The 56,752-nt window shown below is 62.8% G+C and carries 51 protein-coding genes, 5 tRNA genes and 1 pseudogene (2 of these 57 only partly in view); 32 read left to right on the top strand and 25 right to left on the bottom strand.

The annotated features are described in order from the left end of the window. On the top strand, positions 1-1,189 hold the final stretch of the coding sequence (locus PFEN_RS23325; protein WP_191489019.1) for an EAL domain-containing protein. It extends 2,117 nt beyond the left edge of the window; only the last 1,189 of its 3,306 coding nucleotides appear in the window; its start codon lies off the left edge, out of view; it ends in the stop codon at positions 1,187-1,189. An 86-nt stretch (positions 1,190-1,275) separates the two neighbouring features. On the opposite strand, the gene PFEN_RS23320 is transcribed toward PFEN_RS23325, so the two are convergent. From PFEN_RS23320 to gltX, 9 genes are all read right to left on the bottom strand, one after another. Next, a complete protein-coding gene (locus PFEN_RS23320; RefSeq protein WP_191489018.1) occupies positions 1,276-1,725 on the bottom strand; it encodes an Hsp20 family protein in 450 nt (149 codons plus the stop codon). Between the two features lie 111 nt (positions 1,726-1,836). After that, positions 1,837-2,796 (bottom strand): tRNA dihydrouridine synthase, encoded by a 960-nt coding sequence (locus PFEN_RS23315; protein ID WP_191489017.1) that lies wholly within the window; start codon positions 2,794-2,796, stop codon positions 1,837-1,839. Positions 2,797-2,888: 92 nt separating this feature from the next. After that, positions 2,889-3,323, bottom strand: a complete 435-nt coding sequence (locus PFEN_RS23310; RefSeq protein WP_191489016.1) for an acyl-CoA thioesterase — start codon at positions 3,321-3,323, stop codon at positions 2,889-2,891. Between the two features lie 50 nt (positions 3,324-3,373). Next, positions 3,374-3,913, bottom strand: a complete 540-nt coding sequence (locus PFEN_RS23305) for a TetR/AcrR family transcriptional regulator (protein WP_191489015.1) — start codon at positions 3,911-3,913, stop codon at positions 3,374-3,376. A gap of 204 nt (positions 3,914-4,117) precedes the next feature. Then, positions 4,118-4,193: transfer RNA gene (locus tag PFEN_RS23300), tRNA-Glu, on the bottom strand. A gap of 144 nt (positions 4,194-4,337) precedes the next feature. Further along, positions 4,338-4,413, bottom strand: a tRNA-Ala gene (locus tag PFEN_RS23295). A 57-nt stretch (positions 4,414-4,470) separates the two neighbouring features. Beyond that, positions 4,471-4,546 (bottom strand) — tRNA-Glu (locus PFEN_RS23290). Positions 4,547-4,691: 145 nt separating this feature from the next. Beyond that, positions 4,692-4,767 (bottom strand) — tRNA-Ala (locus tag PFEN_RS23285). 169 nt (positions 4,768-4,936) lie between these two features. Continuing rightward, positions 4,937-6,418, bottom strand: coding sequence for a glutamate--tRNA ligase (gene gltX, locus PFEN_RS23280; protein WP_191489014.1), 1,482 nt, complete (start codon positions 6,416-6,418; stop codon positions 4,937-4,939). Positions 6,419-6,660: 242 nt separating this feature from the next. Here gltX and PFEN_RS23275 point away from each other — a divergent pair, with 242 nt between their 5' ends. The 6 genes and pseudogenes from PFEN_RS23275 (at position 6,661) to PFEN_RS23250 (ending at position 12,731) form a co-directional block, all read left to right on the top strand. Then, the gene (locus PFEN_RS23275) at positions 6,661-7,707 is read left to right on the top strand and encodes an HlyD family secretion protein (RefSeq protein ID WP_191489013.1); all 1,047 of its coding nucleotides are present in this window, start codon (positions 6,661-6,663) and stop codon (positions 7,705-7,707) included. Positions 7,708-7,756: 49 nt separating this feature from the next. Next, the gene (locus tag PFEN_RS23270) at positions 7,757-9,247 is read left to right on the top strand and encodes an MDR family MFS transporter (protein ID WP_191489067.1); all 1,491 of its coding nucleotides are present in this window, start codon (positions 7,757-7,759) and stop codon (positions 9,245-9,247) included. 135 nt (positions 9,248-9,382) lie between these two features. Beyond that, the gene (locus PFEN_RS23265; protein WP_191489012.1) at positions 9,383-10,330 is read left to right on the top strand and encodes a 2-hydroxyacid dehydrogenase; all 948 of its coding nucleotides are present in this window, start codon (positions 9,383-9,385) and stop codon (positions 10,328-10,330) included. A gap of 61 nt (positions 10,331-10,391) precedes the next feature. After that, positions 10,392-10,787, top strand: a complete 396-nt coding sequence (locus PFEN_RS23260; protein ID WP_191489011.1) for an SH3 domain-containing protein — start codon at positions 10,392-10,394, stop codon at positions 10,785-10,787. 108 nt (positions 10,788-10,895) lie between these two features. Then, positions 10,896-11,186 (top strand): annotated as a pseudogene (locus PFEN_RS23255) (trehalase-like domain-containing protein); the annotation flags it as partial. Positions 11,187-11,408: 222 nt separating this feature from the next. Further along, entirely contained in the window at positions 11,409-12,731 is a 1,323-nt protein-coding gene (locus PFEN_RS23250; RefSeq protein WP_191489010.1) for an Nramp family divalent metal transporter, read from the top strand. A 46-nt stretch (positions 12,732-12,777) separates the two neighbouring features. Here PFEN_RS23250 and PFEN_RS23245 read toward each other — a convergent pair whose 3' ends face one another. The 3 genes from PFEN_RS23245 to ptrR all read right to left on the bottom strand — a co-directional run bounded on the left by PFEN_RS23245 (position 12,778) and on the right by ptrR (position 16,908). Next, entirely contained in the window at positions 12,778-14,895 is a 2,118-nt protein-coding gene (locus PFEN_RS23245) for a PKD domain-containing protein (RefSeq protein WP_224771052.1), read from the bottom strand. A 515-nt stretch (positions 14,896-15,410) separates the two neighbouring features. Then, positions 15,411-15,833 carry a hypothetical protein gene (locus tag PFEN_RS23240; protein WP_191489008.1) on the bottom strand — a complete coding sequence of 141 codons (423 nt, stop codon included), beginning with the start codon at positions 15,831-15,833 and terminating at the stop codon, positions 15,411-15,413. A 196-nt stretch (positions 15,834-16,029) separates the two neighbouring features. After that, a complete protein-coding gene (gene ptrR, locus PFEN_RS23235) occupies positions 16,030-16,908 on the bottom strand; it encodes a putrescine utilization regulator PtrR (RefSeq protein WP_191489007.1) in 879 nt (292 codons plus the stop codon). Positions 16,909-17,008: 100 nt separating this feature from the next. Here ptrR and PFEN_RS23230 point away from each other — a divergent pair, with 100 nt between their 5' ends. Then, complete coding sequence (locus tag PFEN_RS23230) at positions 17,009-18,400, top strand: aldehyde dehydrogenase family protein (protein WP_191489006.1); 1,392 nt, start codon at positions 17,009-17,011, stop codon at positions 18,398-18,400. Between the two features lie 95 nt (positions 18,401-18,495). Here PFEN_RS23230 and PFEN_RS23225 read toward each other — a convergent pair. Further along, positions 18,496-18,571 (bottom strand) — tRNA-Asn (locus PFEN_RS23225). Between the two features lie 175 nt (positions 18,572-18,746). On the opposite strand from PFEN_RS23225, the gene PFEN_RS23220 reads away from it, so the two are divergent. From PFEN_RS23220 to PFEN_RS23205, 4 genes are read left to right on the top strand one after another with little or no spacing between them, the layout of a single operon-like run. Then, positions 18,747-19,970: a SpoIIE family protein phosphatase gene (locus PFEN_RS23220; protein ID WP_191489066.1), complete on the top strand. Its 1,224-nt coding sequence runs from the start codon at positions 18,747-18,749 to the stop codon at positions 19,968-19,970. Then, positions 19,963-20,532, top strand: coding sequence for a SiaB family protein kinase (locus tag PFEN_RS23215; RefSeq protein WP_191489005.1), 570 nt, complete (start codon positions 19,963-19,965; stop codon positions 20,530-20,532). The genes PFEN_RS23220 and PFEN_RS23215 overlap by 8 nt, the downstream gene beginning before the upstream one ends. 19 nt (positions 20,533-20,551) lie before the next feature. Beyond that, entirely contained in the window at positions 20,552-20,941 is a 390-nt protein-coding gene (locus PFEN_RS23210) for a DUF1987 domain-containing protein (RefSeq protein ID WP_191489004.1), read from the top strand. Positions 20,942-20,963: 22 nt separating this feature from the next. Further along, the gene (locus PFEN_RS23205) at positions 20,964-21,785 is read left to right on the top strand and encodes a GGDEF domain-containing protein (protein ID WP_191489003.1); all 822 of its coding nucleotides are present in this window, start codon (positions 20,964-20,966) and stop codon (positions 21,783-21,785) included. On the opposite strand, the gene PFEN_RS23200 is transcribed toward PFEN_RS23205, so the two are convergent. Both PFEN_RS23200 and PFEN_RS23195 read right to left on the bottom strand, forming a co-directional pair. Continuing rightward, positions 21,786-23,114, bottom strand: coding sequence for an OprD family porin (locus PFEN_RS23200; protein WP_191489002.1), 1,329 nt, complete (start codon positions 23,112-23,114; stop codon positions 21,786-21,788). Positions 23,115-23,459: 345 nt separating this feature from the next. Further along, positions 23,460-24,656 (bottom strand): amino acid aminotransferase, encoded by a 1,197-nt coding sequence (locus PFEN_RS23195; RefSeq protein ID WP_191489001.1) that lies wholly within the window; start codon positions 24,654-24,656, stop codon positions 23,460-23,462. Positions 24,657-24,980: 324 nt separating this feature from the next. On the opposite strand from PFEN_RS23195, the gene uvrB reads away from it, so the two are divergent. The 3 genes from uvrB to PFEN_RS23180 all read left to right on the top strand — a co-directional run bounded on the left by uvrB (position 24,981) and on the right by PFEN_RS23180 (position 29,290). Further along, on the top strand, positions 24,981-26,996 hold the full coding sequence (gene uvrB / locus PFEN_RS23190) for an excinuclease ABC subunit UvrB (RefSeq protein ID WP_191489000.1): 2,016 nt from the start codon (positions 24,981-24,983) through the stop codon (positions 26,994-26,996). A 63-nt stretch (positions 26,997-27,059) separates the two neighbouring features. Then, on the top strand, positions 27,060-28,322 hold the full coding sequence (gene codA, locus PFEN_RS23185; RefSeq protein WP_191488999.1) for a cytosine deaminase: 1,263 nt from the start codon (positions 27,060-27,062) through the stop codon (positions 28,320-28,322). Further along, entirely contained in the window at positions 28,319-29,290 is a 972-nt protein-coding gene (locus PFEN_RS23180; RefSeq protein ID WP_191488998.1) for a hypothetical protein, read from the top strand. The genes codA and PFEN_RS23180 overlap by 4 nt, the downstream gene beginning before the upstream one ends. Before the next feature lie 6 nt (positions 29,291-29,296). Here the strand turns inward: PFEN_RS23180 and PFEN_RS23175 are convergent, their stop codons facing one another. The 4 genes from PFEN_RS23175 to PFEN_RS23160 form a co-directional block, all read right to left on the bottom strand. Next, complete coding sequence (locus PFEN_RS23175; protein ID WP_191488997.1) at positions 29,297-29,887, bottom strand: hypothetical protein; 591 nt, start codon at positions 29,885-29,887, stop codon at positions 29,297-29,299. A gap of 184 nt (positions 29,888-30,071) precedes the next feature. Further along, positions 30,072-31,064 carry a diaminopimelate epimerase gene (locus PFEN_RS23170; RefSeq protein ID WP_191488996.1) on the bottom strand — a complete coding sequence of 331 codons (993 nt, stop codon included), beginning with the start codon at positions 31,062-31,064 and terminating at the stop codon, positions 30,072-30,074. Positions 31,065-31,205: 141 nt separating this feature from the next. Further along, positions 31,206-32,558: a glucarate dehydratase gene (gudD, locus tag PFEN_RS23165; RefSeq protein WP_191488995.1), complete on the bottom strand. Its 1,353-nt coding sequence runs from the start codon at positions 32,556-32,558 to the stop codon at positions 31,206-31,208. Positions 32,559-32,586: 28 nt separating this feature from the next. Continuing rightward, the gene (locus PFEN_RS23160) at positions 32,587-33,942 is read right to left on the bottom strand and encodes an MFS transporter (protein WP_191488994.1); all 1,356 of its coding nucleotides are present in this window, start codon (positions 33,940-33,942) and stop codon (positions 32,587-32,589) included. A gap of 351 nt (positions 33,943-34,293) precedes the next feature. Here PFEN_RS23160 and PFEN_RS23155 point away from each other — a divergent pair, with 351 nt between their 5' ends. Continuing rightward, positions 34,294-35,010, top strand: coding sequence for a FadR/GntR family transcriptional regulator (locus PFEN_RS23155; protein ID WP_191488993.1), 717 nt, complete (start codon positions 34,294-34,296; stop codon positions 35,008-35,010). Between the two features lie 192 nt (positions 35,011-35,202). Here the strand turns inward: PFEN_RS23155 and PFEN_RS23150 are convergent, their stop codons facing one another. Both PFEN_RS23150 and PFEN_RS23145 read right to left on the bottom strand, forming a co-directional pair. Beyond that, positions 35,203-35,742, bottom strand: coding sequence for a cytochrome b (locus PFEN_RS23150; RefSeq protein ID WP_191488992.1), 540 nt, complete (start codon positions 35,740-35,742; stop codon positions 35,203-35,205). Then, complete coding sequence (locus tag PFEN_RS23145) at positions 35,739-36,818, bottom strand: catalase family peroxidase (protein WP_191488991.1); 1,080 nt, start codon at positions 36,816-36,818, stop codon at positions 35,739-35,741. Before PFEN_RS23145 ends, PFEN_RS23150 begins: the two co-directional genes overlap by 4 nt. 185 nt (positions 36,819-37,003) lie before the next feature. Between PFEN_RS23145 and PFEN_RS23140 the strand changes: the two genes are divergently transcribed. Both PFEN_RS23140 and PFEN_RS23135 read left to right on the top strand, forming a co-directional pair. Beyond that, positions 37,004-37,510 (top strand): sigma-70 family RNA polymerase sigma factor, encoded by a 507-nt coding sequence (locus PFEN_RS23140; RefSeq protein WP_191488990.1) that lies wholly within the window; start codon positions 37,004-37,006, stop codon positions 37,508-37,510. Beyond that, positions 37,507-38,256, top strand: a complete 750-nt coding sequence (locus tag PFEN_RS23135; RefSeq protein ID WP_191488989.1) for an anti-sigma factor family protein — start codon at positions 37,507-37,509, stop codon at positions 38,254-38,256. The genes PFEN_RS23140 and PFEN_RS23135 overlap by 4 nt, the downstream gene beginning before the upstream one ends. A gap of 189 nt (positions 38,257-38,445) precedes the next feature. On the opposite strand, the gene PFEN_RS23130 is transcribed toward PFEN_RS23135, so the two are convergent. Further along, complete coding sequence (locus tag PFEN_RS23130) at positions 38,446-39,279, bottom strand: IclR family transcriptional regulator (protein WP_191488988.1); 834 nt, start codon at positions 39,277-39,279, stop codon at positions 38,446-38,448. Positions 39,280-39,526: 247 nt separating this feature from the next. Here PFEN_RS23130 and PFEN_RS23125 point away from each other — a divergent pair, with 247 nt between their 5' ends. The 9 genes from PFEN_RS23125 to PFEN_RS23085 all read left to right on the top strand — a co-directional run bounded on the left by PFEN_RS23125 (position 39,527) and on the right by PFEN_RS23085 (position 48,972). Beyond that, positions 39,527-40,555 carry an ABC transporter ATP-binding protein gene (locus tag PFEN_RS23125; RefSeq protein WP_191488987.1) on the top strand — a complete coding sequence of 343 codons (1,029 nt, stop codon included), beginning with the start codon at positions 39,527-39,529 and terminating at the stop codon, positions 40,553-40,555. After that, positions 40,552-41,427: an ABC transporter permease gene (locus PFEN_RS23120; RefSeq protein ID WP_191488986.1), complete on the top strand. Its 876-nt coding sequence runs from the start codon at positions 40,552-40,554 to the stop codon at positions 41,425-41,427. Before PFEN_RS23125 ends, PFEN_RS23120 begins: the two co-directional genes overlap by 4 nt. Continuing rightward, a complete protein-coding gene (locus PFEN_RS23115) occupies positions 41,428-42,222 on the top strand; it encodes an ABC transporter permease (protein WP_191488985.1) in 795 nt (264 codons plus the stop codon). Between the two features lie 7 nt (positions 42,223-42,229). Beyond that, positions 42,230-42,520, top strand: coding sequence for a (2Fe-2S)-binding protein (locus tag PFEN_RS23110; protein ID WP_191488984.1), 291 nt, complete (start codon positions 42,230-42,232; stop codon positions 42,518-42,520). Between the two features lie 136 nt (positions 42,521-42,656). Beyond that, positions 42,657-44,012: an NAD(P)/FAD-dependent oxidoreductase gene (locus tag PFEN_RS23105; protein WP_191488983.1), complete on the top strand. Its 1,356-nt coding sequence runs from the start codon at positions 42,657-42,659 to the stop codon at positions 44,010-44,012. Further along, complete coding sequence (locus PFEN_RS23100) at positions 44,009-45,124, top strand: NAD(P)/FAD-dependent oxidoreductase (protein ID WP_191488982.1); 1,116 nt, start codon at positions 44,009-44,011, stop codon at positions 45,122-45,124. Before PFEN_RS23105 ends, PFEN_RS23100 begins: the two co-directional genes overlap by 4 nt. Positions 45,125-45,157: 33 nt before the next feature. Further along, positions 45,158-46,210, top strand: coding sequence for an ABC transporter substrate-binding protein (locus tag PFEN_RS23095; protein ID WP_191488981.1), 1,053 nt, complete (start codon positions 45,158-45,160; stop codon positions 46,208-46,210). Between the two features lie 165 nt (positions 46,211-46,375). Further along, a complete protein-coding gene (gene zapE, locus PFEN_RS23090; protein WP_191488980.1) occupies positions 46,376-47,530 on the top strand; it encodes a cell division protein ZapE in 1,155 nt (384 codons plus the stop codon). Positions 47,531-47,661: 131 nt separating this feature from the next. Further along, positions 47,662-48,972: a leucine-rich repeat-containing protein kinase family protein gene (locus PFEN_RS23085; RefSeq protein WP_191488979.1), complete on the top strand. Its 1,311-nt coding sequence runs from the start codon at positions 47,662-47,664 to the stop codon at positions 48,970-48,972. A gap of 144 nt (positions 48,973-49,116) precedes the next feature. On the opposite strand, the gene PFEN_RS23080 is transcribed toward PFEN_RS23085, so the two are convergent. Continuing rightward, positions 49,117-49,821, bottom strand: a complete 705-nt coding sequence (locus tag PFEN_RS23080) for a YebC/PmpR family DNA-binding transcriptional regulator (protein ID WP_191488978.1) — start codon at positions 49,819-49,821, stop codon at positions 49,117-49,119. A 215-nt stretch (positions 49,822-50,036) separates the two neighbouring features. Here PFEN_RS23080 and PFEN_RS23075 point away from each other — a divergent pair, with 215 nt between their 5' ends. Then, positions 50,037-51,857 carry a type VI secretion system Vgr family protein gene (locus PFEN_RS23075; RefSeq protein WP_191488977.1) on the top strand — a complete coding sequence of 607 codons (1,821 nt, stop codon included), beginning with the start codon at positions 50,037-50,039 and terminating at the stop codon, positions 51,855-51,857. Here the strand turns inward: PFEN_RS23075 and PFEN_RS23070 are convergent. Further along, positions 51,803-52,687: a LysR substrate-binding domain-containing protein gene (locus PFEN_RS23070; protein ID WP_191488976.1), complete on the bottom strand. Its 885-nt coding sequence runs from the start codon at positions 52,685-52,687 to the stop codon at positions 51,803-51,805. The two genes, PFEN_RS23075 and PFEN_RS23070, sit on opposite strands and share 55 nt — an antisense overlap. A 113-nt stretch (positions 52,688-52,800) precedes the next feature. On the opposite strand from PFEN_RS23070, the gene PFEN_RS23065 reads away from it, so the two are divergent. Both PFEN_RS23065 and phnX read left to right on the top strand, forming a co-directional pair. Further along, positions 52,801-53,910 carry a 2-aminoethylphosphonate--pyruvate transaminase gene (locus tag PFEN_RS23065; protein WP_191488975.1) on the top strand — a complete coding sequence of 370 codons (1,110 nt, stop codon included), beginning with the start codon at positions 52,801-52,803 and terminating at the stop codon, positions 53,908-53,910. A 157-nt stretch (positions 53,911-54,067) separates the two neighbouring features. Further along, positions 54,068-54,898 carry a phosphonoacetaldehyde hydrolase gene (phnX, locus tag PFEN_RS23060; RefSeq protein ID WP_191488974.1) on the top strand — a complete coding sequence of 277 codons (831 nt, stop codon included), beginning with the start codon at positions 54,068-54,070 and terminating at the stop codon, positions 54,896-54,898. Positions 54,899-54,938: 40 nt separating this feature from the next. On the opposite strand, the gene PFEN_RS23055 is transcribed toward phnX, so the two are convergent. Further along, positions 54,939-55,499 (bottom strand): NADPH-dependent FMN reductase, encoded by a 561-nt coding sequence (locus PFEN_RS23055; protein ID WP_191488973.1) that lies wholly within the window; start codon positions 55,497-55,499, stop codon positions 54,939-54,941. Positions 55,500-55,716: 217 nt separating this feature from the next. Between PFEN_RS23055 and PFEN_RS23050 the strand changes: the two genes are divergently transcribed. Further along, positions 55,717-55,956, top strand: a complete 240-nt coding sequence (locus PFEN_RS23050) for a hypothetical protein (RefSeq protein ID WP_191488972.1) — start codon at positions 55,717-55,719, stop codon at positions 55,954-55,956. A gap of 100 nt (positions 55,957-56,056) precedes the next feature. Further along, on the top strand, positions 56,057-56,752 hold the 5' portion of the coding sequence (locus tag PFEN_RS23045; protein WP_191488971.1) for a LysR family transcriptional regulator. Its footprint extends 195 nt past the window's final position; 696 of the gene's 891 nt are visible here — the first part of the coding sequence; it begins with the start codon at positions 56,057-56,059; its stop codon lies beyond the right edge, outside the window.

Raw genomic sequence — 56,752 nt, 5'->3', positions numbered from 1 at the left:
CAATGACTCCCTCGGCCACCCGGTGGGCGACACCGTGCTCAAGGTGGTGACGGCTCGTCTGGAGGCCAGCGTGCGCACCGAGGACACCGTGGCACGCCTGGGCGGCGACGAGTTCGTGGTGCTGCTCAGCGGCCTGGAGGGCTCACGCAGCGAGGTCACGCACAAAGTCCGCGAACTGGCGGACACCATTCGCGAGCTGCTGGCCGAACCCATGTTCCTCGACGGCCAGCGTCTACAAGTGACGCCCAGCATCGGCGTGGCGCTGATTCCCGACCACGGCACGACCCCCGCCGACCTGCTCAAACGCGCCGATATCGCGCTGTATCGAGCCAAGGACTCAGGGCGCAACATCACCCAACTGTTCCACAGCACCATGCAAAAGGCCGCCAGCGAGCGCCTGCGCATGGAAAATGACCTGCGCCAGGCGCTGTCCCGGGGTGAATTCAGCGTGCATTTCCAGCCCCAGGTGGATGCCCGCGACAACAGCATCATCGGTGCCGAAGCCCTGGTGCGCTGGCACCATCCGGAACTCGGCGCGCAATCGCCGAACGAGTTCATCAAGGTCCTGGAAGACAGCGGACTGATCCTTGAGGTCGGCACCTGGATCCTCGACCATGCCTGCGAGGCCTTTGGCAAACTGCTGCGCGACGGCCTGATCAGCCACGCCTTCAGCCTGTGCGTGAATATCAGCCCGCGGCAGTTCCGCCAGATCGACTTCGTCGAGCGGGTGGAGCGCACACTGATTCAGCACAACGTCCCGTCCTCGATGCTGAAACTGGAAATCACCGAAGGCATTGTGATCCAGAACCTGGAGGACACCATCAACAAGATGCGGCGCCTGAACAAGCTCGGGGTCAGTTTCGCCATGGACGATTTCGGCACCGGCTATTCGTCGCTGACCTACCTCAAGCGCCTGCCGGTGGATGCCTTGAAAATCGACCAATCCTTCGTCCGCGATGCGACCCACGACCCCAACGATGCGGAAATCATCCGCGCCATTGTCGCCATGGCCCGCAGCCTGGGGCTGACGGTGATCGCCGAGGGGGTGGAGTCGCCGGAGCAACTGATGTTCCTCGAGGGACTGGGTTGCCACCTGTACCAGGGTTACCTGCACAGTCGGCCGTTGCCTTTGGAGGAGTTCAAAATGCTCCTGAAGTCCCCTGGCCCCGAGCACGCCATCGACCCGTAGGAGCGGTCGGTGGCGCATATGAGTTCTGCACACGACATCAACAAAGAACCCCGCCGAGGCGGGGTTCTTTTCTAGCAGGCTAGTGCTTAGTGCTGCAGCGCCGGCTGTTGCCCGGCATTAATCGCAATGCGCTTTGGCTTGGCCTCTTCCGGGACGACCCGCAGCAGGTCGATATTCAACAGACCGTTGCTCAGGCCCGCGGCCTTGACCTCGATATGGTCAGCCAGGCGGAAGGACAGCTTGAAGGCACGCTGGGCAATGCCCTGGTGCAGGTAGCTGACGTTCTCGGCCTTGGTTTCGCGCTTGCCGCCACTGACGGTCAGCACGCCTTTCTCAACCTGCAGTTCCAGGTCTTCTTCCTGGAAACCGGCGGCGGCCACGACGATGCGATACTGATCGTCGCCATGCTTTTCAACATTGTAGGGTGGATAGCTGCTGCCCGGCTCATTACGCAGTGCGGTTTCGAATAGATCGTTGAAACGATCGAAGCCGACGGAAGAACGGAACAGCGGAGCCAGCGAAAATGCGGTAGTCATGTCAATCTCCTGAAATTCAGCGAGTGGTTAAGTCCGCGACCCGAATTCGGCATCGCGTACTCCCTAGATAGGAACTCGCCCAGGCATTTCAAGAGATCGTCGTGAATTTTTTCAGGCGGCTTCGGGCAACGGTACATTCAACAGACGTCCAACCGTCGCGCAATCAGTCTCGCGGCGCATGATGCCGAACAGCGCCACGGCTTCGGGATAATTACGCGTCAACATCGCCAGCCACTGCTTCAAGCGACCAGGGGCCTGGCGTGGCGTAAGCTGCGCCAGCGCTTGCACCCAGAAGTCGCGGAGCAACGGTTGCAACTCGGCCCAGGTCATCGCCACCACCTCTTCGCCGGCCCTGGCCGCCGCGATCTGCCGGGCCAGGTCCGGGCGCGATACCAGGCCACGACCCAGCATGATGTCCTCGGCGCCGCTGATCTCGCGACAGCGCCGCCAGTCCTCCACCGACCAGATATCGCCATTGGCGAACACCGGCACCTTGACCACCTCCTGCACTCGCGCCACCCACTCCCAATGAGCCGGCGGCTTGTAGCCGTCGACCTTGGTCCGGGCATGCACGACGATCTGCGCCGCGCCGCCTTCGGCCAAGGCCGTGCCACAAACCAGCGCCCCATCCGGGCTGTCGAACCCCAGGCGCATCTTGGCCGTCACCGGGATATGCGCCGGCACCGCGCGGCGGACCTGTTCGACAATGGCATTGAGCAACTCAGGCTCCTTGAGCAACACCGCCCCGCCCCGGGACTTGTTCACGGTCTTGGCCGGGCAACCGAAATTCAGGTCGATGACCTGCGAACCGAGCTCGCAGGCCAGCGCCGCATTTTCCGCCAGGCACACCGGATCGGAGCCCAGCAGTTGCACCCGCAGCGGCACGCCGGCAGCCGTGCGGGCCTCGCTCAGCAGCTCCGGAGCGAACTTGTGGAAGTAGGCAGGCGTCAACAGGGAGTCATTGACCCGGATAAACTCGGTGACACACCAGTCAATACCACCGACACGGGTCAGCACATCACGCAGGATGTTGTCGACCAACCCCTCCATGGGTGCCAGGGCAATTTGCATGGGTACTCTCATAGAAAAAAACGGTCATCGAAAAAAGCGACCATCGGAAAAGTGCGGCAGTTTACGGGGTTGCGGACAAAACCGGTACGCCCTCAGACCGACTGCACGGCGGGCCCGTAACCGTCGAGAAATTCCGCCGGCATGCGCTTGGGCTTGCCGCTGGACAACTCGATACAGACAAAGGTGGTTTGCGCGCGCAACAGGGTCAGATTGTCACTGGGACGGACCAGTTGGAAACGCCGGGTCATTTTCAGGCGCTGGTCCCAGTCGACGATCCAGGTCGCCAACTGCAACTCGTCGCCTTCATAGGCGGCGGCCAGGTAGTCGATCTCATGACGGACCACCGCCATGGCCCGGTCCAGGCGCCGGTACTCGGCAAGGTCCAGGCCCAGGCGCTGCGAGTGACGCCAGGCACAACGCTCCAGCCAGGCGACATACACCGCATTGTTGGCATGCCCGAGGCCGTCGATATCCTCGTCGGCCACCTGCAAATCAAGGATGAAGGGTGTCGCCAGATCCCAGCTCATGTACCACTCCCGGTCGAATCAAAGACCGCGGCAGTGTAACGGAACATCCTTCAGATCACCGCCGTTTTGGCGGCACGCAGCAGTCGATCGGACAACTCGCCCGGCCCCAACGCCCGGGCCATGGCCAGTCCACCGATCATCAGGGCGATATCGGCCAGGGCCTTGTCAGTGTCCTCGGGACTGCCCGCCAGGTGCGCCACCATCAGTTCCACATGCTCGTTCAGCGCCTCGCGAAAACACTCCGGCAGGTTGCCCATCTCACCGACGATCGAGGGGATCGGGCACGCCTGCTGGACCGCGTCACGGTGTTTGCGCGACAGATAGAACGCCGCGAGCAGGGCACGCCGCTCCTCTCCCGGCAACTGACTGTCAACCTCGCTCATCCTGACCCGACGCTGGGCGAGCAATTGCTTGAACGCTTCCAGCATCAGCGCGTCCTTGCTCTCGAAGTGCGCGTAGAAACCACCCACGGTCAAACCGGCGGCGCTCATCACTTCACTGACACTCGGCTCGACCGGGCCGCGCTGGATCAGGGCGTTACTGGCAGCCTGCAGGATGCGCTCGCGGGTTTGCGCTTTCTTGTCGCTCATTGCTACCTCCAGACATTACAGTGAAATATTATTCGCATAATATTTTTCCGCAAGGTTTTATTTTGACCACTGGTCCGAGTCCCGGGTATGAAGGCATGGCTATCAAGGAATGGAAGGCAGGGGCAAAGGGCCAAACGCCAGAAAAACAAAAGGGTCATTCAAGAATTGAATGACCCTTATAAAATCCCGCAGAGCGGGCAATCGTGGCGTCCCCTAGGGGACTCGAACCCCTGTTACCGCCGTGAAAGGGCGGTGTCCTAGGCCACTAGACGAAGGGGACACAAACCCTTCTAACTTCTGCAGGATCCAACTTGCTGGCAATCCAGGCGATCCGGTTTAACAAAACACCGCGCCGATATCATCACCAGTAAGCTGCTGGTCCTACAGCTTCAAGGTCGGTGTGGCCAGACCTTGAAGTGTAAATTGGTGGAGCTAGACGGGATCGAACCGTCGACCTCTTGCATGCCATGCAAGCGCTCTCCCAGCTGAGCTATAGCCCCGGATTTTTCGCCTCGGAGGCGGAGCGACATCAACCTGCAACATCGCTTCTGTAAAACTGGCGTCCCCTAGGGGACTCGAACCCCTGTTACCGCCGTGAAAGGGCGGTGTCCTAGGCCACTAGACGAAGGGGACGCAAACCCTTCTAACTTCTGCAGGAACCAGCCTGCTGGCGATCCAGGCGATGCGGCTTAATAGAAAACCGCGTCGATATCATCGCCAGCAAGCTGGCTCCTACAACAACTCCAAAACCGGTGTGGCCAGGCCTTGAAGTGTAAATTGGTGGAGCTAGACGGGATCGAACCGTCGACCTCTTGCATGCCATGCAAGCGCTCTCCCAGCTGAGCTATAGCCCCTCATCGGTGAGGACGGGGCGAATCTTAAGGGCGTATCGGGGAGCTGTCAAACTTATTTTCAAACTTTTTGAAAGTTTTTTGTCGGCATAACAACCACTTACCGCCCTGCCCCGGTAAAACCGGGGGTAAACCCTTCAAGGCCACCTTCGCAAGCGGCCCTTGTCGCTGATCAGGCAATCGCGCCCAGCAGCTTTTCCCATTCCTTGTTTTCTTTCTTCGATACCCCACCGAGCAAATCCAGGGCCTGGCGCAGACGGAAACGCGTGAGATCCGGGCCAATGATCTCCATGGCATCAAGCACCGACACCGAACTGGCCTGCCCGGTAATCGCGGCGAACATCAGCGGCATGGCATCGCGCAGCTTCAACTCCAGGGAGTCGACCACCGCCTGGATGGTCGCGGTGATGCTGTCCTTTTCCCACTGGCGCAGGCTCTCCAGCTTCCACAGGAGCAACTGCATCAACTTGCGCACGTCATCGGCCGAAAGCTTCTTGTGCTCGAACAGCCTGGCATCCAGCGGCAAGCCACCGGCAAAGAAAAAGTTCGCCAACGGCGCGACCTGACTGAAGGTTTCGACCCGGCCCTGGACCAGCGGCGCGATCTTCATCAGGTAGTCCGGATTGAACGCCCACTTCCGCAGGCGGGCGGCGAACTCTTCCAGAGGCAGATCACGCAGCCACTGGCCGTTGAGCCAGGACAGCTTCTCGATATCGAAGATCGGCCCGCCCAGGGATACACGGGACAGGTCGAAGTGCTCGACCATTTCCTCTAACGAGAACTTCTCGCGCTCGTCGGGCATCGACCAGCCCATGCGGCCCAGGTAGTTGAGCATCGCCTCGGGCATGAAGCCCATGCGCTCGTAGAAAGTCACCGAAGTCGGGTTCTTGCGCTTGGACAGCTTGCTCTTGTCCGGGTTGCGCAGCAGCGGCATGTAGCACAGCTGCGGCTGTTCCCAGCCGAAATATTCGTAGAGCAGAATCAGTTTGGGCGCCGACGGCAGCCACTCTTCGCCACGCAGCACGTGGGTGATGCCCATCAGGTGGTCGTCGACCACGTTGGCCAGGAAGTAGGTCGGCAGGCCGTCGGTCTTCATCAGCACCTGCATGTCCATGCGGTCCCACGGGATCTCGACGTCGCCACGGAGCATGTCCGGCACCACGCAGACGCCTTCGCTCGGTACCTTCATGCGGATCACATGGGGTTCGCCGGCCGCCAGGCGGCGGGCCACTTCTTCCTTCGACAGCAGCAGCGCGCGGCCATCGTAACGCGGGGTCTCGCCACGAGCCATCTGCTCGGCGCGCATCTGGTCCAGCTCTTCAGCGGTGCAGAAACACGGGAAGGCATGGCCCATGTCCACCAGTTGCTGGGTGTATTGCTTATAGATCTCGCTACGCTCGCTCTGCCGATACGGGCCGTGGGGACCACCGACATCCGGTCCTTCGGACCAGGTGATACCCAGCCAGTTCAGGGCATCGAAAATCTGCTGCTCGGACTCGCGGGTCGAACGCAACTGATCGGTGTCCTCGATGCGCAGGATGAACTCACCACCATGCTGCTTGGCGAAGCAGTAGTTGAACAAGGCGATGTAGGCGGTGCCGACGTGGGGATCGCCGGTGGGCGATGGCGCGATGCGCGTGCGAACGGTGGTCATGGGCGGTCTCATTGTCGAGATAAAGCAGTCGAGATAAAAACAAGGGCGAATGGTAACAGGCGTAGCCATCCAGGCTCCAGCGCAGGGCATCCGGTAGAGGGCATATAAGCCAAGCTCTGGTCTAAAAATGGCGCCAGGCCCCAAAAGCCGGGCTTTCTCCAGCAGCAGCATTTACCCGCTGGGACTGCTGTGCCAGATTCGGCTACCGTAAAATTCACTTACATTTGATGTGTTGCCTGCCCATGCCCGCTCAACTCAAGCGTCGATTGTCTATTTTCCTGTTCCTGGTCCTGCTGATTGCCTCTGGTTTTTTCGCTCAGTGGTTCTTCAAGGGGCGCTTTTATGAAAGCACCGATAATGCCTATGTCCAGGGCGAGATCACCCGGGTCTCCAGCCAGTTGAGCGCACGCATCGACCAGGTACTGGTGACGGACAACCAGCATGTGGAAAAGGGCCAGTTGCTGGTCCGGCTCGAAGGCGCCGACTTCCAGCTCGCCGTCGACCGTGCCAATGCCACCCTCGCCACCCGTGAAGCCGAACGACTGCAGGCCCAGAGCAAGCTGACCCAGCAAGCCAGCCTGATCGCCGCCGCCGATGCCCAGGTGGCCTCCAGCCAGGCCAGCCTCGGCCGTGCGCAGCTCGACCTGAACCGCGCCCAGACCTTGCGCAAGCCCGGCTATGTTTCGGAGGAACGGGTCACCACCCTCTCAGCCGACAACCACATCGCCCGCTCGCAAGTGGCCAAGGCCCAGGCCGACCTGCAAAGCCAGCGTCAGCAGGTCAACGCCCTGAGCGCCGAGCTCAAGCGCCTCGACGCGCAGATCGCCAATGCCCGTGCCGACCTGGCCCAAGCCGAACTGAACCTGACCCGCAGCGAAATCCACGCGCCCATCAGCGGCCTCGTCGGCCAGCGCGCGGCGCGCAACGGCCAATATGTGCAGACCGGCGCCTACCTGCTGTCCATCGTCCCGGACCAGGACATCTGGGTCCAGGCCAACTTCAAGGAAACCCAGATCGGCCACATGCTACCGGGCCAGAGCGCCACCCTGCTCTTCGACGCCTATGCGGACACGCCGATCCAGGGCCGGGTCGAGAGCCTGTTCGCCGCCTCCGGCGCCCAATTCAGCCTGCTGCCGCCGGACAACGCCACCGGTAACTTCACCAAGGTGGTACAACGCATTCCGGTCAAGCTGACCTTTGCCGCCGACAATCCGCTGCAAGGCAGGATCCGCCCGGGCATGTCGGTGACCGTGAAGGTCGATATCCTCGACACCCAGCATGGCCGGTGATCAACTGATCCGGCCAGCGGGCGAGCCGACCCGCCGGGACTGGATCGCGGTGATGAGCGTGATGCTGGGCGCCTTCATGGCGGTGCTCGATATCCAGATCACCAACTCCTCGCTCAAGGATATCCAGGGCGCCCTGTCCGCGACCCTGGAAGAAGGCTCATGGATCTCCACCTCCTACCTGGTGGCGGAAATCATCATGATTCCCCTCACCGCCTGGCTGGTGCAATTGCTCTCGGCGCGGCGCCTGGCGGTCTGGGTCTCGCTGGGGTTCCTCGCCTCGTCCATGCTCTGCTCCATGGCCTGGAGCCTGGAAAGCATGATCGTGTTCCGCGCAATGCAGGGCTTTACCGGCGGCGCGCTGATTCCGCTGGCATTCACCCTGACCCTGATCAAGCTGCCGGAACACCACCGCGCCAAGGGCATGGCGATGTTCGCCATGACCGCCACCTTTGCCCCCTCCATAGGCCCGACCCTCGGCGGCTGGCTCACGGAAAACTGGGGCTGGCAGTACATTTTCTACATCAACATCCCGCCCGGCCTGATCATGATCGGCGGCCTGCTCTATGGCCTGGAGAAGAAAGAAGCCCATTGGGAACTGCTCAAGAGCACCGACTACGCCGGGATCGTCAGCCTCGGCATTGGCCTGGGCTGCCTGCAAGTGTTCCTCGAGGAAGGTCATCGCAAGGACTGGCTGGAGTCGAACCTGATCGTGACGCTGGGCAGCATTGCCCTGCTGAGCCTGATCACCTTCGTCATTCTGCAACTGTCCAAACCTCACCCGCTGATCAACCTGCGCATCCTGCAAAACCGCAACTTCGGCCTGTCCAGCATTGCCAGCCTGGGCATGGGCGTGGGCTTGTATGGCTCGATCTACCTGCTGCCGCTGTACCTGGCGCAGATCCAGAACTACAACGCCCTGCAGATCGGCGAGGTGATCATGTGGATGGGGGTGCCACAGTTGTTCCTGATCCCGCTGGTGCCCAAACTGATGAAATTCGTCTCGCCGAAGCTGCTCTGCACCCTGGGTTTCGGCTTGTTCGGCCTGGCGAGTTTTTCCTCCGGGGTACTCAACCCGGACTTCGCCGGCCCGCAATTCAACCAGATCCAGATCATCCGGGCCCTCGGCCAGCCGCTGATCATGGTGACCATCTCGCTGATCGCCACCGCTTATATCCTGCCCGAGGATGCGGGGTCGGCGTCGAGCCTGTTCAACATCCTGCGCAACCTCGGTGGGGCTATCGGCATCGCCCTGCTCGCCACCTTGCTGGATGCGCGGACCAAGGAGTATTTCGACTACTTGCGTGAGGCGGTCGTGCCCGGCAATCCGCAAGTGGCCGAGCGCCTCGCGCTGCTTTCGGACAAGCTGGGCAGCGACGGCGCGGCGCTGGGCAAGCTGAGCGAGATCACCCATCAGCAGGCGTCGATCATGGCCTACAACGACGCCTTCCATTTTGTCGGGATCGCCCTGGGGATCAGCATGTTGTCGGTACTGTTGACCAAGGCGCTGCCGGCGGGGATCAAGGCTGGGGAAGCGCATTGATTCCGATGGCCTTGACGAAGCGATTGTCCACGAGAAATGCTTGAACTCATCCACCACAGCATCGACCATTGAGCTCAATGACCGGCGGGGCGAGAGCCCACGGTCATACTTGATCGATACGGCCCGGAGAAACACATGAGCAACGTGGTGCTGGTCCTCGTGGAAAGCGTCAACGACTACCTGCCGATCATCCAGAAGCACGGCTTCGAACTGATCCTGGCACCGACCACAGCCCTGCGCGCGGAAGCCATCGCGAGCCATGGCGAGCGCATCAACATCGTGCTGACCCGCGGCCCGCTGGGGCTGTTCGCCGATGAAATGGCTGCCCTGCCCAAGCTCGAGATCATCTGCGTGCTCGGTGCCGGCTATGAAAAGGTCGACCTGCACGCCGCGGCGCAACGCGGCATCGTCGTGACCAACGGTGCCGGTGCCAACGCCGCGCCCGTGGCCGATCACGCCATGGCCCTGCTGCTGTCGCTGGTCCGGGATATTCCCCGGGCCGATGCCTCGGTGCGCCGCGGCGAGTGGCGCAAGCTGACGCGCCCATCGCTGGCCGGCAAGCGCCTGGGTATCCTCGGCATGGGCGCGGTGGGCCAGGCGATTGCCCAACGCGCGGCCCAGGGGTTCGATATGACGGTGAGCTATCACAACCGGCATCCGCGCCCGGATATCGACTATCACTATTGCGCCACGATCACCGAACTGGCACTGGCCTCCGACTTCCTGATCATCGCCACGCCGGGCGGCGCCGGCACCCATGGTCTGATCGGCCGACAGGCCCTTGAAGCCCTGGGGCCGCGGGGGTTCCTGGTCAATATTGCCCGCGCCAGCGTGGTGGTGACCGACGACCTGGTGGACGCGCTCCAGCAGGACCGCCTCGCTGGCGCCGCACTGGACGTGTTCGACGATGAACCGAACGTACCGGAGGTCCTCAAGGGCTTGCCCAACGTAGTGCTGACACCCCATGTGGCCGGCCTGTCGCCAGAGGCCTCCGAAGCCACGGTGACACTGGTGGTCGAGAACCTGCTGGCGTATTTTTCCGGCCAGCCGGTACTCACGCCGGTGGCCCTTCCCGGTGGATAAACAACGAGTCCGTACATTATGCTCGCCGCCTTCCGACAACCCCTGATGGACAACCACCCGTATGGAACGCACCGCCCGCCAGCTCCCCCTTGCCTGCCTGCTGCTGAGCCTCTCGCCCTGGACCCAGGCGGCCGAAGCCGCCATCGATTGCGCCGCCCTGCATGAAAAAGCCAATGTCGAAGCTGGCAGCTACCGCCCACCCGTCGAAGGCAAGGTCATCGGCCAGGGCCGGGCGTATTTCCACAGCGCCCCCAACAGCGCCTGTATCACCAAGAAGGTCTTCGTCGTTCCCGGCGACGGCCTCACGGTGTATGCCAGCACCGAGGACGGCTGGGCCCAGGTCATGTACATCGCCAAGGACGGTGACGACTTCACCGGCTGGGTCGAGGAAAAACGTGTCGAACTGGGCCAGCACTATGGCGCTGACCCGGCGCCATCCAGCGAACCGGAGCAATAAGCCCCGACTCGCCTGAACTCCGCCCGGGAATGCCAGTCAGCTCAGGTAAGTGCATGCAAAACGCATGCGCCGACAGCAGCATGCCTCTCTACCCGGAGTTTCGCGGCCATGGTCGATCTTTCCAATGAACCCCGGAGCGCGATCGAGGCTCACGGCGTCATCGACGACATGGGCAGCGCCGCGCTGATCAATGACCGCGGCAGTGTCGACTTTTTCTGTTGGCCGACCTTCGACAGTCCGGCAATCTTCTGCGCCCTGCTGGACCGCCCCGAAGCCGGGATTTTCCAGCTCGCCCCGGACCTGCCCGATGCCCGCCGCGAACAGATCTACCTGCCGGACACCAACGTCCTGCAAACCCGTTGGCTGAGTACCCGCGCGGTAGTGGAAATCACCGACCTGCCGCCGGTCTGCGCGGCAAGTTTCCTCGACCGCAAACTCAGCGGCGATGTTGCGCAGTGGCAACCGTGAGGCCGCCAGAAGCTTCGCGGCGGTGCGGCGATCCGACAAGCACCGCCCCACGGACTATCTTGCGCTTTGCAGATTCAATCGCCCCGATAGCTTGGGCTGTTTGCGCCAAACGTCTAAGCTGGCGTTTCCCCGCCCGTTGTCCTGGATCGTCGTGTGAAATTCAGTCTGCCGAAAGTCGCCACCGCCCCCTTCTGTCCGTCTGAAGTACAGGGCTCGATTGCCGTTGATCGCGGCGCGCCGTTCTTCAAGCGCGTCCTGCGTTTCGCCGGCCCCGGCCTGCTGATTTCCATCGGCTACATGGACCCGGGCAACTGGGCCACGGCGATCGAGGCCGGCTCGCGTTACGGCTACAACCTGCTGTTCGTGGTGCTGCTTGCCAGCCTCACCGGCATGGCGGTGCAGTGCCTCTGCTCGCGCCTGGGAATCGCCACCGGCCGCGACCTGGCGCAGCTCTGCCGGGAACGCTACAGCCCGCGCTCGGCCAAACTCCAGTGGTTGCTGGCGGAGGTCTCGATCATCGCCACCGACCTCGCCGAAGTCCTCGGCTGCGCCCTGGCCTTTCATCTGTTGCTGGGTTGCTCACTGACCTTCGGCATCGTTCTGACGGCGTTCGACACCCTGCTCATCCTGGCCCTGCAAAACCGCGGTTTCCGGCGCCTGGAAGCGATCATGCTGGTGCTGGTGGCGACCATCGGCGTGTGCTTTTTCATTGAACTGGTGCTGATCAAGCCTTATTGGCCCGATGTGTTCCAGGGCTTCAAACCCTCCCTCTCGGCCATCGGCGAAGCCGCTCCGCTGTACCTGGCCATCGGCATTCTCGGGGCCACGGTGATGCCGCACAACCTGTACCTGCACACCTCGGTGGTGCAGACCCGGCTGATCGGCAGCGACCTCGCCAGCCGCCAGGATGCGGTACGCCTGGCGCGAATCGACACCATCGGCTCGCTGGCCCTGGCCTTGCTGGTGAATGCGGCGATCCTGATCCTGGCCGCGGCGGCCTTCCACCAAAGCGGGCATACCGAAGTAGTGGAGATCCAGGACGCCTATCACCTGCTCGACCCGCTGGTGGGCGGCGCCTTCGCCAGCACCCTGTTCGGCATCGCCCTGCTGGCATCCGGGCAGAGCTCGACCTTTACCGGCACCATCGCCGGCCAGGTGATCATGGAAGGCTACCTGAACCTGAAGATTCCCTGCTGGCAACGCCGCCTGATCACCCGTGGCCTGGCGCTGATCCCAGCGTTCATTGGCGTCTGGCTGATGGGCGAGGCGGCCGTGGGCAAGCTGCTGGTGTTGAGCCAGGTGGTCCTCAGCCTGCAACTGCCGTTTGCGCTGTATCCGTTGATCCGCATGACCGGCGATCAACGCCTGATGGGCGAGTTCGTCAATCGCTGGTACACCAAGGGCCTCGCCTGGGCGGTGTTCGTGGCGATCAGCGCAGCAAATCTCTGGTTGATCGCGCAGCTGTTCAGCGCGTAGCGGAACAGCGCCCCGAGCGGGTTCGGGGTGCTGTTCCAGCAATGGTTCACGGACAGGCGTGATCGCCGAGCAATGCCCAGGCGATACCGGGTGGCTTGGTGTTCACCCAATACTTGGCCTGGTACAACTTGCCTTCGTGAATCACCTGGTTGCCCGCCACATAGGGGCGTCCAGCCTGCCAGGGCACTGGCAGGTTGCTGAGCAGAGAGAAGGCATCAACTTTATCCGGCGACACGCCGCGCGTCGACCACCCGGCTCGCCACACCACGCCGTTGTACTGCACCGTATCACCGCCGACGTAGGTCTTGAGCGTGTCCCATCGCGGGTATTGCGCGGCGCTCGGATCGCTCGGAATACAATCCTCCCCGCCACCGGATCGCGGAGTCACCGTCAAGGTATGGGGCTTGCTGGCGGAAACCTTGCCGTCGCTGGCCGTGACCTCGAACCGATACAAGCGATTGTCGGGGACCGTCGGTGCCGTGAAGCGCAAGAATGCTCCATCGATAACCGCTTCGGCGATTCCAGAGGGTAGCGCCCACTCGAACTGTAAAGGCGAAGCACCGGGGTTGGAAGCGCTGGAACCTGACGCATCAAGTGTCACCGGATCACCGGAACGCACCGACGTCGCCCCGTTGATGACAATGTCCGGTGGCAACAGAGGCTCGGCGGTGACCGTCACTTCGTGACTGTCGCTGAGCTCATGGCTATTGGTGACCGTCAGACGGAAGGTGAACCGGCTGCTGCGGCCCACCGCCGGAATGCGCGCCCGCGCGATCTTCGACGAGCTACCGGTGATGCGAACCTCCGGCGCCCCTCCGGTATGCTCCCAGCGATAGCTCAGCGTTCCCCCCTCCGGATCGGAGGACTGAGCGCCGTCCAGCCGGACCTCCTGTTCACCCACGACAGCGGAAGGTTGCGCATGGGCCACCGCATCGGGTGGCCTCGCCGCCACCGGATCGGGATAGAAGTTGGCGACGACGGGCGCCCGCAATGCCCAGACCCGGGCATTGTCACTGACATTCACCACGCCCATGGGCAGGCCATGATAGGTGCGGTAGGGATTCGACCAATAGTTGAGCACCGCGCACAGACGACAGGACGGCGCCATGATCGTGGACCAGCGGGGGGCAACTGAATCCTGCAAATGGCCGGAGCCATAGGGAAAGGCGTTACCTTGCGCCTCTTCCGGCGTGTGGTCCGCGCCGATATTGTGGCCGATTTCATGCTGGAACGTCACATCGCCCGACAGGCACTCCCAGGCAACCACCCCATAGGCCGTCGCCTTGCTCGCATTCAGCGTGGCCATGCCACAGTAGGAACGGATATCCGCCAGCAACACCACCAGATCGGCGCGATGCTCATCGCGCAATTTCCATACAGGAACACCCAGTTCCTGGTCGGATCGACTTTCAATCTTGTCCAGCAACAGGTCACTGTCGGCCAGGGCCTCCTGGCGATAATCCAGGATATAGGTGCCGGCACTCTCGAACCGGGCCGAAATACCGCTGTTGATAAACGACTGGTTCGACTCCTCGAGCGCCAATGTGCCGAGCGCTTGCAGGCCCGAGGTCCCGCCACCGAGTTTATCCACGGCCAGCGGTGTGGCGACGATCATGACCCGAATGGTGCTGATGCCATCACGAGCACGTGGCACGACAGTCGACTCCACGGTTTCCGGCGGCAGCTCGGAGCGAATGACATCCGACCCATGATCGTGCTCTTCACCAAAGCTTCGTTGCTTGCTCGCATCGACCTTGACGATGATTTGCCCACCGCCCCTGAGTGGGAGGATTCTGTAGAGTTCACCGCCGACCCGGATGGACCCGGTAATCTGCTCGGCATCGCGCACCAGAATGACTGAGTTCTGCTCATCGACGGGGACCTCACTCTCGGCCCCACCCTCCGCGCGCGCGCCGGACTCGGCTATTTCTCCGCGCCAGATGGACTGGCCGGAAAGGTTCGTCCGATAGGACAGCTTATGTGCTTCGACCGTCCGACCATCCCCCAGCGGTATTTCGAGCACATCGAGCTGATCGGATATCAGTTGCGCATGGGCCTGCGCCAGGGACACCGAGGCAAAAGCCTCGACCCCCAGAATGGCGGCGAGCGCCGGGTCGTTGGTTGGCCGCATCTGCCGCAAGGACTGCGCGGGTTGGATCGTCAAAAGGCTCTCCGCCGCCCATGAACCCGGGGCGACCAATACCAGCATGAGCAAAGTCCGGGCGAACAAGCGGTAGCGTTTGATTGAGCCGGGTCGCGCGCCGCGTTTGATTGAGCCGGGTCGCGCGCCCGCCAGGTGGCAAGTCATGACACTCTCCCATTCGAACAGCCAGCGCATTGCCTTGGCCGTTCGCGAATTGGCGGTTTCGTAGGGGTGCTGGTGCGATCGACTGCGCGCTATGACTATCGGGGCACGCGTGTACGTACCCCACGACTCAAACGCCTGCTCACTGGCATTCGAAAGCCGTTTCAACACGACGGGGAGCTGACTCTCTGACTACGCTCACTACCTTTCCCAGGTGAAACAAGCGTCCGGCCTCATCCAGGACCGTAAACAATAAAGACCTGTTGCACTGCACAGAGGAGTCTAGACATAAAATCACCTGGCGGACGACGTCTGCTGACGATCGTCATAACACCGCCAGCAGGGAGCATGCCGACCCTCTTGGCGATGCCGCTCTACTCCAAGACCGCCTGCAACATCCACCCGCCCTCTTGCTCCACGATCAGGCCACAAGCCAGCAACAACGGACGCAACCGAACATGCAACTCGGGCGTCAAGAACTCATGCACCCTGGACAGGTCCAGCAGGCCGGGAATCGCCAGTTCGCTTTTGAAGAACGACAACCAGGCTTTTTTCAGCGCCAGGAGCACCTCGCTTGGGCTGGTCCTGGCGAACTGGCGGTTGACCACCTTGCCCAGCTCGAAGCTGTGCTGGAAAGCGTAGCCGGTTTCGACACCCACGCCCGCCAGGCAACGCGCACACTGACAAGGCCCGTCGGCAAACGCCTGGAGCACAAAGGCATTGAAGTCCGTCACCGGCTTGAGGGAGAGTCGCTTGTCAGTTTGAAACAAATCGTCCTGCTGTGCCATTTCCGCCATCGTGCCCTTCCTTAACAATAGGTTGCGACTCCCCGTAACCTTTTTGCAGTCCGGGTAAAAAGCCGCGAAGTTAATCCCTTGCCCCGTTGATGTCAAAGCAGTGGATAGCCGTCCCCATCCACACGAAAATCAAACCCACCGGACGGGTCGCGCCCTTCATCCGCGCCAGGACGAGCCAGCCAAAGCCGCTGGCCTCTCAGGTCTCCTCGCGAACCACACCGCACTCCTCGAGCAAACGCACGAACATGCTCAGGCTTTGCGATACCGTGCCCCGGCGCCACACCAGCCAGGTGCGCAGGTAGCGCATGGACTCGCTCAACGGCCAGACACTCACGGTACTGCAGCCGGGCATGCTCTCGAGCATGCTGCGGGGCATCAGCGCCAGACCGGCTCCGGCACTTACACAGGCGAGCATGCCATGATAGGACTCCATCTCATGGATCTTGCCGGGTACCGCGCCGTCCTGGGTAAACCAGCTTTCGAAGTGGTGCCGGTAGGAACAGTTGGCGCGAAACGCATAAATGCTTTCGCCGTTGACCTCTTGCGCGCGGCGGATCGGCGCATGCTGGAACGGCGCGATCAGCACCATCTCCTCCTCGAACGCCGGCACCCCTTCCAGCGCCGGATGCAGCACCGGCCCGTCGACAAACGCGGCGGCCAGGCGCCCGGACAACACCCCATCGATCATGGTCCCGGACGGGCCGGTGGACAGGTCCAGCTCGACCTTGGCGTAACGCTGGTTGTAGGCCGCGAGCAACTGCGGGATACGCACCGCCGCCGTGCTCTCCAGCGAGCCCAGGGCAAAGGCGCCTTGCGGCTCCTCACCGGCCACGGTAGCCCGCGCCTCCCGGACCAGGTCGAGGATACGCCGGGCATAGTCGAGAAAACTCCAGCCCGCCGGTGACAAGCGCAGGCGACTTTTCTCGCGGATAAACAGATCCACCCCCAGATCCTGCTCCAACTGCTTGATCCGCGTGGTCAGGTTCGACGGCACCCGATGGATGTGCTGGGCGGCCGCACTGATGCTGCCGTGCTCGGCAACAGCCTTGAAAATCTCTAGCTGGACCAGATCCAAGTCATTCTCCAATCGTGAATGATATGCTCACCATTATTCAGTTTTCAGAAAATCAATGCCACCGTAATCTGAGCCCATACCCACCCAGCAGGACGGTGCCATGTCGTCGATCTCCAGCCTCACCCATGCCATTTCAATCAACCCCGCCAACGGCGAGCAGATCGGCCACTACCCGTTCGAGTCCGATTCGGCCCTGGATGCCGCCCTGGCCCGTGCCGCGGCCGGTTTCTCACACTGGCGGCGTACTCCGCTGGAGCAACGTTCGCAGGCGCTGGTCGCCCTGGCCCGGGCCCTGCGCGACAACGCCAGCGCGATGGCCGAGATGATCACCCTGGAGATGGGCAAGCCCATTACCCAGGCCCGCGGCGAGATCGAAAAATGTGCACAACTCTGCCAGTGGTACGCCGAGCACGGCCCGGCCATGCTCGGCGCCGAGCCAACCCAGGTGGAAGGCGGCAAAGCACGCATCGAGTATCGCCCACTGGGCCCGATCCTGGCCGTGATGCCGTGGAACTTTCCGATCTGGCAAGTGCTGCGCGGCGCCGTGCCGACGCTGCTGGCCGGCAACACCTTCGTGCTCAAGCATGCACCCAACGTCATGGGCAGCGCTTACCTGCTGCTGGACGCCTTCAAGCGCGCCGGCTTTGCCGAAGGCGTCTTCGAAGTGATCAATGTCACGCCGGACGGCGTATCCCGGGCCATTGCCGACCCACGCATCGTCGCGGTCACCCTCACCGGCAGCGTCAGAGCCGGCATGGCCATTGGCGCGCAAGCCGGTGCGGCGTTGAAGAAGTGTGTGCTGGAACTCGGCGGTTCGGACCCCTTTATCGTGCTCAATGACGCCGACCTCGACGAAGCGGTCAAGGCCGCCGTGGTCGGTCGCTACCAGAACACCGGGCAAGTCTGCGCGGCCGCCAAGCGCCTGATTGTCGAGCAAGGTGTTGTCGGGGCTTTCACCGAGAAGTTCGTCGCCGCCACTCGCCGCCTGGTGGTGGGGGATCCGATGGCCAGCGACACCTACATCGGCCCCATGGCTCGCTTCGATCTGCGTGACGAACTGGATCAACAGGTCCAGGCGACCCTGGCGCAAGGCGCGACCTTGTTGCTCGGCGGTAAAAAAGCCGCAGGACCTGGCAACTTCTACGAGCCGACGGTATTGGCGAGCGTCACCGAACAGATGACCTCGTTCAGACAGGAACTGTTTGGCCCGGTGGCGTCCATTATCACCGCGCGGGATGCCGCCCATGCGCTGGAACTGGCGAATGACAGCGAGTTCGGGCTCACGGCAACCGTTTATACAGCGGATCTGGAACTGGCCCGCAAGCTGGCGGGCGAACTGGAAAGCGGCGGCGTGTTCATCAACGGCTACAGTGCCAGCGACCCACGGGTCAGCTTCGGCGGCGTGAAGAAAAGCGGTTTTGGCCGCGAACTGTCGCACTTCGGGGTCCGTGAATTCTGCAATGCGCAGACGGTTTGGCTGGATCGGCGCTGAGGCTATCCTGCCGCCCAGGGGCCTGTCGCTCCCGGTCGGCAGGGCTGAAAAACGCACAAAAAAAAGCCTGCATTGCTGCAGGCTTTTCTTCTATCTGGCTCCACAACCTGGACTCGAACCAGGGACCCAGTGATTAACAGTCACTTGCTCTACCAACTGAGCTATTGCGGAATGGCGTGTATGTTACTGATATAAAAAGAGAAGTCAAGCGCTGCCCGAGCAGGAGCAAAGCCCCCCGCTCGACAGCCAGGCAAGAGGCCGTCATATAAGCTTCACATTGCGCAGATAGCATTGTGCCTTCACTTCGCCCGGCGACCCCAGCATGCGCGCAGAAAATCTCCCCTTTATGCGTCCACAGCGGCCTAGAGATCGTCGCTGCGCCGGTGACCTGTGTATTGAAGTACCCGTGATCGATTCCAGCAGCACCAACGCGCTGGTGATGGAAACCTTCACCTCGCACAAGGAAATCGTGTGCCTGGCGGTACTGGAAGACGAGCGCCCTATCGGCCTGATCAACCGCAACATTTTCCTGTCGATGATGAGCAAGCCGTTTCACCGCGAGCTGTACGACAAGAAAAGCTGCATTGCCTTCATGGACAAGGAGCCGTTGATCGTTGATGCCGGGATGAGCATCGAGGAGCTGACGTTCAAGACCGTGGAGTTTGGTGAAAAGACTCTGGCGGACGGTTTTATCATCACCCGCGACGGCCAATTCGCCGGGTTGGGTAATGGCCTGCAACTGATGGAAGTGGTCGCGGCCATGCAGGCCGAGAAAAATCGCCAGATCATGCAGAGCATCGAGTACGCGAGCGTGATCCAGCGCGCCATGCTGCGTGCCTCGCGGGATGCCCTGAAGTCGACCCTGGACGATGCCGTGCTGTTGTGGGAGCCGCGCGATGTCGTCGGCGGCGACTTCTATCATTTCTGCGCCTACCCCGATGGTTGGTTCGGGGCGATTGCCGACTGTACCGGGCATGGCGTTCCCGGCGCCTTCATGACCCTGATCGCCTCCTCCTCGCTGACCCAGGCGCTGGTCCAGCTCGGGCCGCGCGATCCCGGGGCGCTATTATCGGCGGTGAACAAAAGCGTCAAGGAACTGCTGGGGCAAGTCCAGGGCGTCGATGAAACACCCGAGTCCGACGATGGCCTGGATGCGGCTTTTTTCTGGTTCGATAGCGCCAGCCAAACCCTGAGCTTTGCCGGCGCGCGCATGTCGCTCCACGTCCTGCCGCCGGATGCCCAGCAGTTGGAAACCCTCGCCGGCCAGCGGGTCGGCGTCGGCTATGTGGACAGCGACATCAACTACCAATGGCCACTGAGCCGCGTGAGAGTGGCGCCGGCCAGCCTGGTGTTCATTGCCACCGACGGCTTGACCGACCAGATTGGCGGCCCGCGCAATATTGCCTTCGGCAAGAGCAAGGCCTTCGACACAATAGTGGAACACCGCAATCAGCCAGCGACCGTCATCTGCGAAGCCTTGCAACGCACGCTGGCCAATTGGCAAGGAGAGCAAACCCGGCGTGACGACCTCACCCTCTTCTGCGCGCGTCTTGGAAACACTCATGATTAATTCGAATACGGCTCACCCCGATTGCCATTTTTTTGACCTGGCCCAGCAGCGCAATGTGATTTTCTATCACATGGGTTATTTCTCGCACACCATCATTACCGCGATGGCCGAGGTGGTCAGGCTGCAATTGGAAATCTCCGGGGTGAACGGACCGACGCGGCGTAAATTGTTTTCCTCCTTCGTCGAGCTGTCGCAAAACATCATCCACTACTCCTCCGACTCGTTGCCCACCGAGCCGCACGATGAGTCCTCACTGCGCCAAGGCGCGGTGTGCATCAGCGCGGAGGGTGATCGGCACCTGATGCTCTGCGCCAACCCGATCGCCACCAGCGACGTCGACCGTCTGCGGGAAAAGCTCGAACCGCTGCGCAACATGTCACTGGAAGAGATCAAGCAGGCCTACAAAGTGACCTTGCGTGCCGAAACTCCCGTGGACAGCAAGGGCGCCGGCCTGGGCTTCCTGACCATGGCACGCGATGCCTGTGCCCCGCTGGAGTTCGATTTCTACCCAAGAGCGGACGAGCCGGGAACCACGCTGTTCTGCCTTAAAGCCACTATCTAAGTAGAGTGACCCGATCGCCATGGATAATTTCTACATTGAAGCAACCGCCACATCACCGGAAGTCGACTTTCGTTTCGATCAGAATCTGCTGACGATAAAAGGCGAGTCCTACCCGGAAAATGCCGCCGCCTTCTATGCCCCCGTCCTCCAGCAACTGCGCAGCTACCTCGCCACCCGCGAGGACACCACCATCACGACCCACATTGCCCTGGCCTACTTCAACAGTTCCAGCACCAAGATGCTGTTCAGCATTTTCGATGCTCTGGACAAGGCCGCTCAATCAGGCAACGAGATGCAGGTGAACTGGTACCACGATGAAGAAGACGAAACGATTTTCGAATTCGGTGAAGAGCTCAAGGCCGACTTTACCGCCATCACCTTCAACGACCACGCAACGACTCTCCAATGATCCCTGGAGAAGGATGATGAGCATGACCGCTTCAGTCAATTCCGCCGGCGCACAGGATGACGCCGCACACGATCTGTTCAGAAGCGAAACCGATGCCCTTGAACACGCCCGTTCGATCCTGGCCCTGACTGCAGCCGAGGCTCCGGTGTACCAGCAGGCACTCGGCGAACTGACCGTGCACTTCGAGCGACTCATGCGCGAAACACGTCGACTGATACGCCGCAGCGACCGGGCCGAGCGCGAAATGAACACCCTCAACGCCCAGTTGCAGACCCTCGCCCGGCAACTTGAATACCGTGCCACCCATGATGCGTTGACCGATGTGCTGAACCGCGGCGCGGTCATTGACCTGACCGTGCAAGCCCTGCGCAAAACCGGTGCGGCGATGGTGGTGCTGGATATTGACCACTTCAAGCTGATCAACGACGAGTTCGGCCATCCGGCGGGCGACGCGGTGATTCAAGGCATCGTCGGCTGCTTGCGCCGGGCGGTGGGCAATGCGGGGTTCATTGGGCGCGTGGGCGGCGAGGAATTTACCGTACTGATTCCGGCGGGAACGCTTGAAGAAGGGCTTGCCCTCGCCGAGACCCTGCGTGGCGCGATTGCCTCACACATCTTCGGGCCGCCGGTCAATCGGCGGATCACCGCCAGTTTCGGTGTCAGCGCCAGCCCCATGGGCACCAGTTTCGACAGCGCCTATGGCTTGGCCGATGCCGCGCTGTATCAGGCCAAGCGCGCGGGCAGGAACCGCGTCGAGGCGGCACGGGCAGAAGCCGAAGCCGCCGTCTGCCCGCTGGAACACGCGGAAGAAGAGCGCCTGAGCCCTCCTCTTCCCAGCCCATGATCAGAAGATCGAGATAGGGTAATCGGCGATCAGGCGCAGTTCGTTGTTGTTCCCTTCAGGCTGGTCGGCATTGGCGCGGTGGAACGACTGACGCAGGCGCAGCGCCAGGTCTTTCACCGGACCGCTTTGCACTACGTACTTGGCTTCGAAATCGGTCTCGTGGTGCGTGCCATTGGCCCCGTAGTGCAGCGCGTTATAGGCGCTGTCCGCCGCCATCCTGGTGCCGTTGATATCGTCACCATAGATATAGCGGGTCATGAAGCTCAAACCCGGTACTCCGTAACTGAGCATGTTCAGGTCATAACGCGCCTGCCAGGATTTCTCGCCCGGGCCGTTGAAGTCCGAGTACTGCACGGAGTTGGCCAGCATGATCGAGTCGCCACCATCACCCCGGCCGTTGGTGCCGAAACCGATGTAGTCGAACGGCGTGTCACCGTGGATTTTCTGGAATGCCAGGGTCACGGTATGCGCCGTCAGGAAGGTGTAGGCCGTGGCGAAGGAGAACGCGGTGTTGTCGATCGGTCCGGCCTTGGCCGCCCCCTCGTCATTGGTCCGGTACAGATTGAAGTCGAAGTTCAGCGACTGTCCAGGCGAAAGTCCCAGGGTGTAGTTGCCGTTGGTGTAGTACTGGCGCCAGACGTCTTCGAATTCAGAACCATAGAGGCTGAAGTTCAGGTTGTCATTGACCTTGTATTTGCCGCCAAGGTAGTTGACGGCACTGGTGGTCACGTTGGCATAAGTGGCATACAGCGAATGATCATTGCTGGTGCTGACCACGCCGGTACCACTGGTGAAGTGCCCGGCCTCCAGGTCCAGATCCTTGACCTCGCTGCTCAACAGGTTGAAGCCGGTGGCGGTTTGCGGAATCAGGCGGGTACCGCCGGCGGCGAAGACCGGCGCGGTCGGTTGCATATCACCGTAGAGCAACTCGGTCTTGGAAATCCGCATCTTGACCGCACCGCCAGCCTTGGCGTAATCGCTCTCCGGCTCACCGTTACGACCCACCGGCAAGTTACCCGTATCGGCCGTGCCCGCGCCACCGTCGAGCTTGATCCCCCAGTAACCGAAGGCATCCACGCCAAAGCCGACGGTGCCCTGAGTGAAGCCTGAGCTGTAATTGCCGAAGATCCCCTGAGTCCAGTCCTTCTGGTCGGCCGGACCGTTTTTCACATCGCGGTCGAAGTATTGGTTTTTCAAATGCAGGTTGAGACTGCCATCCTCGACGAAACCCTTGGCGTCGTTTTGATCCGTGACGGTAGTCGCCATGGCCGCCTGGGCCATGCCCAGCGAGACCGCCAGCGTCAGCAAGTTGAGTTTGCTCGAAATCATTGTAATTCCCCTGGTTAATAATGTTTCACCCTCTTGTTAGTGCGAACGACGGGTACACTCCGTCCTCCGCGCGAAGGGGTGGAAACGTAAAGCGGTGAAGGGCAGAAAGTGCCCGAAGGCAAGGACAATCTTCGTGTTATCGAAGGAAGTGGCGGATGGATCATTATTGTAATTGCCGCCATCTATATATAATTTTTTGCTCGCGACATGGATGAACACTGATTTAAGTAGCGGTGAAGATTTCTTCACCGAGTTTTAAGTTACACCTCAGGTTTCTCCAGACGAAAAAAAGGCCTGCATCGCTGCAGGCCTTTTCCAGAGGGCGCCAGGGCGTCAACGGTTCGCTCAGATCACCTGAACGATCGCCTTCACCACCGCTTCGATATTGCGCTGGTTCAACGAAGCCACGCAGATTCGGCCGGTATCCAGCGCATAGATGCCGAACTCGCTTTTCAGGCGCGCCACTTGCTCGACGGTCAGACCGGAGTAGGAGAACATCCCGCGCTGACGACCGACGAAGCTGAAGTCGCGCTTGGCGCCGTATTCGGCCAGCAGGTCGACCATCTGCATGCGCATGCCGCGAATGCGCAGGCGCATTTCGGCCAGTTCCGATTCCCACTGGGCGCGCAGTTCAGGGTTGTTCAACACCGCCGCGACAATGCTCGCGCCATGGGTCGGCGGGTTGGAGTAGTTGGTGCGGATCACGCGCTTGACCTGGGACAGGACCCGGGCGCTTTCTTCTTTCGACTCACTGACGATCGACAGTGCGCCGACACGCTCGCCGTACAGCGAGAACGACTTGGAGAACGAGCTGGAGACGAAGAAGGTCAGGCCCGACTCGGCGAACAGACGCACGGCGGCGGCGTCTTCATCGATGCCATCGCCAAAGCCCTGGTAAGCCATATCGAGGAACGGCACCAGATCCTTGGTTTTGACGATGTTCAGCACGTCCTGCCAGTCGGCCGGAGTCAGGTCGACACCGGTCGGGTTGTGGCAGCAGGCGTGCAGCACGACGATGGACTTGGGCGGCAGCGCGTTGAGGTCTTCCAGCAGACCGGCACGGTTCACACCGTTGCTCGCGGCATCGTAGTAGCGATAGTTGCGCACCGGGAAACCGGCGGTTTCAAACAGCGCGCGATGGTTTTCCCAGCTCGGGTCACTGATGGCGACGGTGGCGTTCGGCAGCAGTTGCTTGAGGAAGTCAGCGCCGATTTTCAGCGCGCCGGTACCACCGACCGCCTGGGTGGTGAGGACGCGACCAGCCGCGATCAGTGGCGAATCCTGACCAAACAACAGGGTTTGCACGGCCTTGTCGTAGGCGGCAATACCGTCGATCGGCAAGTAGCCACGGGAGGCATGCTGAGCCGCGCGCTGGGTCTCGGCTTCGACAACGGCCCGCAACAGTGGAATTTTCCCACTTTCGTCACAGTAAACACCAACACCCAGATTGACCTTGTCGGTACGGGGATCGGCATTGAATGCTTCGTTGAGGCCCAGGATAGGATCGCGTGGTGCCATTTCGACAGCGGAGAACAGGCTCATTATTGCGGCGGCTCTGAATGGAGGGTGGAGGGGGTGACAACGCTCCAGCCGATTGCACTAGAGCGGTGCACAAACGGGGAGCTAGTATAGAGGCCATCACCGGTCAGGGCGACCGACTATTGTCGGAATGTGACAAGTTTTTTCATTTATTTACGGGACACCCGTCCAATTGCAACAGGATGTCTGGACTCGATTGCCTTGAAAGCTGTCGCCCCAAGTACCATATCCAGCATTATCATGGTTTTTCCCTACGACATCGGTCGTAAGAAACCCTTTCTCGTTTTTGCCATGTCTGTCAGGCGGGAACGAACCCAGAGGTAGGTTATGTCCGAATTCCAGCTCGTCACCCGCTTCCAGCCCGCCGGCGACCAGCCCGAAGCCATCCGCCAGATGGTCGAGGGCATCGAAGCCGGCCTGGCCCACCAGACCCTGCTCGGGGTGACCGGCTCGGGCAAGACCTTCAGCATCGCCAACGTCATCGCCCAGGTGCAGCGCCCGACCCTGGTACTGGCGCCAAACAAGACCCTGGCCGCGCAGCTGTATGGCGAGTTCAAGGCGTTTTTCCCGAACAACGCCGTGGAATACTTCGTTTCCTACTACGACTACTACCAGCCGGAAGCCTACGTGCCCTCCTCCGATACCTTTATCGAGAAGGATGCGTCGATCAACGACCATATCGAACAGATGCGCCTGTCGGCGACCAAGGCACTGCTGGAGCGCAAGGACGCCATCATCGTCACCACGGTGTCCTGCATCTATGGCCTGGGCAGCCCGGAAACCTACCTGAAGATGGTCCTGCACGTGGACCGTGGCGACAAACTCGACCAGCGCGCCCTGCTACGGCGCCTGGCCGACCTGCAATACACCCGCAACGACATGGACTTCGCCCGCGCCACCTTCCGTGTGCGCGGCGACGTGATCGACGTCTACCCGGCCGAATCCGACCTGGAAGCGATCCGCATCGAGCTGTTCGACGATGAAGTGGAAAGCCTCTCGGCCTTCGACCCGCTGACCGGCGAAGTGATCCGCAAACTGCCGCGCTTCACCTTCTACCCGAAAAGCCACTATGTGACGCCACGGGAGACCCTGCTCGGGGCCATCGACGGGATCAAGGAGGAGCTCAAGGAGCGCCTGGATTACCTGCGCGACAATAACAAGCTGGTGGAAGCCCAGCGCCTGGAACAGCGCACCCGCTTCGACCTGGAAATGATCCTCGAACTGGGCTACTGCAACGGCATCGAAAACTACTCGCGCTACCTCTCCGGCCGCGCCTCCGGAGAGGCGCCGCCGACCCTCTACGACTACCTGCCGGCGGACGCGCTGCTGGTGATCGACGAGTCCCACGTCAGCGTTCCGCAAGTCGGCGCCATGTACAAGGGCGACCGCTCGCGCAAGGAAACCCTGGTGGAATACGGCTTCCGCCTGCCCTCGGCGCTGGACAACCGGCCGATGCGCTTCGACGAGTGGGAAGCGGTGAGCCCGCAGACCATCTTCGTCTCCGCCACGCCGGGCAACTACGAAGCCGAACACGCCGGCCGGGTGGTCGAGCAAGTGGTGCGCCCCACCGGCCTGGTGGACCCGCAGGTGGAGATCCGCCCGGCGCTGACCCAGGTCGACGACCTGCTCTCGGAAATCAGCAAGCGCGTGGCCGTGGAAGAGCGCGTGCTGGTCACCACCCTGACCAAGCGCATGGCTGAGGACCTCACCGACTACCTCGCCGACCATGGCGTGCGGGTGCGTTACCTGCACTCGGACATCGACACCGTGGAGCGCGTGGAGATCATCCGCGATCTGCGCCTGGGCACCTTCGACGTGCTGGTGGGGATCAACCTGCTGCGCGAGGGCCTGGACATGCCCGAGGTGTCGCTGGTGGCCATCCTTGATGCGGACAAGGAGGGTTTCCTGCGTTCCGAGCGCTCACTGATCCAGACCATCGGACGGGCGGCGCGTAACCTCAACGGCCGGGCGATCCTCTATGCCGACCGCATCACCGGTTCCATGGAACGGGCGATCGGCGAGACCGAGCGCCGCCGCGACAAACAGATCGCCTATAACCTGGTCAATGGCATCACGCCCAAGGGCGTGTTCAAGGATGTCGCCGACATCATGGAAGGCGCCACCGTACCCGGTTCGCGCAGCAAGAAGCGCAAGGGCATGGCCAAGGCTGCCGAGGAAAACGCCCGCTACGAAAACGAACTGCGCTCGCCGAGCGAGATCGCCAAACGTATCCGCCAGCTGGAAGAGAAGATGTACCAGTTGGCCCGCGACCTGGAGTTCGAGGCAGCGGCGCAGATGCGCGACGAGGTCGCCAAGTTGCGCGAGCGCCTGCTGACGGTGTAGGAGCGAGCTTGCTCGCTCCTACCCTACGGACAGGACCTCAGCCACACCACAAGGATCACACCCATGCATATCCGCAATGCCAAGCTGCGTCACCGCGAAGGCCTGTACGAGCTGCACCTGGAACACGCACGGATCGCCAGCATCACCGCGCAAACCGGCCCGTTGACGACCGGCCCGGGCGACCTCGACGCCCAGGGCAACCTCGACGCCCAGGGCAACCTGGTGATCGCGCCTTTCGTCGAGCCGCATATCCACCTCGACGCGACGCTCACCGCCGGCGAACCGCGCTGGAACATGAGCGGCACCCTGTTCGAAGGCATCGAGTGCTGGGGTGAACGCAAGGCGAGCATCACCCATGACGACACCAAGCGCCGCGCCAAAAAAACCATCCGCAACCTCGCCGCCCACGGCATCCAGCATGTGCGCACCCATGTCGACGTCACCGATCCGCAACTGACCGCGCTCAAGGCCATGCTCGAGATACGCGAGGAAACCCGGCATCTGATCGATCTGCAGATCGTGGCGTTTCCCCAGGAAGGCATCGAATCCTATCGCAATGGCCGGGAACTGATGGTCGAGGCGATCAACCTCGGCGCCGATGTGGTCGGCGGTATTCCACATTTCGAATACACCCGCGACCAGGGCGTGTCCTCGGTGAAATTCCTGATGGACCTGGCGGAAAGAACCGGCTGCCTGGTGGACGTGCATTGCGACGAAACCGACGACCCGCACTCGCGTTTCCTCGAAGTGCTGGCCGAAGAAGCCCGCAGCCGCGACATGGGTTCGCGGGTAACCGCCAGCCATACCACGGCCATGGGTTCCTATGACAACGCCTACTGCGCCAAGCTGTTCCGCTTGCTGAAAGCCTCGGGAATCAGCTTCGTGTCCTGCCCCACCGAGAGCATTCACTTGCAGGGACGCTTCGATAACTTTCCGAAGCGGCGCGGCGTGACCCGGGTGAACGAGTTGCTGGAAGCCGGGATGAATGTCTGTTTCGGCCAGGACTCGATCGTCGACCCCTGGTATCCACTGGGCAACGGCAACATCCTGCGGGTGCTGGAGGCCGGGCTGCATATCTGTCATATGCTCGGTTATCGCAACCTGCAAAACGCGCTGGACCTGGTCACGGACAACAGTGCCAGGGCCATGGCCCTGGGCGAACGTTATGGACTGGAAGTCGGGCGTCCGGCCAACCTGCTGATCCTCTCGGCGGACAGCGATTACGAGATGATCCGCAGCCAGGGACTGCCGTTGTATTCGATCCGTGACGGCAAGGTCCTGGTGAAACGCGAACCGGCGCAGCTGCGGTGGCAGGACCCGGCATGAAATTCGACAACGCCTATTGCGTCAGCCTCGACGAAAAACTGACGATCTATGACGTGCGCGATCTGAATTTCGATGAAACGGTGGAATTCGATTCAAGCCGGGAGAGTTTCCAGTGCCCGAACGATGCCTGCCGCGCGGCGTTCGACAGCGGCAACCGGCTTACCACCTACAACGCCAGCAACCCGCGCTTCAAACGAACGCCACACTTCAAGAACATGCCCAGTACCCGGCATCTGCCGGACTGCCCGTACCTGAGCCCGGAAACCGCACCGAGCACGCTCGATCCGGAGCAGCCGCTGGACGACATCGAAGGCGAACAGAACTTCCCCGTCGAACTGCTGCTGACTCGCCGGACTTACACGCGCAAGGTTCCGAGCGCCGCCGACACCCGTCCAGCGCCGCCAGCAGCGGAGCCGATGCCAGCTGCCGTCGACATCCCCGCCGCCCATGAAGCCAAGGCCGCGCCGAACCGTACCAGCGTGTTTGCCCATCCGGTGGAGTGCTTCGTCTCCAACCACGCCAACAAGGACTTGCTCAAACGCATGCCCCTGACCATTGGCGAACTGTCCCTGAACTACAACGCCTTTTTCAAGAAGGTCGAATACTGCCAGGACCGCCAGGGCCTGATCTACTGGGGCCGGATCAAGGAAATCAAGGACTACAAAACCAGCTTCAGCGTGGTCTTCGACAAACCGCTATGGGTCGACAAGAAACGCTACTCGATCAATGTCTACCTGAGCAAAGCGCTGATCGACAACTACCGCCAGCGCACGGTGTTCCTGGAAGAGATCAAGAGCGTCATCGACCAGGCTGAAGACCTGTATTGCTTCTTCTACGGCGTCACGCCGCACTTGAAGCAAGTACCGAGCAAGAAGAACCCGGACCAGACCTTCAGTGTGTTCAGTTGTGAAATCGACAATCTCGATCACTTCCTGATTCGCCAAGCGCCAGGACTCGATGCGCCCTGACTCGGCTCAATCAGCCGCGCTGGAACGCACGGTCGGGGTGCCGGACCATTGGTAGGTCTTGTGCGCGGCACAACGCGTATCACTGGCCACCGAGCGGTCGAAAACGAACTCGAACGTCACCGCGCCCTGATGATCCGTGCGCACGATCCGGTTGACGTCGAGCAGATGCCAACTGCCATCCTGGCGCAAGGTGTCCGGCGAGCGGTATGGGTCACTGGCCCTGACCACGCCCTGTTTGTTCAGGGTGTCCAGGTGAAAGTTGATATTGGCCTTGTTGCCGCCACCTTGACCGCCGCTGCGGACAATCCGATACCTCACCGCACTGACATCGAAGTACGCCGTGCTGCCGGCGGAAGCGAACACGACCCGGGCCTCGAGTTCGCCCCTGAAGCGGCCGACCGAGCATGAAAAATAATCGGTGCGGCTGCCCTCCAGCAATTCCGCCGGACTGGACTCGACCGCGTCGGTGGTGCTGGAAGAGGCCACTTTCTTATCGCTGGCGACTGGCTCGGGCAGTAGTTGAGCACAAGCGGAGCCAGCGCCGAACACCAGCCCGGCACACACAAGCGCCGTGTATAAACCTTTGATTGTTCTCATCGTAAATTCCATTTAAACGAGTCGGAAATTCGGCTCCATTGTCACGGGCCGATCAGGGCAAGGCACTCGTCGACCTTCAACCCCGCCGACTCATCAAGCCAAAACCGCCGAGGCTGGACAAGGGCAAAACGGGCTTGTAGAGGGGGTGTTTTTTCTGCTCGGGATGTCGGCATCACGCCGCCCTTCAGGATTGGCGCCGGGCCGTGCCAAACAGATGGATACTCTGCAACTCATCCGCTTGGCCCACCAGGCGGATCGGCGCCGTGCCGCCGGGCATGCTGACCCGGACCTCGCCGGCCTCGACCCAACCGACCCGCCAGGCGGCACAGGCCACCGCGCTGGCGCTGGTGCCGGAAGACGCCGTCGGCCCTTCGCCACGCTCGAATACCCGGGCCTGCAAATGCCCCGGTGCCACCAGGGTCGCCCATTGCAGATTCACTCCTGCCGCACAGGGCTTGCCAGCACCGGTCGGCGGGGCAAATGCGAGTCGGGTAAGGCCAGGCTCCAGGGCCGCCTCAGCCATCTGCGCGTTACTCGGCAGCAACGCCGGCTCCTCGACCAGCGTCACGCAATGCGGATTGCCGAGGCGTACGAACTGGCTGCACCGCCAGCCGGCATTCAAGTGCGACAACTGCGCGACATGGCTCAACTGGCGGCCATTCAATTCAGCCTCGCCGACCCCCAGGGCAGCCACCGCCGCCGGGCCGAACGCCGGTTTCCCCAAGTCCAGCCAGAAACCTTGTTGATCCTCGACCCGTGCCGGCTCGACCACAGTGGCGAGCGGAGAGAGACCACTCGGCTGATCGTGATGGACGCGTAACAGGCAAGCGCCCTGAACCGGCAGCAAGCCCTGCTCGCTCAGCGCCTGGGCGAAAATCGTCAAGCCATTGCCGCTGCGCTCGGCCAGGGTGCCGTCGGTATTGACGATCAACAGATCGAACGGCGCCTGGCTCTGGAACGGCCCGACCAGCAAGCCATCCGAACGATGCTGCTTGCCATCTCGCGCAGGCTCCTGGCCGCCCCAACCACACAGTGCCTGCACCGCCGCCAGCGCCCAGCCCCGGCGCTGGCGTGCTGCCTGCGCGGCACTCGGCGGCACATCCAGGCCCAATCCGCGCACTTCGGCGGGACTCGCCACGGCATAGATATTCCCGCGTGCGTCGTAAAACTTCGGCATACACCCTCTCAAGCCCAACACTCTATCCCGGGTAATGCTGTTCACCTGAACCAACATTGGCCCCCGTAGCAGCAAGCTTGCTCCTACGGTAGACCGTGTTCGACCTTTTCCTGAAGGTTTTTTCGCCAGATTGAACCAGTCTCAGCGCAGCAGACACGGTCGCTTATTGTTGAATGACCAACCGGGAATCAGGAACTGCATCGACACACTGTCATCGCGGGCGCCGAGGCCCATGTTCTTGTAGCACTCATGGGCCCTGGCCAGCGCATCCAGATCCAGCTCGATGCCCAGCCCGGGCTTTTGCGGTACCTGGATAAAACCGTCGATGATCTGCAACGGCTCCTTGGTCAAGCCCTGGCCGTCCTGCCAGATCCAGTGGGTGTCGATGGCGGTGATCTCGCCCGGCGCGGCGGCGGCGACATGGGTGAACATCGCCAGGGAAATATCGAAGTGGTTGTTGGAATGCGAACCCCAGGTCAGGCCCCATTCATGGCACATCTGCGCGACCCGGACCGAGCCCTGCATCGTCCAGAAGTGCGGATCGGCCAGGGGAATGTCGACGGCGTGCAACTGAATCGCGTGGCCCATTTCCCGCCAGTCGGTGGCGATCATATTGGTCGCCGTCGGCAGGCCCGTGGCCCGGCGGAACTCGGCCATGACCTCACGCCCCGAATAACCGTGCTCGGCACCACAAGGGTCCTCGGCATAAGCCAGCACATGATGCTGGTCACGGCATAGGGCGATAGCCTCCTTCAGCGACCAGGCACCGTTGGGATCGAGGGTGATCCGCGCCAGCGGGAAGCGCTCGGCCAATGCTGTCACCGCCTCGATTTCCGCGGCGCCGCTGAGCACGCCGCCCTTGAGCTTGAAGTCATTGAAGCCGTAACGCGCCTGGGCGGCCTCGGCCAACCTGACAATGGCTTCGGGGCTCATGGCCTCTTCATGGCGCAGGCGAAACCAGGCGTCATCCGCCTCGGCCTCGTGACGATAGGCCAGGTCGGTCTGGCCACGATCACCGATATAGAAGAGATAACCCAGCACCTTCACCGCATCACGTTGCTGGCCTTCACCCAGCAAGGCCGCCACGGGCACGCCGAGGAACTGGCCGAGCAGGTCCAGCAGCGCGGCTTCCAGGGCCGTCACCGCATGAATAGTGATACGCAGGTCGAAGGTCTGCTGGCCGCGACCGCCGGCATCACGCTCAGCGAAGGTGCGGCGCACCTGATTGAGCAGCTTCTGGTAATTGCCGATGGACTGCCCCAGCAACAGTGAACGGGCATCTTCCAGGGTCGCGCGGATGCGCTCGCCGCCGGGAACTTCACCAACGCCGGTATGGCCACTGCTATCGCTGATGATCACGATGTTGCGGGTGAAAAACGGGCCATGGGCACCGCTAAGGTTCAGCAGCATGCTGTCGTGGCCGGCGACCGGGATAACCTGCAAGCTGGTGATGACGGGGGCCTGACCGGCCGCGTTGAAAGTGTTTGTCGTCATGATGGGTACCTGTGTTCAACCGCGGTATTCAATGGGATTTGTTCAGGGCCGGGCTGACCGCCCCCGGTAATGGGTGGGCCGGCTTGGGCTGGGTACGGGCAAAGAACACCAGGATCGCGGCGATCACCGAGGCCGCCGCCAGGCCGTACAAGCCGCCCTGGATCGAACCGGTGCGCTCCTCCAGCAAGCCGAAGGTGGCCGGCGCGACAAAACCGCCGAGGTTGCCCGTGGAGTTGATCAGCGCGATCACCGCCGCCGCGATGCGCGCATCCAGGTAAGCCTGGGGAATCGGCCAGAACAGCGACGACGCGGACTTGAAGCCGATGGCCGCGAAGCACACCGCGACAAAGGCGAAGATCGGCCCGCCGGTGGTGGACATGAACATCCCCAACGCCGCCACCAGCAGCGCCGAGGCGACCCAGGCCTGCTGATGCTTCCACTTGCCCGAGGCGGCGGCGAAGGCATACATGGCGATGATCGAGATCAGCCAGGGAATCGAATTGAAGAAGCCGACCTGCAGCTCGCTGAGCTGGCCCATCTTCTTGATGATGCTGGGCAGCCAGAAGGTGGCGGCGTAGATGGTCAGCTGGATGCAGAAATACAACACGCAGAACAACAGGATCTGGCGGTCCTTGAGCAAGCTCCAGATCGACGGTTTGACCGGCATCGAGATCTCGCGCTCACGCTGCTCGTCTTCGATCACCTGCACCAGTCGCTGCTGTTCGGCGACGCTCAGCCACTTGGCCTCCTTGGGCGCGGAGTCGAGCCAGAACCAGGTGAACCCGCAGAGCACCACCGAGGCCAGGCCCTCGATGATGAACATCCACTGCCAGCCGTGCCAGCCGAAACCTTCGATCTGCAACAGGGCCCCGGACAGCGGGCCGGAAACCAGCGAGGCCACGGCCGAGCCGCTGAGGAAGATGGCGATCGCCTTGCCGCGCTCAACCCCTGGCAGCCAGCGGGTGAAGTAGTAGATCACCCCGGGAAAGAACCCGGCCTCGGCCACCCCCAGCAGGAAACGCAGGATATAGAAGTGGGTCTCGTTCTGGGCAAAGGCCATGGCCGTGGCCACCAGCCCCCAGGTGAACATGATGCGCGTCAGCCAGAGCCGCGCGCCGACCTTCTGCAAGAGGATGTTGGAAGGGACTTCGAACAGCGCATAGCCGATGAAGAACAATCCGGCACCAAAACCATAGGCGGCGGCGCCGATTCCCAGGTCGTGTTCCAGGTGCGAGCGCACGAAGCCGATATTCACCCGGTCGATGTAGTTGACGATAAACATGATGACGAACAGCGGCAGCACATGGCGCTTGACCTTCGCCACGGCACCGGCCAGCAGGGAATCGCGTTCCGTTACGACGGACGGATCTTGAGTGTTGTTCACGACAGGTCTCCCACGGGTTGTTTTTGTGTGCGGGGGGTGCTGGATCAGACGAGCCAGTCGACAGTCATCATATGAGTAGAAAAATAGCGTAACAAGTAGCCCTGGCAAAATATCCAGGCACGGATCGTCGAAATCGCACGCGAAAAGTTCTGAAAAATTCATAAATTGCTGATTTATAAGTACTTTATTTGAAATATAAAATTCACCGAAATCACAGCTGAATGTTTGGCCAAGGCGATCGTATAGAATAAGCCGCTTGTGACTTCAGGTTATCATACATGTAGGCGGCTATTGTTACGCCTCTTGTCATACGAGTGTTAAGCTTGCCCCTCGCCCCTGCGTGACATAGCCATGAGCCCTGAAACCGCCTCTCCCGCGCCACAGCGCAAACGCAGCACCAACCTGGCCCACGATCTGGTCGATCACCTGACCCAGCAGATTCGTCTCGGGTATTTGAAAACGGGTGACAAGCTGCCTTCGGAAAGCGCCATCGTGCGTGAGCACAAGGTCAGCCGCACGGTGGTGCGCGAAGCGATTTCAAAATTGCAGGCCGCGGGCTGGGTGGAAACCCATCATGGTGTCGGTAGTTTCGTGCTGGAGCGCCAGGAACCCCATGGCTTGCGCCTGAATGTGGAAACCGCGCTGAGCGTGCGCGACCTGCTGGAGTTGCGCCTGGGTCTGGAAACCCAGGCGGCGGCGCTCGCGGCACGCCGGCGCAGCGACGAACACCTCAAGCAGATGCGCGCGGCGCTGGACGAGTATCGGAGCCTGCTGGCCAACAACGACAGTTGCGTGGCGGCCGACCAGCGTTTTCACCTGCTGATCGCCGAAGCCACTGGCAATGCCTACTTTTCCGAGATCCTGCTGCACCTGGGCAGCTCGATGATTCCGCGCACCCGGGTGCCGGGCGCGGAGCGCGGCGATGTGGACCTGGCACAACTGGGCCAGCTCGCCAGCCTGGAGCACGAGGCGATCCTGAACGCGATCCGCCGCCAGGACCCGGATGCCGCGCGGGCGGCGATGTGGACGCACCTGAGCAACAGCCGCGAACGGTTTTCCCGCGAGTGATCCGCCATACATGCCGGGGGGGGGGCGCTGAAAGCGGCAGAAAACCCTTGAGTCGGCGTTGTCAGGACGGACGCCTTCGCGGGCAAGCTCCGCTCCCACAGTGTTCGAGGAGTACCCAAGTGTTGGGTACACCCGAAAACCTGTGGGAGCGGAGCTTGCCCGCGAAGAGGCCAGCCCGAACAACCCATGTCTTCAACCCTTGCCGCGCACCATGCTTTCCAGCACCCCGTCGCGACGAATCCAGCCATGGAACAGCGCCGCCGCCAGGTGCGCCAACACGGTCAAAAACAGCAGATACGCCAGGTACCCATGGGCCTTGCGCAGAAAGGCAAAGGTTGTCGCACTGGCCGGTACCAGCGCCGGCAATCGCAGCGAACTGCTCAACATCAGCGGATCCCCCGCCGCCGAAATCATCGCCCAGCCCAGCAGCGGCAACACCAGCATCAAGGCATACAACAACCCGTGGGACAGCTTTGCCGCCAGCACCTGCCAGCCCGGCAAGTCGCTCGGCAGCGGCGGCTGGCGGGTACTGAAACGCACCACCAGGCGCACTATCACCAACAACAGGATGGCGACGCCCAGCGGCTTGTGCAGATTCAGCAACCACTCGTGCCGCTCGGACACCGAGGCCACCATACCGGCACCGACGAACAGCATCGCCAGGATCATCAGCGCCATCAACCAGTGCAGCAGGCGTGCCACGGGCGCGAAGTGACTCGAAGGGGCATTCATGGGCGGGACTCCTGTGACGGATGGGCGACGGGCAACGAACCGACCTCGCTGGCGCGACGCAGATAGGAACTGGCATAGGCCGCCGAACGCGCCGCCAGCAACGGATCGGCCGAGGCCTCGATACCACTCGGCAAGACCAGCGGGTCGTAATTGATATCGCGACAATCGCCGTCGTCCTGGGGCTGGGTGCTTTCCAGCACCAGGGTGCCGGCATCGAGCACCTTGTGCTCGCCGGTCCATTGCCGGCTGGCATCGTCCGTGGGGTCGCCGGGATTGGCCAGGGTGATGCGCAACTGCCATTTCAACGGCCCCGCGGCCAGGCGCTGCGTCAGGTCCCTGGCGAGGAAATCGGCACCGTCCGGCGCCGTCGTCCCCGCCACGTCCTGGCTCAGCGGTACCAGCCCCCAGCGCACGGCCTGGCGCTGGCCGGCGGCGTTGACCAGGTAGAAGGCATTCAGACCGTTGTAGCTTTCGCTGGCGTAGCTGGCCGACGGCTTGGCCGTCTTGACCCACTGCAGGAACGGCGCGGTTTCCGGGTGGCTGGCGAAGAACGCCGCCATGGCCGCCGGGTTCGGCTTACCGGTGCTCGGGTCGGGCGCGGCCGCCTGCAACTGCTGGAAGAAGGCTTCAGGCGTCGCCACCGGAAACACCGGCATGCTGTTCATCCCGGTACGCCATTGCTGGCCGTTGGCCTGGGTAAAACGCAAGCCGAGGCTGCGAATCGGTACGCTGCTGTCCGGCGCATAGGGGTTGCCACTGGGCAAGGCGAAGCGCCCTTCCACTGGCACGCTGCCTTCGCGAAAAACCTGGGCACTGGAATAGCCGCGCGCGGCATCGCTGCTTTCAAAATACCCGGCCACGCACACCCCCTTGGCATGATTGCGCCGGAAACCGGCATGCAGGCCATTGTTCTTCTCGAATGTATTGATGATGCGCCCGGGCGTCAGGCGCCCCGGGTCGAGCCGCCCGTTGACATAGGCAAAGGCCCCGGCCAGGGCGCCGACCACGACGGCGATGCCGGCCAGGCGCAAGGCCTTGCTCGAAGCGCCGAGGGGTGGCGATGTGTGATCTACCATGAAAGAACTCCAGGGCCTGAGGCGGCCACACGGTGAAGGAGCTATAGGACGCAGGCCGATCCGCTTTATTCCAGCCCCCCGATTTATTTTTCCGGATATTTATTTTCCAGCCATTGGAATAACCTTCGAGGCCGGGCGTCTTGCTAGTCCAAGCCGAGTGACCGATCAAGAACCCGCAGGACTCCATGAACGATCTCGATGAGCAGTTACGTGAACTGATCCCACGGATGCGGCGCTTCGCCGTGTCACTGACGCGCGATCCCAGCAGCGCCGACGATCTGGTCCAGGCCGCCCTGGAGCGGGCCCTGTCCAGTTGGGGTCGCAAGCGTGCCGAAGGCGACCTGCGGGCCTGGCTGTTCTCGATCCTGTATCGGCAATTCATCGACTCCCACCGTCGCGGCAAGCGCTATGCGCGAATGCTCGAGTTCTTCACCGGCCGCGACGACACCCAGCCCTCGGTGGAACGCACGGTGATGGCCCAGTCGAGCCTGGAAGCCTTCGAGCTATTGCCCGTCGAACAACGGGCGCTGCTGCTCTGGGTCTCGGTGGAGGGTTTGAGTTATAAGGAAGTCGCCGAGATTCTCGCCGTCCCCACCGGCACCGTGATGTCGCGCCTGTCCCGCGCCCGCCAGGCCCTGCGCCAGCTCAGCGACGGCGAAATCAGCAGCCCTTCCCTGCGGATATTGAAATGATCACTATTCCTCCAAGCGAACGCGACCTGCACGCCTACGTCGATCATCAGCTCAGCGATGCCGACCGGCAGTTGCTCGAGACTTACCTGGCGAGCCACCCGGAACTGGCCAAGCAGGTCAGCGACTGGCAGCGCGATGCCCAGCATCTGCGCGCCGCCCTGGGTGGTGTCTTGCAGATGCCGGCGAACCCGACGCTGGACCCGACGCTGATTCGCCAGCGTCTGCGCGCTCAGTCCCGGCGCCACCTGGCCAGTGCCGCGGTGTTGCTGATGGCCGTGACCCTCGGCGGCCTCAGCGGCTGGCAGGCCCGGCAGATGATCTTCCCGCTGCCCGCGCCGATGGCCGATGCGGTACAGGCCTATCGGATATTCGCGACCCAGGACATCCTGCCGGCGGACTTCAAGGTCGAGCACAATGGCGACCTGCAAAACTGGCTCGACCGGTATTTCACCCAGGCCAACCGTTTACCGAATTTGCAGAATGCCGGGTTCAAGCCGGTCAGCGCGCGCTTGCTGAGCACCGAGCAGGGGGCGGCGGCGATGGTCCTGTATGAAAACTCGCAAGGACAGCGGATCAGCTACTACGTGCGGCCGCCGGGACCGAAGAATTATCTGCTGGAGCGCGGTGGCCGGCGGGACGGCGAGCTGCAGGCCGAGTACTGGTCCGGCAGCGGCTACAACTACGCCATGGTGGCGCCGGCGGACAGTCCGGCGGCGCAGTTGCTGCGGCAGACCACCAGGTTCTGAGGACTCTCAGGCAAAGGATGACACCTGTGGCGAGCGGGCTTGCCCGCGCTCGGCTGCGCAGCAGTCGTAAAACCATAGTTCTGGTTATGTCTGATGTACCGCGCTTGCAGGTTTTAGGGCTGCTTCGCCCCCCAGCGCGGGCAAGCCCGCTCGCCACAAGAGCGCACTCGACTTTTGTTGGTCAAACTGTCATTCCTGCCCAAAGATTTGCGACGGCCGCCGCAACAACGGATCAAACGGGTTGATCCGCGGCCCGATCAGCGCCGCTTCGCGCTTGAGCAACTCCACCACCGTCGGCAGGCGATCCGGTCCCAGGCGGTCGCTGATGGTGGCAACGCTCAAGGCCGCCACCGCCCGCCCCTCGCGATCCAGGATCGGCACCGCAACCCCGGCCATGCCCTGCAACACCCCGGTGTTACGGCCGGCATAACCCAGCTTGCGCACATTCGCCACTTCCGCGCGCAGGAACACTTCGTCATACAAATGGAAATCCCGCAGCCGCGGCAGGTTGTAGCGGATCACCGTTTCGCGCTCGTCTTCCGGCAGGAAGGCGAGGATCGCCAGGCTGCCCTGGCCCACGCCCAGGGCCACGCGCCCGCCGATATCACCGGTAAAGGTGCGGATCGGAAACGGCCCTTCGCTACGGTCCAGGCAGATCGCATCGAAGCCACTGCGGGCCAGCAGGAACAACGAATCGCCCAGCGACGCCGACAAGCGCAGCAACGCCGGGCGTACCAGTTCGCGCAAATTGCCGGTCTGCCCGGCCCGGGCCGCGAGGGCAAAGAATTCCAGGCTCAGGCGATAGCGCTTGCTGCGCCCGTCCTGCTCGACCATGCCCTCCTCCATCAGGCTGCGCAGCAAGCGGTGCGTGGTCGGCTGGGACAAGCCAACCCGCTCGGCCAGCTGGGTCACCCGCTCGCCGTCCTCCGGCGTCTCCCCCAGACGGCGCAATACGGCGAACAGCCGCGACACCGCACCGACACCAACCTCATTGGTTTTTTCATTCCGTTCAGTGGAATTCATCGACGCTTTACTCACCTGGAAATTTACTCACCGAATGAAAATGAAAATAGTCATTCTTTCAGTGAAATTCACCCTTTCGCACATCCTAGGCTTCGTCCTACTCTGCGTCCACAAGGGGCGATTCGAACAACACCGGTAGCCGACACATGTCGAGCACCACGCACCCCGGCAATACCCTTTCGTTTCTGCCCATGACAAAAAAGTGCGCCCCGGCGTGCACAACAACAACCACAGGTGGAACGCAGTTATGGCCTTTCTACGACTTGAAGGCGTGTGCAAACGCTATGGCGAGATCGCTGCCGTGGTCGCCACGGACCTCTCGGTGGACAAGGGCGAGTTCGTCTCGCTGCTCGGCCCCTCCGGTTGCGGCAAGACCACGACCCTGCAAATGATCGCCGGCTTCGTCGAGGTCAGCGCCGGCAGCATTATTCTCGACAACCGCGATATCACTCACGCCAAGCCCAGCAGTCGTGGCCTCGGCGTGGTGTTCCAGAGCTATGCGCTGTTTCCCCATATGAGTGTCGCGGACAACGTCGCCTTCGGCCTGCGCATGCGCAAGGTGGCGGCCACCGAGGTACGCAAACGGGTGGCGACGGTGTTGCAACTGGTGCGCCTGCAGCAGCACGCCGAACGCTATCCGCGCGAGCTGTCCGGTGGCCAGCGGCAACGGGTCGCCCTCGCCCGGGCCCTGGTGATCGAACCGCCGGTGCTGTTGCTCGACGAGCCGCTGTCCAACCTCGACGCCAACCTGCGCGAAGAAATGCAGTTCGAGATTCGTCGCATTCAACGCGAAGTCGGCATCACCACCCTGATGGTCACCCACGACCAGGCCGAAGCCCTGTCCATCAGCGACCGCGTGGTGGTGATGCAGGCCGGGCGCATCACCCAGATCGACGAGCCCTACAAACTCTACGAGCACCCGCGCACACGCTTTATTTCCGGCTTCGTCGGCAAGGCCAACCTGCTGCCGGGAGACCGCGATGCCCGCGGCTGCCCGCAAGTGCGGCAACTGCCGGGCGAAGGCACACTGAATCTGAGCCTGCGCCCGGAAAAGATCGACCTGCTGGCCGCTGGCAGCGGGCGTCTGCCCGGGAAAATCCTCAGCCGTTTCTTTCTCGGCAGCCAGTGGCTGTACCGCATCGACACCGCCATCGGCGAGGTCACGGTGGTGCGCCGCAACGACGGTTCGGCACCGCTGAACGAGGGCGTGGTGGTGGGCCTGGATTGGCCCGCCGAGCTGCTGCGCGTGCTGGAGAACAGCGAGGTGCCAGCATGAACCTGTTCGCCCGGATGCGCGCGGGACGCCACGGTTACCTGCTGTCGGCACCGGCACTGGCGCTCTACCTCGGGCTGCTGGTCTTGCCGCTGGGCCTCACGGCGCTGCTGTCGTTCAACGTCTTCGACTACCAGACCGGGATCAGAAGCGGCGCTTACACCCTGGAGCACTACCGCTTGCTGTTCAGCGATTCGTACTTCTACGAAATTTTCCTGCGTACCTTCTGGATCAGCGGCCTGACCACTCTGCTCTGCGTGCTGATTGGAGTACCCGAAGCCTACATCCTCAGCCGCATGGGCACGCCCTGGCGTTCGATCTTCCTGATCCTGATCCTCACGCCGCTGCTGATTTCGGTGGTGGTCCGAGCCTTCGGCTGGAGCCTGCTGCTGGGTGCCGACGGCCTGCTCAATCAGAGTCTGCAAGCCTTTGGCCTGGCGCCGATGAAGCTGCTCTACACGCCGTTCGCGGTGGTGATCGCCCTGGTCCACGTCATGTTGCCGTTCATGATCATCCCGGTCTGGACCTCGCTGCAAAAACTCGATCCGGCCGCCGAACAGGCGGCGTTGTCCCTCGGCGCCAGCCACGCCAAGGTAATGCGCCTGGTGGTGTTGCCGCAGGTCATGCCCGGGGTGCTCTCCGGCACGCTGATCGTGTTCGGCCTGTCCGCCAGTTCCTTCGCGATTCCCGGCCTGCTCGGCGGACGGCGACTGAAGATGGTCGCGACCCTGGTCTACGACCAGTACCTCTCGGAACTCAACTGGCCGATGGGCGCGGCGATTGCCGTGACGCTGTTGCTGCTCAACCTGCTGATCATGCTGTCGTGGAACCGGATGATCGAACGTCGCTACAAGCAATCCCTGGGGGCCGTGTAAATGTCCAGAAACGGCCCGTTGGCCCTGTTGTTCCACAGCCTGATCGTGGTGTTCATGCTGGCGCCGCTGGTGGTGGTCTGCCTGGTGGCCTTCACCCCGGAAAATACCCTGAGCCTGCCAACCACGGATTTTTCACTGCGCTGGTTCCGCGCGGTGTTCGAGCGCGCCGACTTTGTCCAGGCGTTCTACAACAGCCTGCTGCTGGCCTTCAGCGCCGCTAGCCTGGCGACCCTGATCGCGGTCCCGGCGGCCCTGGCAATGACTCGCCAGCAGTTTCCCGGGCGGGACTTTCTCAATGGCCTGTTTCTGTCGCCGATCATCATCCCGCATCTGGTGCTCGGGGTGGCGCTGTTGCGCCTGTTCGCCCTGATGGGGGTCAACGGCAGTTTCGCCTGGTTGATCTGTGCCCACGTGCTGGTGATCACCCCCTATGTGCTGCGCCTGGTCCTGGCCGCCGCCATCGGCATGGACCGCAGCGCCGAACAGGCCGCCGAATCCCTCGGTGCCGGGCGCTTCAGCCTGTTCCGCCAGATCACCCTGCCGATGCTCCTGCCCGGTGTGGCCGGCGGTTGGCTGCTGGCCTTCATCAACAGCTTCGACGAAGTAACGCTGTCGATCTTCGTCACCTCCCCCGCGACCCAGACCCTGCCGGTGCGCATGTACGTGTACGCGACCGAATCCATCGACCCGATGATGGCGGCGGTCTCGGCCCTGGTGATCGCGCTGACCGCGCTGACAATGATTCTGCTCGACCGGGTCTATGGCCTGGACCGGGTCCTGGTAGGCAAACAATGAGGCCGACATGGCGCTGTTGAAACGACTGGCCGAAGGCGACCGCCCGGCCCTGGACTTTACCCTCGACGGCGAACCGGCCAGCGGCTTGCAGGGCGACACCCTGCTGACCGCGCTGCTGACCGCCGGTGAATATCTGCGCCACAGCGACTTCAGCGGCGAACCCCGCGCGGGGTTCTGCCTGATGGGTGCCTGCCAGGATTGCTGGGTCAGGCTGGCCGACGGGCGCCGGGTGCGCGCCTGTTCAACGATGCTCGAAGCCGGGCAGCAGGTGAGCCGGGAAGGGAGAACGCCACAATGACACACGCAAGACCGCACCCTGTAGGAGCGAGCTTGCTCGCGATGGGCGTCAACGAAAACGCGGGGTATCTGGATGATCGCGGTGCCCTTGGGTTCATCGCGAGCAAGCTCGCTCCTACAAAGGCGGTGGGCTGCCCATGTCCGAGATCGTGATCGTCGGTGCCGGACCGGCCGGCATTCGTGCCGCACAAACCCTGGTTGAGCATGGCCTGCGCCCCTGCCTGCTGGACGAAGCCACACACGGCGGCGGACAGATCTATCGGCGTCAGCCAGAGAACTTTCGCCGTTCGCCGGTAAAACTCTATGGATTCGAAGCCCGCAAGGCGGTGGCAATCCACCAGACCCTGGAGCATCTGCGCGAACAGCTCGACTACCGGCCCGATACCCTGGTGTGGAACGCCGAGGACGGCACCCTGGATACCCTGCACCAAGGTCGCGCCGGGCGCCTGGCCTATACCAGGGTGATCGCCGCCACCGGCGCCACCGACCGGGTGCTACCGATACCGGGCTGGACCCTGCCCGGCGTATACAGTCTCGGCGCCGCGCAGGTTGCCCTGAAGTATCAAGGCTGCGCCATCGGCCAACGGGTGGTGTTCGCCGGCAGCGGGCCACTGCTGTACCTGGTGGCCTACCAGTACGCCAAGGCCGGGGCCAAGGTGCTGGCGGTGCTCGACAGCACGCCTTTCAGCGCCCAATGCCGCGCCCTGCCCGGTTTGCTCAGGCAACCACTGACCCTCGCCAAGGGCCTGTATTACCGCGGCTGGCTGACGGCCCACGGCATCCCGGTGTATCAGGACGCCCATCTGCAACAAGTCGGCGGAGAGCGCCGCGTGCAATCGGTGCGCTGGCGCCAGGACGGTTTCCTTCGCACCCTCGACTGCGACGCGTTGGCCTTCGCCCATGGGCTGCGTAGCGAAACCCAATTGGCCGATCTGCTGGGCTGTCGCTTCAGCTGGAATCCCTTGAACCGCGCCTGGCTACCGGCGCGCGACGGCGCCGGACGCAGCAGTGTGGCGGGTGTCTACCTGGCCGGCGACGGTGCCGGGATCATGGGCGCCGATGCGGCGGAAATGGCTGGCGAGCGGGCCGCCCTGGCCCTGTTGGAAGACCTTGGACACACTGTCGATCCGCATCGCACAGCGTTCCTGGAAACTCGTCTGCAACGTATCGATGCCTTCCGCCAAGGGCTGGAACAGGCGTTCCCCTTCCCCGAGCGTTGGGCCACGGACGTCCCGGACACGCTGATGCTGTGTCGTTGCGAGGAAGTCAGCGTCGGTGAGGTGCGCGCGGTGGTCCGCGAAGGCCATTGGGAAATCAATCGGGTCAAGGCCCATTGCCGGGTGGGCATGGGCCGCTGCCAGGGACGGATCTGTGGCGCGGCGACGGCGGAAATCATCGCCTGCGAAAGCGGCCTGGGGCTGGACAGCATTGGCCGTTTGCGCGCCCAGGCGCCAATCAAGCCGCTGCCCTTTGGCGTGGAGATCACCCCATGATCGAAGTCGAAGTGGCAATTCTCGGCGGCGGCATCGTCGGTGCGTCGGCGGCCCTCGCCCTGAGCCGTCAAGGGCGGAGCGTGGTGCTGCTGGAACGGGACTTCTGCGGCTCCCATTCCAGCGGCGTGAACTATGGCGGTGTGCGCCGCCAGGGCCGCCCACTGTCGCAGTTGCCGCTGTCCCAGCGCGCCCATGGGATCTGGGCCCGTCTGCCTGAGCTGATCGGCATCGACGGCGAATACCAGCGTTCGGGGCATCTCAAGCTGGCCCGCAGCCTCGACGACCTGGCCGCCCTGCAAGCCTATGCCGACAGCAGCCAGGGTTTCGGACTCGATCTGCAAGTGCTTGACCGCGAGCAGTTGCGTCGCCGTTTTCCGTGGGTCGGCCAGGTCGCCGAAGGCGCGTCCTTCTGCCCCGACGACGGTCACGCCAACCCCCGACTGGTCTCTCCGGCATTTGCCCGGGCCGCCCGCCGGCTCGGCGCGACGGTGCTGGAACAGAGCGAGGTGAGCCGGGTCGAGCACGACGGTCGGCGCTTTATCCTGCGCACGCAAAAAGGCCTCGAGGTCCGCGCCCACTGGCTACTCAATTGCGCCGGCGCCTGGGCCGGCAGCCTCGCCGCGCGGTTCGGTGAAGCGGTCCCCATGCACTCCGGTCATCCGGCCATGCTGGTGACCGAACCGCTGCCCCTGGTGATGGACGCCAGCACCGGCGTCGAGGGCGGTGGCATCTATGCCCGCCAGGTCAGTCGCGGCAACTGTGTGCTGGGCGGCGGCCAGGGTTTTGCCCTCGACCACGCCCGCGCCCGACCGGGACAGACCGCCGTGCTGGAGATTCTCCGCCAGGCCGTCGAGCTCTATCCATTTCTGCAAGGCGCCCAGGCGATTCGCACCTGGAGCGGCACCGAAGGCTACCTGCCCGACCGCCAACCGGTGATCGGCCCGAGCAGTACCCAACCCGGCCTGCTGCACGCCTTCGGCTTTGCCGGGGCGGGCTTCCAGATCGGCCCGGCGGTGGGTGAGATCCTCGCCGAACTGGTGTGCCAGGGCCAGTCGGCGACGCCGATCGAGGCTTTTTCCATTACTCGTTTCCAATCCACTCCCGCCGCTTGAGCGGGCCATCAGCACCCAGAGGAAGATCGCGCCATGAACCATGCCCCACGCAATGCCCTGATCGGTTTGTCCTGCCTGCCTCTCCTGGCCCTGCTGAGCGCCGCGCCGGCCCAGGCCGAGCCCACGCTGTACCTGGGCATGAACGGCGGGACCATGGAGCGCTTGTACAGCGACAAGGTGCTGCCAGCTTTCGAACAGGCCAATCACGTCAAGGTGGTGATCGTGCCCGGCACGTCGGCGGATATCCTGGCCAAGGTCCAGGCAAGCAAGGATAACCCGCAGTTGCACGTGATCTTCCTCGATGACGGGATCATGTACCGGGCGATCTCCATGGGCCTGTGCGACAAGCTCGAGGACAGCCCGACCCTGGCGCAGATCCCGGCCAAGGGCCGGATCAAGGACCAGGCCGTGGCGGTCAGCCTGGGGGTGACCGGACTGGCCTACAACACCCGGTTGTTCAAGGAAAAAGGCTGGGCCGCGCCCACCTCGTGGATGGACATGGCGGACAGCAAGTACAAGGACAAACTGGTGTTCCAGTCGATGTCGTCCTCGACCTTCGGCCTGCACGGGTTCCTGATGTTCAACCGGATCCAGGGCGGCAGCGAGACCAATGTCGAACCGGGTTTCAAGGCCTGGCCGGGCAGCGTGGGGCGCAATGTGCTGGAGTACATCCCGAGCTCGGCCAAGCTCTCGGAAATGGTCCAGACCGACGAAGCCGCGCTGTTTCCGCTGACTCCGACCCAGGTCACCGCGCTCAAGCTCAAGGGCATCCCGGTGGAGTACGCGCAACCCAAGGAAGGCGCGGTGGTGCTGAACGTGGCCGAATGCGCGATCGCCAACAACAGCCAGCCGGCGCTGGCGCAGAAACTCGCCGAATTCCTGTTGACGCCCGAGGCCCAGGCGGCGGCGCTGGAGGATGGTGACCAGATTCCGTCCAACCCGAACACCCCGACCACCGACAAGACCCGCGTCCAGGTCGAGGCCATGAAGCAATACCTGCAAACCGCGGTGGCCATCGACTGGGACCAGGTCAACCTGCTGCGCCCGGAATGGAACGCGCGCTGGAACCGCAGTATCGAGCGCTAGCGCCCCGGGGGGCCATGGGTTTTCGAGATTGCTGGTCGGCGCATTGGGTATTGGTTAAATTAGCGTGGCTACCGGCAAGATGGCGCTGTGCCTTTCGGCGTGCGGTGCTTGCCACGACACCATGACCCAGATGCTCCAGACTTTTACGCAAGGGGATTTTCTCCGTTGGCCGTTCCGCCCCCCCATCGCCCAGGCGTAAAGTCCCGCTGGCCAGCCTTGCGCCGCTTTTTCGGCAAGGCTTTCGCCGGGAAGGCCAGCATTGCGCAATCGTCCCATGACGTGCACGAATATTTCCTGCGCAAGGCCAAGCATCAGGGCTACACCCTCAGCCTGAGCCAGCAGCGGGTCATCGAGCGCATGGCGCAGCAGGCCAGTGCGCTGGTGCACAGCGCGCCCCAGGGCCGCCACCGCAGCCTGTACCTGTACGGGGCGGTCGGACGCGGCAAGAGCTGGCTACTGGACGGTTTTTTCCAGGCCGTGCCGATTGCCGAGAAACAGCGGGTGCATTTCCACGACTTTTTTACCCACTTGCACCAGGGTATGTTCCGCCACCGGGAAACGCCGGATGCCCTGGGCCGGACGCTGGACGAGTTGCTCAAGGACTGTCGACTGCTGTGCTTCGACGAGTTCCACGTCCATGATATCGGCGATGCCATGCTTATCAGCCGACTGTTCAAGGCCCTGTTCCAACGGGGCGTGCTGTTGTTGGTGACCTCCAATTACCCGCCCGAGGGCTTGCTGCCCAACCCGCTCTATCACGCCCGGTTCAAGCCGGTGATCGACCTGATCAACACCCGCATGGAGGTCATGGAGGTCGGCGGTCCGCATGACTACCGCAGCCAGCCGCACAGCCATACCCAGCAGCAGTTCACCCAGGGCCAGTACGTCTGGCCAGGCAGCCCGCTACAACGCCAGTCCCTGCGGCTGCCGGAACGCCACTCCGCGGCCTTCCCCTTGCGGGTGGGTGCCCGGCAACTCAACGTGCGCCGGTGTGCCGGGCGCAGCGTGCGTTTCGAATTCGCCGACCTGTGCGACCAGCCCACCGCCGTGATGGACTACCTGGAACTGTGCCGGGACTTCGACACCTGGATCATTGACGAACTGCCCAACCTGGAAGACTGCTCGATCGCCGCCCAGCAGCGTTTCATCAACCTGATCGACGTGCTCTACGACCAGGACAAGCGCCTGCTGCTGATCGGCGAGCATCCCCTGCGGGACAGCCTGGGTGGCAATGCCATCGACCTGGCGCGTACCCGCAGCCGGCTGGGACAGTTGCTCGAAGTCGGTCCCGAGGCTGTCATCCCCAAGTCCCGCGCCTAGCATTTTGCATCGTCTACGGCATCTGTGCCGCCGATACACGCGACCCCCGCTCATCACTGCGCTGTCCTTGAACAACATTGCTATCATGGCGGTCTTTTTTCGATGATCGCCACGAGTACTCACGCCCGCTTATGGATACCCTTGCCCAACTGCGCGCCGGCCAACTGACCGGTATCAAGCGACTCGACCTGTCCTGCGGGCTGAGCGAGTTCCCCCGGGAAATTTTCCAGTTGGCCGACTCCCTGGAAATCCTCAACCTGAGTGGCAATGCGCTGAGCAGCCTGCCGGACGATCTGCACCGGCTACCCCATCTGCGCATCCTGTTCTGCTCGGACAACCTGTTCACCGAACTGCCGGCCTGCCTGGGCCAGTGCGCCAAACTGAGCATGGTCGCCTTCAAGGCCAACCGCATCGAACACGTGCCGGCCGCTGGCCTGCCGCCACAGTTGCGCTGGCTGATCCTGACCGACAACCGCATCACCGAGCTGCCGCAAGAACTCGGCCGCCGGCCCTTGCTGCAGAAGCTCATGCTGGCGGGCAATCGCCTGCGCGCCCTGCCCGCCAGCCTGGCGGACTGCCACCGGCTGGAGCTGATCCGCATCGCCGCCAACCAGTTGGACGAACTGCCCGAGTGGTTGCTGACCCTGCCAAGCCTGGCCTGGATCGCCTATGCCGGTAACCCGAAACTCGATCACACCGGTGAAGTGCTGATCGGCGACAGCACGCCGACCATCGACTGGCGGCAACTGCGACTTGAACAGCGCCTGGGCGAAGGCGCCTCGGGGGTGATCAGCCAGGCACTCTGGAGCCACCCGACGGTGCCGGCCTTGCCGGTGGCGGTCAAGCTGTACAAGGGCAGCATGACCAGCGACGGTTCGCCGCAGAATGAAATGAATGCCTGCATCGCGGCCGGCCGGCATCCGAACCTGATCAAGGTCGAGGGGCGCATCACTGGCCATCCCGACAACCAGGCGGGGCTGGTGATGGAATTGATCGACCCGCGCTTCGCCAACCTCGCGGCTCTGCCCAGCCTCGACTCCTGCAGCCGCGATGTGTACCAGGACGAAACCCGCTTCAGCGCCGCCCAGGCCTTGCGCATGGCGCGGGGCATAGCTTCGGTGGGCGCGCACCTGCATCGCCTGGGGCTGTGCCATGGCGACCTGTACGCGCACAATATTCTCTACAACGAAGCCGGGGATTGCCTGCTCGGGGATTTTGGCGCGGCGTCATTCCATGCGCCGAGCGACAGCCTGGAAACCCGCGCCCTGCAACGGATCGAGGTGCGGGCCTTCGGAATTTTGCTCGGCGAGTTGCTGGAGCGGATCGACGGGGAGATGGAGCCGGAGCGGCTTGGATCGCTCAGGGACCTGCAGTTGCGCTGCATCCAGCCGGATGTGCTGGCTCGGCCGGGGTTCGAGATGATCTGCGCAACGCTGACATAAAACGATCAGGTGGCGAGCGGGCTTGCCCGCGCTCGACTGCGGAACAGTCGCAAAATCGCACGCATCGTTCTGCCTGATACAGCGCAATCCCTGATTTTAGGGCTGCTTCGCAGCCCAGCGCGGGCAAGCCCGCTCGCCACGGGATCAGCCCGCCAGGCCGACAAACATGTCCTGCACGTCGTCATGGTTGTCCAGGCCTTCGAGGAAGGCTTCGACTTCCGCCATCTGCTCGTCGCTCAAGCCGCTGACCGGGTTCTTCGCCTGATAACCCAGCTTGGCCGACAATACCGTGAAACCTTGCCCCGGCAGGGCTTTCTGCACCGCATCGAGGTCGGTCGGCTCGGTGAGGAACAGGGTCGCGCCGTCCTCGCCCGGTTCGAAATCCTGGGCACCGGCTTCGATCGCGGCCATTTCCGGGTCCGCGTCCGGGCTGTCCGGGGCGGCTTCGATCAAGCCGACATGGTTGAAGTCCCAGGACACCGAACCCGAGGCCCCCAGTTGGCCCTTGCGGAACGCCACGCGAATTTCCGCCACGGTGCGGTTGATATTGTCGGTGACGCACTCGACGATCAGTGGCACCTGGTGCGGGGCGAAACCTTCGTAGGTCACGCGGTGATACTGCACGGTCTCGCCCAATTGGCCCGAGCCTTTCTTGATGGCCCGTTCCAGGGTTTCGCGGGGCATCGAGGCTTTTTTCGCCTGTTCGACCACCAGGCGCAGGTGTGCGTTGGTGGCGACGTCCGCACCGTTGCGCGCGGCAATGGTGATTTCCTTGACCAGCTTGCCAAAGATCTTGCCCTTGGCGTTGGCCGCCGCTTCTTTGTGTTTAACCTTCCACTGTGCGCCCATTACTCACTCTCTCGATCAGAGGCGTCGCGACATTTATTGGCCGACGCTTTGCCGCCCAGTTTATACGGCCAGAACCCACCAATCGACCAAAACCTGACGAAGATTACGACTCTACCCTGATGATCGTAGGCAATTTCCCAAACATGCTTTTGCTATGTCCAGCCGCCTGCGGCTTTTCGTACCCTCTGCCGCAAATTCCGTGGAGAAGAGACGAAATGCCTCAGGACAAGGAACGACAGATCTCACTGACCATCGGTCTGCTCCCTGACCCCTTGCCGGTCATCCGCTTCAAGGGCCGCGAGGCCCTGAACGAACCCTTTCGCTTCGAGATGGATCTGCTGGGCGACACCGCCCTGGACCTGGAGACCCTGCTGCAGCGTCCGGCCTTCCTCGGTTGCGGCCCCGGGCAAGGCGGTTGGCATGGGATCATTCATGAAATCAGCAGCCGCTACCTGGAGCCCAGGCTATGCCACTATCAGGTGGTGTTGGTGCCTCGCCTGCAAGCCCTGGAACGTTACCCAAGGCGTCGGGCGTACTGCGACCTGAGCGTGCCGGCGCTGCTCCAGCGGCTGCTTGCCGCCCATGGACTGGCTGCCGCCGACTACCGCTTCGAACTCGACCGAGGCCTGTACCCGAACCGGGCCCTGTGCCTGCAACAGGATGAAAACGACCTGCAACTGCTGAACCGGCTCTGCGAGGAAGAAGGCATCCATTATCATTTCGAACAGACACCGCAACGCCATGTCCTGGTATTCGCCGAGGATCCGCAGAGCTTTCCCGAGCGTGCGGGGGTGTTGCCCTGTCACGACAGCGCCCAGGGACTTGGACAGCCCTTTATCAGCCAGCTCTACGAGCGTCACCAGATGCTCGCCAGCCATGACGGCCGACTGTCCGGCCATACCTCGGTCTGGCCACCCCAGGTACCCGCCGACGGGGCAGCCAACCAGGCGAACGCCTACGGCTTGCACACCACCAGCCCCACGCCCGGGCAGCGACACGAACAGCAACGCAGCCAGCGTATCCTCGAACGGCTGCGCTGCGAACAACGCCAGATCCAGGGTTACAGCAACCTGGATAGCCTGCGTAGCGGCGAAGTCCGGCGTATCGACGGCCATCCGCGACAGACGCTCAATGATCAATGGCTGATCACCGAAATCCAGCACCTGGGCGAACAGTGCCAGGATCGAGGCCCCGTCGATGCCTTCAGTGTCGAGGACGACGACAGCCTGCATGACGAGTGTTTCAACGCCCACGGCTACAGCAACCACTTCCGGGCCATCCCCTGGGCGACACCGTTTCGTCCCTCCTTGCGCGAGAAACGACCGGTATCCCGGGGTTATCAGATCGGCACCCTATTAGGGCCGCCTGCCGGAACCGCCCGCCCCGATGCCCAGGGACGACTGCGCGTGCAGTTGCCGAACAGCGTCCAGCCGGCGGACGCCGCGCCGGGGTGCTGGGTCTCGGCGGGAGTCGCCGAAGGCCGTGCGCCGAAGGCCGGCAGCCAAGTGTTGATCGACTTTGTCGAGGACGAGCCCGACCAGCCGCTGATCTGCGGTTTCCTCGTCGACCGGGAGCAGTACGCCGCCGACGGGTGCCCCCTGGCCGATGTGCCGCTCTGCGCGCCCATGCCGTGGGAAGAAGAGGAAATCGTCGGCGCGCCGGACGACGATCCCGGGGAGTTATTTTTGTATGAACAGCCGTCAGATGCCAACCACTGCCTGTGCGAAAACATCTGGTACATCGTCCGAATGCCTCGCCCCGGGCTCAAGGAACTGGCACGCCTGAGTCGTGATGACATCCTTCTGGAAGGCCGGAGTGACAGCCGTGGCGCCGCCCTGCTCGGCCGTGCTTGCCGACGGCGCCTGGCCCTGGAACTGACGGCCACGCCGGAACAGCTGTGGCTGCTCTACCCCGGACAATGTGTGGCCCTGCACGAGTACATCCAGCAGCATTGGAGCCAGCGCCAGCGCCAGGCCTTTCTTCAGGATGGCTTGAATGACGCCAGCGTCTCCGGCACCAGCCCGAGGAACGCCTGAATCAGCCGCAACTCCTTGCGCCGCTCCAGGCAGCCGACCAGGTGGCGGTTGCGCAGGCCGTCACCGTTGATCGGCAGCGCCCGCACCCGGGGGTCATGACTGACTTCCAGCGACGACACGATCCCCACCCCCAGCTCCGCCGCCACCGCTTCGGTCACCGCCTCGCGACTGTCCAGCTCCAGCAGCACCCGGGGATTCACCGCCGCCTGCGCGCAGGCCTGGTCGAAGGTGCGCCGGGTGATCGAACCCGGCTCGCGCAGCACCATGATCACCTGGTCCAACTGCTCCAGGGCAATACCCCGCGGCTCGGCCCGCCACGGATGCCCCTGCGGCACCAGCGCACAGATCCGCGACTCGCTCAGGGCTTGCAGGTACAGGCCCTTGCGCGGCTCGACCTCGGTCAGCACCGCCACATCGGCATGCTCGGACAACAGCGCGGCCAGGGTTTCCTGGGCATTGCCCAGTCTCAGGTTGACGGTGATTCCCGGATAGCGCGCCCTGAGCCGGGCAAGCATCGGCATGACCATATGCGGCCCGTCCGCGGCGATTTCCAGACGTCCGGTCAACAGTTGCCGATTGGCTTCGAGCATGGCCCGGGCTTCCTCGGCCAGACCGAACATCGCCCGGGTAATGGCCGCCAGCCGGGTGCCTTCGGCGGTCAGCTCCACGCGGCGCGCCGTGCGCCGGAGCAAGGTGACCTGGTAGTGCTCTTCCAGGGCCTTGATATGCCCGGTCACCGCCGGTTGGCTGATAAACAAGCGGGCCGCGGCGCGAGTAAAGCTGCCCTCGCGGGCCACGGCATCGAATGCACGCAGTTGGAACAGGTTCATGGCTATCGGCCTCACTGATAGCTCGCATAACAACAAACAATTTGATTGATGACAAGCCAAACGGCAATTTATGCCCTGTATCCCATCAACGATCCCCGCCACGAGAAACCAGCATGCGTCCTGCCGCCCCCATCCTGCTCACCCCGGGTCCACTGACCACCTCGGCCCGCACGCGCCAGGCGATGGACCTGGACTGGGGCTCCTGGGATGAGGGATTCAACCAATTGACCGCCAGCCTGCGTGAACAGCTACTGGTGATCGTCAACGGCACCGACAGCCATCACTGCGTGCCCTTGCAAGGCAGCGGCACATTCGCCGTGGAGGCGGCCATCGGCACCCTGGTGCCACGCAACGGCAAAGTGCTGGTGCTGATCAACGGTGCCTATGGCAAACGCCTGGCGCGGATCTGCGAAGTGCTGGGGCGTTCGTTCAGCACCTTCGAGTCCGCCGAGGATGCGCCCACTACCGCCGCCGATGTCGAGCACCTGCTACACGCCGACCCGAGCATCAGCCACGTGGCGCTGGTCCACTGTGAAACCAGCACCGGCATCCTCAATCCGCTGGCGGAGATCGCCGAGGTGGTCGCCCGCCATGGCAAGCGGCTGATCGTCGACGCCATGAGTTCTTTTGGTGCCTTGCCCATCGACGCCCGCCAAGTGCCGTTCGAGGCGCTGATCGCCGCTTCCGGCAAATGCCTGGAAGGCGTGCCCGGGATGGGCTTCGTCTTTGTCCGCAAGGAAGCGCTGGCCGCGGCTGCCGGCAACTCGCATTCGCTGGCCATGGACTTGCACGATCAGCACGCTTACATGGCCAGAACCGGCCAATGGCGTTTCACCCCGCCGACCCATGTGGTCGCGGCGCTGCACGAAGCCCTGTTGCAGTACCACGAGGAAGGTGGCCTGCCCGCCCGTCTCGGGCGCTATGCCGACAACTGCCAGGTCCTGCTGGCGGAAATGGACCGACTGGGCTTGCGCAGCTTCCTGCCGGCGGCGATCCAGGCGCCGATCATCGTCACCTTCCATGCCCCGAATGATCCGCGCTACCGGTTCCAGGCGTTCTATGAGCGGGTCAAGGCCAAGGGTTTCATTCTTTATCCGGGCAAGCTGACCCGGGTCGAAACCTTTCGGGTCGGTTGTATCGGCCAGGTTGGGCGCGGCGACATGCGGGCGGCGGTCGCCGCGATCGCCGCGGCGCTGCGGGAAATGCAAGTGCTGGAGCTCTAGAAACTCAAACCGGACACGCCCCCTGTAGGAGCCAGCTTGCTGGCGATAGCGTTATTCCTGGCAACGGCGATGGCGCTGTCCGATCGCATCGCCAGCAAGCTGGCTCCGACCAATTCGCCTTCCCATTTTTTATTATCGTATTCGAGGCTGACCGTTCATGAACTACCACAACCCCACCCAACTGCAAGCCGCCATCCTCGACTGGGCCGGTACCGTCGTCGATTTCGGCTCGTTCGCGCCGACCCGGATCTTCGTCGAGGCCTTCGCCGAATTCGACGTGCCGATTTCCATCGAAGAAGCCCGCGGCCCCATGGGCATGGGCAAGTGGGACCACATCCGCACCCTGTGCGACCAACCGGCGATCAGCGAGCGCTACCGCCAGGTATTCGGTCGCGCCCCGAGCGATGATGACGTCAGCGCCATTTATGAGCGTTTCATGCCTCTGCAGATCGAAAAGATCGCCGAACACTCGGCGCTGATACCCGGAGCCCTCGAGACCATCGCCACCCTGCGCCAACAAGGACTGAAGATCGGCTCCTGCTCGGGCTATCCGGCCCGGGTCATGGCGACGGTGGTGGCCCTCGCCGCCCGCAACGGCTACGTCGCCGACCACGTGGTCGCCACCGACGAGGTGCCAAACGGGCGCCCCTGGCCGGCCCAGGCGCTGGCCAACGTGATCGCGCTGGGCATCGACGATGTCGCCGCCTGCGTCAAGGTCGATGACACCGTGCCGGGGATCCTCGAAGGCCGCCGGGCTGGCATGTGGACTGTGGCCCTGGTGTGTTCGGGCAATGCGCTGGGGCTGACCCATGAGCAATACCGAGCCCTCGACCGGGCGACCCTGGACGCCGAGCGCCAGCGTATCCAGGGGTTGTTCGCCGGCTCCCGGCCGCACTACCTGATCGACACCCTCACCGACCTGCCGCAGGTGATCGCCGATATCAACCAGCGCCTGGCCAGAGGTGAAATGCCGCAGGGCAACGGCTAGTGCTGGCCTGGCGCAACCAGGGTTTCAGCGACACGTCGGCTCAGGCCTTCTTGAAGCGCTCGACCCATTGCCCATAGGCATCGATAAAGCTTTGCAGGAACGGCCGGACCGACTCCGACAGTTGACCCGCGTCGTCGAAGGCGCCACCCGCGCCGCCCAGATAAGCTTCCGGCTGTTGCATGCATGGCACGTCGAGAAACACCAGCGACTGGCGTAAATGGTGATTGGCGCCAAAACCGCCAATCGCGCCCGGTGAGGCACTGATCACCGCGCCCGGTTTGCCGCCCCAGACACTTTTGCCATAAGGCCGCGAACCGACGTCGATGGCATTTTTCAGCACCCCGGGCACCGAGCGGTTGTACTCCGGGGTGACGAACAGCACCGCGTCGGAGGCCCTGACCTGTTCGCGAAAAGCCGTAAAGGCGGTCGGCGGCACGCCGGCATCGAGGTCTTCGCTGTAAAGTGGCAGATCGCCGATCTCGACGATCGCAAGCTTCAGGTTTGTCGGTGCCAGCCCGGCCAGGGCCAGCGCGACCTTGCGGTTGATCGATTGTTTTCTCAGGCTGCCAACCAGGACAGCGACCGTGTAGACGTTGCTCATGAGAACTCCCGACTATCTAGGCGAAGGAACACTAGTTATAGATGATCAAACGTCATTGCCCCGACGATTTGTTCCCCGTCAGTCCACTGCTTTCCCCCTCTTCGTCGCAGAGCCTGTAGAGTGAGGGGACTATTTTTTCCCCCGCGCAAAACTCCCCCGCCAAACCACGGTCTACTGAACCGCAAATCGGGTGTTCATTTCCAGAGGTTCTAAACAGATGGCCGCAGTACTCGTTGGACAATTTCATGCAAGGGACGCGGAAGGTCGCGTCTATTCCGTGCATGAGTTCCAGGAATCCACGCCTTCAGCCGAAGGCCTGGCCGGCACGGAGCCTGTCACCACCTACAAACTGGCCATTGGCGATCGCGTCAACAAACTCGACGACAATTCCTTCCAACTGGTTCAATCCGGAGTCACGCTCACCCGTGAACCGGAGACCTCGACCGCCGCGTCCTGATCCGCGACAACCGACGCAGGCAGCCACCTGAAGTCATGCGAGCAGACTTGGGTTAGGATCAGTCCACTGACCTCCTCCCGGCTGGACACGGACTTCAAGCATGCGTTTACGCCATATCGAAGTAATCCAGGCCCTCCTGCAGACAGGCAACCTCGGCGCCGCCGCCGAGTTGCTGCAACTGCCCACGGCCACCGTCAGCAGCACGCTGCAAGACGCCGAGCAACAGCTGGGCTTCCTGCTGTTCGCCAGCGTGCGCGGCCGAATGCAGGCAACCCGCGAAACCCGTGAGTTGCAACCCCTGCTCCACCGCCTGTACGCGGAAATGGAACCGCTGCGGCGACTGGCCAGTAGCCTGCGCCAGCACCAGGACCCGGCGTTGCGGGTAGTCTGTACACCAACCCTGGCCCAACAACTGTTGCCCCAGAGCCTGGCGGCCTTGCGCCGACGCTTTCGCGAAACCCCTTGCACCCTCGCCAGCCAGCATACCCGCGAGATCGTCCGCGGCTTGTTGCTCCGGGAGGTCGAACTGGGCCTGAGCCTGCACAACCCCGATCACCCTCAGATTCATGGCCAGGTCCTGGCCGAAGGCAAGTTGCAATTACTGGCGCCGCACGGCTGGCTGCAACCCAGGCAGAAGTACATCGCGCTGCAGGAGCTGGCCGGACAGTCCATGGTCGGCCTGGAGGAGCAGGACACCCTGAGCCTGATGCTCGATGGCAAACTGCAAGCCCTGCGGCCAGCACCACTGGTGCAGACCCGGGTACAGACCTACCAGATGATGCGCAGCATGGTCGAA

Origin of the sequence: Pseudomonas sp. FEN (assembly GCF_904067045.1) — a bacterium.
Lineage (GTDB): Bacteria > Pseudomonadota > Gammaproteobacteria > Pseudomonadales > Pseudomonadaceae > Aquipseudomonas.
Note: the sequence above shows the minus strand (reverse complement) of the source record. Positions and strands in the feature narration are given on the sequence as shown.

Bases quoted from the DNA above. Each gene is read 5' to 3' on its own strand.
- PFEN_RS23320 (WP_191489018.1), bottom strand. From the start codon at position 1,725: ATGACTACCGCATTTTCGCTGGCTCCGCTGTTCCGTTCTTCCGTCGGC.
- PFEN_RS23315 (WP_191489017.1), bottom strand. From the start codon at position 2,796: ATGCAAATTGCCCTGGCACCCATGGAGGGGTTGGTCGACAACATCCTG.
- PFEN_RS23310 (WP_191489016.1), bottom strand. From the start codon at position 3,323: ATGAGCTGGGATCTGGCGACACCCTTCATCCTTGATTTGCAGGTGGCC.
- PFEN_RS23305 (WP_191489015.1), bottom strand. From the start codon at position 3,913: ATGAGCGACAAGAAAGCGCAAACCCGCGAGCGCATCCTGCAGGCTGCC.
- gltX (WP_191489014.1), bottom strand. From the start codon at position 6,418: ATGACCACCGTTCGCACGCGCATCGCGCCATCGCCCACCGGCGATCCC.
- PFEN_RS23275 (WP_191489013.1), top strand. From the start codon at position 6,661: ATGCCCGCTCAACTCAAGCGTCGATTGTCTATTTTCCTGTTCCTGGTC.
- PFEN_RS23265 (WP_191489012.1), top strand. From the start codon at position 9,383: ATGAGCAACGTGGTGCTGGTCCTCGTGGAAAGCGTCAACGACTACCTG.
- PFEN_RS23260 (WP_191489011.1), top strand. From the start codon at position 10,392: ATGGAACGCACCGCCCGCCAGCTCCCCCTTGCCTGCCTGCTGCTGAGC.
- PFEN_RS23240 (WP_191489008.1), bottom strand. From the start codon at position 15,833: ATGGCGGAAATGGCACAGCAGGACGATTTGTTTCAAACTGACAAGCGA.
- PFEN_RS23230 (WP_191489006.1), top strand. From the start codon at position 17,009: ATGTCGTCGATCTCCAGCCTCACCCATGCCATTTCAATCAACCCCGCC.
- PFEN_RS23220 (WP_191489066.1), top strand. From the start codon at position 18,747: ATGCGTCCACAGCGGCCTAGAGATCGTCGCTGCGCCGGTGACCTGTGT.
- PFEN_RS23215 (WP_191489005.1), top strand. From the start codon at position 19,963: ATGATTAATTCGAATACGGCTCACCCCGATTGCCATTTTTTTGACCTG.
- PFEN_RS23210 (WP_191489004.1), top strand. From the start codon at position 20,552: ATGGATAATTTCTACATTGAAGCAACCGCCACATCACCGGAAGTCGAC.
- PFEN_RS23205 (WP_191489003.1), top strand. From the start codon at position 20,964: ATGACCGCTTCAGTCAATTCCGCCGGCGCACAGGATGACGCCGCACAC.
- PFEN_RS23200 (WP_191489002.1), bottom strand. From the start codon at position 23,114: ATGATTTCGAGCAAACTCAACTTGCTGACGCTGGCGGTCTCGCTGGGC.
- PFEN_RS23195 (WP_191489001.1), bottom strand. From the start codon at position 24,656: ATGAGCCTGTTCTCCGCTGTCGAAATGGCACCACGCGATCCTATCCTG.
- uvrB (WP_191489000.1), top strand. From the start codon at position 24,981: ATGTCCGAATTCCAGCTCGTCACCCGCTTCCAGCCCGCCGGCGACCAG.
- codA (WP_191488999.1), top strand. From the start codon at position 27,060: ATGCATATCCGCAATGCCAAGCTGCGTCACCGCGAAGGCCTGTACGAG.
- PFEN_RS23180 (WP_191488998.1), top strand. From the start codon at position 28,319: ATGAAATTCGACAACGCCTATTGCGTCAGCCTCGACGAAAAACTGACG.
- PFEN_RS23175 (WP_191488997.1), bottom strand. From the start codon at position 29,887: ATGAGAACAATCAAAGGTTTATACACGGCGCTTGTGTGTGCCGGGCTG.
- PFEN_RS23170 (WP_191488996.1), bottom strand. From the start codon at position 31,064: ATGCCGAAGTTTTACGACGCACGCGGGAATATCTATGCCGTGGCGAGT.
- gudD (WP_191488995.1), bottom strand. From the start codon at position 32,558: ATGACGACAAACACTTTCAACGCGGCCGGTCAGGCCCCCGTCATCACC.
- PFEN_RS23155 (WP_191488993.1), top strand. From the start codon at position 34,294: ATGAGCCCTGAAACCGCCTCTCCCGCGCCACAGCGCAAACGCAGCACC.
- PFEN_RS23150 (WP_191488992.1), bottom strand. From the start codon at position 35,742: ATGAATGCCCCTTCGAGTCACTTCGCGCCCGTGGCACGCCTGCTGCAC.
- PFEN_RS23145 (WP_191488991.1), bottom strand. From the start codon at position 36,818: ATGGTAGATCACACATCGCCACCCCTCGGCGCTTCGAGCAAGGCCTTG.
- PFEN_RS23140 (WP_191488990.1), top strand. From the start codon at position 37,004: ATGAACGATCTCGATGAGCAGTTACGTGAACTGATCCCACGGATGCGG.
- PFEN_RS23135 (WP_191488989.1), top strand. From the start codon at position 37,507: ATGATCACTATTCCTCCAAGCGAACGCGACCTGCACGCCTACGTCGAT.
- PFEN_RS23130 (WP_191488988.1), bottom strand. From the start codon at position 39,279: ATGAATTCCACTGAACGGAATGAAAAAACCAATGAGGTTGGTGTCGGT.
- PFEN_RS23125 (WP_191488987.1), top strand. From the start codon at position 39,527: ATGGCCTTTCTACGACTTGAAGGCGTGTGCAAACGCTATGGCGAGATC.
- PFEN_RS23120 (WP_191488986.1), top strand. From the start codon at position 40,552: ATGAACCTGTTCGCCCGGATGCGCGCGGGACGCCACGGTTACCTGCTG.
- PFEN_RS23115 (WP_191488985.1), top strand. From the start codon at position 41,428: ATGTCCAGAAACGGCCCGTTGGCCCTGTTGTTCCACAGCCTGATCGTG.
- PFEN_RS23110 (WP_191488984.1), top strand. From the start codon at position 42,230: ATGGCGCTGTTGAAACGACTGGCCGAAGGCGACCGCCCGGCCCTGGAC.
- PFEN_RS23105 (WP_191488983.1), top strand. From the start codon at position 42,657: ATGTCCGAGATCGTGATCGTCGGTGCCGGACCGGCCGGCATTCGTGCC.
- PFEN_RS23100 (WP_191488982.1), top strand. From the start codon at position 44,009: ATGATCGAAGTCGAAGTGGCAATTCTCGGCGGCGGCATCGTCGGTGCG.
- PFEN_RS23095 (WP_191488981.1), top strand. From the start codon at position 45,158: ATGAACCATGCCCCACGCAATGCCCTGATCGGTTTGTCCTGCCTGCCT.
- PFEN_RS23085 (WP_191488979.1), top strand. From the start codon at position 47,662: ATGGATACCCTTGCCCAACTGCGCGCCGGCCAACTGACCGGTATCAAG.
- PFEN_RS23080 (WP_191488978.1), bottom strand. From the start codon at position 49,821: ATGGGCGCACAGTGGAAGGTTAAACACAAAGAAGCGGCGGCCAACGCC.
- PFEN_RS23075 (WP_191488977.1), top strand. From the start codon at position 50,037: ATGCCTCAGGACAAGGAACGACAGATCTCACTGACCATCGGTCTGCTC.
- PFEN_RS23070 (WP_191488976.1), bottom strand. From the start codon at position 52,687: ATGAACCTGTTCCAACTGCGTGCATTCGATGCCGTGGCCCGCGAGGGC.
- PFEN_RS23065 (WP_191488975.1), top strand. From the start codon at position 52,801: ATGCGTCCTGCCGCCCCCATCCTGCTCACCCCGGGTCCACTGACCACC.
- phnX (WP_191488974.1), top strand. From the start codon at position 54,068: ATGAACTACCACAACCCCACCCAACTGCAAGCCGCCATCCTCGACTGG.
- PFEN_RS23055 (WP_191488973.1), bottom strand. From the start codon at position 55,499: ATGAGCAACGTCTACACGGTCGCTGTCCTGGTTGGCAGCCTGAGAAAA.
- PFEN_RS23050 (WP_191488972.1), top strand. From the start codon at position 55,717: ATGGCCGCAGTACTCGTTGGACAATTTCATGCAAGGGACGCGGAAGGT.